Origin of the sequence: Staphylococcus pseudintermedius (assembly GCF_034042775.1) — a bacterium.
In the GTDB taxonomy this organism is placed as follows: domain Bacteria; phylum Bacillota; class Bacilli; order Staphylococcales; family Staphylococcaceae; genus Staphylococcus; species Staphylococcus pseudintermedius.
On sequence record NZ_CP120150.1, the window covers coordinates 288,357 to 346,027 of the forward strand.

The 57,671-nt window shown below is 38.7% G+C and carries 48 protein-coding genes and 1 pseudogene (2 of these 49 cut by a window edge); 32 read left to right on the forward strand and 17 right to left on the reverse strand.

Annotation, left to right across the window (positions count from 1 at the left end; all coding sequences use genetic code 11):
* The 4 genes and pseudogenes from argF to P3U61_RS01145 all read left to right on the forward strand — a co-directional run.
* A protein-coding gene (argF, locus tag P3U61_RS01130) for an ornithine carbamoyltransferase (protein WP_233506569.1) crosses the window boundary here: on the forward strand, positions 1–117 show its 3' portion. It extends 825 nt beyond the left edge of the window; only the last 117 of its 942 coding nucleotides appear in the window; its start codon lies beyond the left edge, outside the window; it ends in the stop codon at positions 115–117.
* Between the two features lie 224 nt (positions 118–341).
* Positions 342–679 (forward strand): annotated as a pseudogene (locus tag P3U61_RS01135) (terminase small subunit); the annotation flags it as partial.
* Positions 680–1,511: 832 nt separating this feature from the next.
* Positions 1,512–2,192 (forward strand): aminotransferase class I/II-fold pyridoxal phosphate-dependent enzyme, encoded by a 681-nt coding sequence (locus tag P3U61_RS01140; RefSeq protein WP_199569125.1) that lies wholly within the window; start codon positions 1,512–1,514, stop codon positions 2,190–2,192.
* Positions 2,189–3,058, forward strand: coding sequence for a DMT family transporter (locus tag P3U61_RS01145; protein WP_199569126.1), 870 nt, complete (start codon positions 2,189–2,191; stop codon positions 3,056–3,058). Before P3U61_RS01140 ends, P3U61_RS01145 begins: the two co-directional genes overlap by 4 nt.
* A gap of 465 nt (positions 3,059–3,523) precedes the next feature.
* Here the strand turns inward: P3U61_RS01145 and hisIE are convergent, their stop codons facing one another.
* Genes hisIE through P3U61_RS01185 form a run of 9 tightly spaced genes read right to left on the reverse strand, consistent with a single transcriptional unit; the run spans position 3,524 to position 10,437 of the window.
* Positions 3,524–4,153, reverse strand: a complete 630-nt coding sequence (hisIE, locus tag P3U61_RS12215) for a bifunctional phosphoribosyl-AMP cyclohydrolase/phosphoribosyl-ATP diphosphatase HisIE (RefSeq protein ID WP_070407496.1) — start codon at positions 4,151–4,153, stop codon at positions 3,524–3,526.
* Positions 4,144–4,908, reverse strand: a complete 765-nt coding sequence (gene hisF / locus P3U61_RS12220) for an imidazole glycerol phosphate synthase subunit HisF (RefSeq protein WP_014612895.1) — start codon at positions 4,906–4,908, stop codon at positions 4,144–4,146. The genes hisIE and hisF overlap by 10 nt, the downstream gene beginning before the upstream one ends.
* Positions 4,905–5,609, reverse strand: coding sequence for a 1-(5-phosphoribosyl)-5-((5-phosphoribosylamino)methylideneamino)imidazole-4-carboxamide isomerase (hisA, locus tag P3U61_RS01155; protein ID WP_014612896.1), 705 nt, complete (start codon positions 5,607–5,609; stop codon positions 4,905–4,907). The genes hisF and hisA overlap by 4 nt, the downstream gene beginning before the upstream one ends.
* Positions 5,602–6,177: an imidazole glycerol phosphate synthase subunit HisH gene (gene hisH / locus P3U61_RS01160; RefSeq protein WP_110161233.1), complete on the reverse strand. Its 576-nt coding sequence runs from the start codon at positions 6,175–6,177 to the stop codon at positions 5,602–5,604. Before hisH ends, hisA begins: the two co-directional genes overlap by 8 nt.
* On the reverse strand, positions 6,174–6,755 hold the full coding sequence (hisB, locus tag P3U61_RS01165) for an imidazoleglycerol-phosphate dehydratase HisB (protein WP_014612898.1): 582 nt from the start codon (positions 6,753–6,755) through the stop codon (positions 6,174–6,176). The genes hisH and hisB overlap by 4 nt, the downstream gene beginning before the upstream one ends.
* Positions 6,739–7,752, reverse strand: coding sequence for a pyridoxal phosphate-dependent aminotransferase (locus tag P3U61_RS01170; protein ID WP_110160726.1), 1,014 nt, complete (start codon positions 7,750–7,752; stop codon positions 6,739–6,741). Before P3U61_RS01170 ends, hisB begins: the two co-directional genes overlap by 17 nt.
* Positions 7,749–9,008 (reverse strand): histidinol dehydrogenase, encoded by a 1,260-nt coding sequence (gene hisD / locus P3U61_RS01175; RefSeq protein WP_014612900.1) that lies wholly within the window; start codon positions 9,006–9,008, stop codon positions 7,749–7,751. The genes P3U61_RS01170 and hisD overlap by 4 nt, the downstream gene beginning before the upstream one ends.
* Positions 8,998–9,612 carry an ATP phosphoribosyltransferase gene (hisG, locus tag P3U61_RS01180; RefSeq protein WP_063284764.1) on the reverse strand — a complete coding sequence of 205 codons (615 nt, stop codon included), beginning with the start codon at positions 9,610–9,612 and terminating at the stop codon, positions 8,998–9,000. Before hisG ends, hisD begins: the two co-directional genes overlap by 11 nt.
* A gap of 15 nt (positions 9,613–9,627) precedes the next feature.
* Complete coding sequence (locus P3U61_RS01185) at positions 9,628–10,437, reverse strand: ATP phosphoribosyltransferase regulatory subunit (RefSeq protein WP_199569127.1); 810 nt, start codon at positions 10,435–10,437, stop codon at positions 9,628–9,630.
* Between the two features lie 330 nt (positions 10,438–10,767).
* Here P3U61_RS01185 and deoC point away from each other — a divergent pair, with 330 nt between their 5' ends.
* The 9 genes from deoC (at position 10,768) to dhaM (ending at position 19,622) form a co-directional block, all read left to right on the forward strand.
* Positions 10,768–11,430: a deoxyribose-phosphate aldolase gene (gene deoC / locus P3U61_RS01190; RefSeq protein ID WP_014612903.1), complete on the forward strand. Its 663-nt coding sequence runs from the start codon at positions 10,768–10,770 to the stop codon at positions 11,428–11,430.
* Positions 11,431–11,463: 33 nt separating this feature from the next.
* Positions 11,464–12,642, forward strand: coding sequence for a phosphopentomutase (deoB, locus tag P3U61_RS01195; RefSeq protein ID WP_014612904.1), 1,179 nt, complete (start codon positions 11,464–11,466; stop codon positions 12,640–12,642).
* 475 nt (positions 12,643–13,117) lie between these two features.
* Positions 13,118–14,869: a sensor histidine kinase gene (locus P3U61_RS01200; protein ID WP_096533412.1), complete on the forward strand. Its 1,752-nt coding sequence runs from the start codon at positions 13,118–13,120 to the stop codon at positions 14,867–14,869.
* 3 nt (positions 14,870–14,872) lie between these two features.
* The gene (locus P3U61_RS01205) at positions 14,873–15,607 is read left to right on the forward strand and encodes a response regulator transcription factor LytR (protein WP_014612907.1); all 735 of its coding nucleotides are present in this window, start codon (positions 14,873–14,875) and stop codon (positions 15,605–15,607) included.
* Positions 15,608–16,404: 797 nt separating this feature from the next.
* Entirely contained in the window at positions 16,405–16,839 is a 435-nt protein-coding gene (gene lrgA, locus P3U61_RS01210; protein WP_014612908.1) for an antiholin-like murein hydrolase modulator LrgA, read from the forward strand.
* Positions 16,832–17,533 carry an antiholin-like protein LrgB gene (gene lrgB, locus P3U61_RS01215; RefSeq protein ID WP_014612909.1) on the forward strand — a complete coding sequence of 234 codons (702 nt, stop codon included), beginning with the start codon at positions 16,832–16,834 and terminating at the stop codon, positions 17,531–17,533. The genes lrgA and lrgB overlap by 8 nt, the downstream gene beginning before the upstream one ends.
* 166 nt (positions 17,534–17,699) lie before the next feature.
* On the forward strand, positions 17,700–18,662 hold the full coding sequence (gene dhaK / locus P3U61_RS01220) for a dihydroxyacetone kinase subunit DhaK (protein ID WP_096533816.1): 963 nt from the start codon (positions 17,700–17,702) through the stop codon (positions 18,660–18,662).
* A gap of 22 nt (positions 18,663–18,684) precedes the next feature.
* Positions 18,685–19,266, forward strand: coding sequence for a dihydroxyacetone kinase subunit DhaL (gene dhaL, locus P3U61_RS01225; RefSeq protein WP_014612911.1), 582 nt, complete (start codon positions 18,685–18,687; stop codon positions 19,264–19,266).
* Positions 19,263–19,622, forward strand: a complete 360-nt coding sequence (gene dhaM, locus P3U61_RS01230; RefSeq protein WP_014612912.1) for a dihydroxyacetone kinase phosphoryl donor subunit DhaM — start codon at positions 19,263–19,265, stop codon at positions 19,620–19,622. Before dhaL ends, dhaM begins: the two co-directional genes overlap by 4 nt.
* Before the next feature lie 66 nt (positions 19,623–19,688).
* Here dhaM and P3U61_RS01235 read toward each other — a convergent pair whose 3' ends face one another.
* Entirely contained in the window at positions 19,689–20,039 is a 351-nt protein-coding gene (locus P3U61_RS01235; RefSeq protein ID WP_015729673.1) for a zinc ribbon domain-containing protein YjdM, read from the reverse strand.
* A 152-nt stretch (positions 20,040–20,191) separates the two neighbouring features.
* Between P3U61_RS01235 and P3U61_RS01240 the strand changes: the two genes are divergently transcribed.
* The 7 genes from P3U61_RS01240 (at position 20,192) to spsA (ending at position 28,960) form a co-directional block, all read left to right on the forward strand.
* Positions 20,192–21,580 (forward strand): NAD-dependent succinate-semialdehyde dehydrogenase, encoded by a 1,389-nt coding sequence (locus tag P3U61_RS01240; protein ID WP_096536255.1) that lies wholly within the window; start codon positions 20,192–20,194, stop codon positions 21,578–21,580.
* A 129-nt stretch (positions 21,581–21,709) separates the two neighbouring features.
* On the forward strand, positions 21,710–22,012 hold the full coding sequence (locus tag P3U61_RS01245) for a hypothetical protein (protein WP_015729671.1): 303 nt from the start codon (positions 21,710–21,712) through the stop codon (positions 22,010–22,012).
* 170 nt (positions 22,013–22,182) lie between these two features.
* The gene (locus P3U61_RS01250) at positions 22,183–22,512 is read left to right on the forward strand and encodes an antibiotic biosynthesis monooxygenase (RefSeq protein ID WP_015729670.1); all 330 of its coding nucleotides are present in this window, start codon (positions 22,183–22,185) and stop codon (positions 22,510–22,512) included.
* Positions 22,513–23,137: 625 nt separating this feature from the next.
* Positions 23,138–24,103: an alpha/beta fold hydrolase gene (locus P3U61_RS01255; protein WP_199597018.1), complete on the forward strand. Its 966-nt coding sequence runs from the start codon at positions 23,138–23,140 to the stop codon at positions 24,101–24,103.
* A gap of 29 nt (positions 24,104–24,132) precedes the next feature.
* Entirely contained in the window at positions 24,133–24,855 is a 723-nt protein-coding gene (locus P3U61_RS01260; protein WP_199569128.1) for a helix-turn-helix domain-containing protein, read from the forward strand.
* 186 nt (positions 24,856–25,041) lie between these two features.
* Complete coding sequence (locus tag P3U61_RS01265; protein ID WP_199569129.1) at positions 25,042–26,964, forward strand: fructose-specific PTS transporter subunit EIIC; 1,923 nt, start codon at positions 25,042–25,044, stop codon at positions 26,962–26,964.
* A 136-nt stretch (positions 26,965–27,100) separates the two neighbouring features.
* Positions 27,101–28,960, forward strand: coding sequence for an LPXTG-anchored surface protein SpsA (spsA, locus tag P3U61_RS01270; protein ID WP_199597020.1), 1,860 nt, complete (start codon positions 27,101–27,103; stop codon positions 28,958–28,960).
* Between the two features lie 592 nt (positions 28,961–29,552).
* On the opposite strand, the gene P3U61_RS01275 is transcribed toward spsA, so the two are convergent.
* Entirely contained in the window at positions 29,553–31,628 is a 2,076-nt protein-coding gene (locus tag P3U61_RS01275; protein WP_130882926.1) for an amidase domain-containing protein, read from the reverse strand.
* A 328-nt stretch (positions 31,629–31,956) separates the two neighbouring features.
* On the opposite strand from P3U61_RS01275, the gene P3U61_RS01280 reads away from it, so the two are divergent.
* The 8 genes from P3U61_RS01280 (at position 31,957) to P3U61_RS01315 (ending at position 41,569) form a co-directional block, all read left to right on the forward strand.
* Complete coding sequence (locus P3U61_RS01280; protein ID WP_096538200.1) at positions 31,957–34,791, forward strand: YhgE/Pip domain-containing protein; 2,835 nt, start codon at positions 31,957–31,959, stop codon at positions 34,789–34,791.
* A 385-nt stretch (positions 34,792–35,176) separates the two neighbouring features.
* Positions 35,177–35,806, forward strand: coding sequence for a class I SAM-dependent methyltransferase (locus tag P3U61_RS01285; RefSeq protein ID WP_020219449.1), 630 nt, complete (start codon positions 35,177–35,179; stop codon positions 35,804–35,806).
* Between the two features lie 186 nt (positions 35,807–35,992).
* Positions 35,993–36,721 (forward strand): epoxyqueuosine reductase QueH, encoded by a 729-nt coding sequence (locus P3U61_RS01290; RefSeq protein ID WP_014612925.1) that lies wholly within the window; start codon positions 35,993–35,995, stop codon positions 36,719–36,721.
* Between the two features lie 103 nt (positions 36,722–36,824).
* Positions 36,825–38,321: a nickel ABC transporter substrate-binding protein gene (nikA, locus tag P3U61_RS01295; RefSeq protein ID WP_131112780.1), complete on the forward strand. Its 1,497-nt coding sequence runs from the start codon at positions 36,825–36,827 to the stop codon at positions 38,319–38,321.
* Positions 38,311–39,297 carry a nickel ABC transporter permease gene (gene nikB / locus P3U61_RS01300; protein ID WP_214520504.1) on the forward strand — a complete coding sequence of 329 codons (987 nt, stop codon included), beginning with the start codon at positions 38,311–38,313 and terminating at the stop codon, positions 39,295–39,297. The genes nikA and nikB overlap by 11 nt, the downstream gene beginning before the upstream one ends.
* Positions 39,294–40,118, forward strand: coding sequence for a nickel transporter permease (nikC, locus tag P3U61_RS01305; RefSeq protein WP_014612928.1), 825 nt, complete (start codon positions 39,294–39,296; stop codon positions 40,116–40,118). The genes nikB and nikC overlap by 4 nt, the downstream gene beginning before the upstream one ends.
* Positions 40,111–40,887, forward strand: coding sequence for an ATP-binding cassette domain-containing protein (locus P3U61_RS01310; RefSeq protein WP_199569131.1), 777 nt, complete (start codon positions 40,111–40,113; stop codon positions 40,885–40,887). Before nikC ends, P3U61_RS01310 begins: the two co-directional genes overlap by 8 nt.
* On the forward strand, positions 40,880–41,569 hold the full coding sequence (locus tag P3U61_RS01315) for an ATP-binding cassette domain-containing protein (RefSeq protein ID WP_014612930.1): 690 nt from the start codon (positions 40,880–40,882) through the stop codon (positions 41,567–41,569). Before P3U61_RS01310 ends, P3U61_RS01315 begins: the two co-directional genes overlap by 8 nt.
* Positions 41,570–42,142: 573 nt before the next feature.
* On the opposite strand, the gene P3U61_RS01320 is transcribed toward P3U61_RS01315, so the two are convergent.
* Both P3U61_RS01320 and P3U61_RS01325 read right to left on the reverse strand, forming a co-directional pair.
* Positions 42,143–44,314, reverse strand: a complete 2,172-nt coding sequence (locus P3U61_RS01320) for a bifunctional glycosyltransferase/CDP-glycerol:glycerophosphate glycerophosphotransferase (protein ID WP_199569406.1) — start codon at positions 44,312–44,314, stop codon at positions 42,143–42,145.
* Positions 44,315–44,505: 191 nt separating this feature from the next.
* A complete protein-coding gene (locus P3U61_RS01325) occupies positions 44,506–46,677 on the reverse strand; it encodes a bifunctional glycosyltransferase/CDP-glycerol:glycerophosphate glycerophosphotransferase (protein WP_199569132.1) in 2,172 nt (723 codons plus the stop codon).
* A gap of 595 nt (positions 46,678–47,272) precedes the next feature.
* Between P3U61_RS01325 and P3U61_RS01330 the strand changes: the two genes are divergently transcribed.
* From P3U61_RS01330 to P3U61_RS01340, 3 genes are all read left to right on the forward strand, one after another.
* Positions 47,273–48,760, forward strand: a complete 1,488-nt coding sequence (locus tag P3U61_RS01330) for a glycosyltransferase (RefSeq protein ID WP_199569133.1) — start codon at positions 47,273–47,275, stop codon at positions 48,758–48,760.
* Positions 48,761–49,764: 1,004 nt separating this feature from the next.
* The gene (locus tag P3U61_RS01335) at positions 49,765–50,709 is read left to right on the forward strand and encodes an NAD-dependent epimerase/dehydratase family protein (protein ID WP_070407775.1); all 945 of its coding nucleotides are present in this window, start codon (positions 49,765–49,767) and stop codon (positions 50,707–50,709) included.
* Positions 50,710–50,913: 204 nt separating this feature from the next.
* Entirely contained in the window at positions 50,914–53,436 is a 2,523-nt protein-coding gene (locus P3U61_RS01340; protein WP_199569134.1) for a glycosyltransferase, read from the forward strand.
* A 56-nt stretch (positions 53,437–53,492) separates the two neighbouring features.
* On the opposite strand, the gene P3U61_RS01345 is transcribed toward P3U61_RS01340, so the two are convergent.
* The 4 genes from P3U61_RS01345 to P3U61_RS01360 form a co-directional block, all read right to left on the reverse strand.
* A complete protein-coding gene (locus P3U61_RS01345; protein WP_065354003.1) occupies positions 53,493–54,992 on the reverse strand; it encodes a tripartite tricarboxylate transporter permease in 1,500 nt (499 codons plus the stop codon).
* Positions 54,993–55,004: 12 nt separating this feature from the next.
* Positions 55,005–55,448: a tripartite tricarboxylate transporter TctB family protein gene (locus P3U61_RS01350; protein ID WP_014612937.1), complete on the reverse strand. Its 444-nt coding sequence runs from the start codon at positions 55,446–55,448 to the stop codon at positions 55,005–55,007.
* An 18-nt stretch (positions 55,449–55,466) separates the two neighbouring features.
* Complete coding sequence (locus tag P3U61_RS01355) at positions 55,467–56,456, reverse strand: tripartite tricarboxylate transporter substrate binding protein (protein ID WP_063279099.1); 990 nt, start codon at positions 56,454–56,456, stop codon at positions 55,467–55,469.
* 333 nt (positions 56,457–56,789) lie between these two features.
* Complete coding sequence (locus tag P3U61_RS01360; protein ID WP_014612939.1) at positions 56,790–57,452, reverse strand: NAD(P)H-dependent oxidoreductase; 663 nt, start codon at positions 57,450–57,452, stop codon at positions 56,790–56,792.
* Between the two features lie 112 nt (positions 57,453–57,564).
* On the opposite strand from P3U61_RS01360, the gene P3U61_RS01365 reads away from it, so the two are divergent.
* Positions 57,565–57,671, forward strand: partial view of a fructosamine kinase family protein gene (locus P3U61_RS01365; RefSeq protein WP_096536075.1) — the beginning only. 757 nt of this gene lie beyond the right edge of the window; only the first 107 of its 864 coding nucleotides appear in the window; the start codon lies at positions 57,565–57,567; its stop codon lies off the right edge, out of view.

Here is a 57,671-nt window from a genome sequence, read left to right on the forward strand (position 1 = left end):
TTAGAGATTACAGATTCAGTATTCAACGGTCCAAACTCTGTTGTCTTTGAACAAGCAGAAAACCGTTTGCATGCGATCAAAGCGATTATGGCTGCAACACTCGGCGACCTGTTTTAGATAAAAGGAACAATAAAAAACCCAATCCAATCCGATGTATTGAACCGCATTGGATTGGGTTTTAATCGTATTTAAAAAAGTTATGAATGAACGTACGTAACTACAAAGACATCAGCAAAGTTTTAGATTGTTCCTCAGAATCTGTAAGACTACGGTTTGGAAGTTGTTAGATAAAGCGATGGAGGTACTAGAATAAATTATCGCTTAAAAAAGTACGTTTTACGAATGAGTACATTAAAAGTGAAAAAAATAAGGTTATGGGTGATGTGATTTTATCAGCTAAAAAATATTGTATCTATTTAAGCAATCAGTAACAGGTGATGGGACTGAAACGAAAGATGTATTAGTGAAGAAAAATATATTTAAATGCAATCCAGACACTGGACGTATGAACCTTATTTACAATGAACACGTTGAGTTAGTAGAAGTGCCTATTAAGCCACGTGACCATTTAAAGGCACGAGATTTGTTAGATAAGTTTCATAGTTTGTATACAGAGAAGTTGGATGTAAATCTAGCCACGACGACATTTATAGAAGATATTCCGTTGAAAGAGCAATAAATATATTAATATTACTGTGGTTTTGGAGTAAAAGGAAAAAGCTACTGTTTGTGTAACTTTCAAGTATTGTTGGCCAAAAATATTATTAGCAGTTCCACAATTACTAATAGCAAAAAGTTCCCAAAAAGGTACAGCCCTCAAGAAAAAGTCATGCAAAAAATTATTGAAATAATCAATTTAATTATTGATGTTATAGACAAAAGTCTCCGAGCGATAGATATTGTTAAGCAAAAAAGAATAATTGTTGTCCTATAACTTGCATAGTAGAACTTAAATAGCCATCCACTAAAAGATTACTCCCGTAGGCTATATAAAACTTAAAGTATCTGTGGTTCTATTATTAATAGCATATATAGTTTAACTAGAAGAATGAATTAGTAGAAAAGTAAATGAAACTATGTATCTATTTTGTCCAAGAATCTATAAGAGTTTGTAAGTTTTGTTGTTTCGGAACTTGTAGATGATGCAAACCATTAAATAAGCTGAAAGATAAAATATATAATATAAAATTAATGTATATAATTTTAATATAAGAAATGTTTTTAGGTCGCTTCCTAAAGTGCTCTATTTGAGGGGAATTAAAATCGTGAAGGTAATTTAATTTTTGACTAGATCGTCTATTTATTTTATAAGAATTGATAGTACAATAAACATTAATTATTTCTATAATTTCATTTTCATCTTATTTAAAAAGATGTTTATAACTTGTAATTCTTAACATAAAGTGGTACAAAAAAACAAAGTCTTAAATAAGAAGGCATAAATATAATCGTGTCTTTGTTATACTATTGGTTTCATTTAAAGACTCATACATAAAGCGAAGGGGAAAACTATGTACAAGAAATTATTCTATTCTAAGATTTCGGAATTGAAAAAAAATGGTAATTACAGAGAATTCACGGAAGTAAACCGGGTTTCTTCTAAGTATCCATTAGCGAAAGGTGAGTATGGACAAGAAATTATAGTATTTTGCAGTAATAATTATTTAGGAATGTCGCAAGATAAAAGCGTCATAGAATCTATGGCTAAAGGTATTGGTATAATTGGTGGGTATATAGCTGGAGAGAGAGGGATGATTGACGTTATTAGATCATATTCGTCGGGCTTTATTTTTACTACTGCTCTTCCTCCAGCAATAGTAGCTGGCTGCCTTCAAAGTATTAAAGTTGTAAGAAAGAGGGATGATTTAATAAGTGCATTACACACTAATACGAAGAGACTTAGAGAAAAACTTAAAGCCAATGGCATCGAGGTGTTGAAAGACAGTACTACACACATTCTCCCAGTAATAATAGGAGATTCTCAAAAATGCAAAGAGGCCGCTAAAATGCTATTTGAAACTTTCAATATTTATGTACAGGCAATAAATGCACCTACCGTTAAGAAAGGGACGGAACGTTTTAGAATTAACGTTACGCCTAATCATACAGCTGAACAAATAGATCTTTTAGTTTCTTCCATTGTTTTTGTTTTTGATCAACTAAATATTAAACGTAGTGTATTAGTAAAATGAATTATTTGATGTATTTGTTTTGCATGTTTATATGGGGATTGAATTTTATTGCAGTCAAAATACAAGGTAACAGTGTATCATTAGAAGTTGCGTTACTTTATAGATCTATTATAGCATTACTACTATTTTTAGCTTTACTATCTTTAATATACAAAAAAATTGATTTAAAAAACATAAACTTTTTGACTGTTGTGAGTTTCGGTTTGTGTAACTTTACTATAAGTTATTTGCTCTTGTATTATGGAACATTTTATAGTTCTGCAGCTATAGTAACATTAATATTTTCTATGAAAGCAATAATAACTCCTGTTTTTATTAGTGTCGTATTTCGGACACAAGTATCTAAAAGAATTTATTTTGGTGGAATACTAGGGCTATTAAGTGTATTTATAATAATATATCCTGATTTGCATAAGTTGCCGTCTAGTTTTTATATAGGCGTTTTATTTGCTTTGTTAGGTACAGTTGTAACTTCGATAGGGGATGTCCTATCAGCTTACAATAGTCAAAAGAAGACTAATCCGGTTATAGCTAATGTAATTGGCATGTCAGTAGCGGTTATCTTTTTAATTGTTTATACGTATATCAATGGCGACAGTTACTCAATACCCACTGAAATAAATTTTTGGTTTGGATTAATATATTTAGCAGTGTTTGCATCATTCTTAGCGTGGTTATTTTACTTGAAATTAATAAGTAATATAGGGGCCTCTGAAAGCGGATATATGGTTGCAATGTTCCCTGCTATTGGAGGTGCAGCAAGCGTATTTATGGGAGAATCTCAGTTGAATATGAATTTATTGATAGGTATAGTTCTTGCGTGTATAGGAGCATATTTGGCACTTCGTAAGCCTAACAGAGCTTAATTACTATACTGATTTTCATATTTTTGGTCGTCGCTTATATTAGGTGGCGACTTTATTATATAAGAGGTCTGGGGAAAAGACTTATATATTGTAGTGAAAAATAAGATATAAATGTCTATTCATTAAATCAAAGTAGGTATTTTTTGAAAAGGGGATGATGCGATTGAACGTGAGCGAGACTCCTGAGGGATAGATGATATCTGAAGTCATTGTTTTTCATTTTGATAGTGGTGACTGTTTAACACAGTGGCTGTCTGACTTCTCAATGATGATGCTTTTGAGAAGACTAGTTAGCCTTGCGGGAGCAGTACAGAAATCTTATGTGTAACAAAGATTTCTGTACTGCTCCCGAAAATCCACTACTTTTTTATAACATTTCAATCAAGCAGAATTGAGTTGAGGTTTCAGTGACTCGGAAAGCGCAGAATGGTTCAGCAATCTGAATGTTACGACAATGTACGCAACCTACCATTCTTCAATATCTTGACGTTCACCTTTAAAATTATTACGTTTCTCATGCCGTTCCCCCAACAACGCTTCCACTTCTGCAAATGTCACATCTTGCGCTTGAAGTAATACGAACAAGTGATACAATAAATCCGCACTTTCCGCAATCAATTCATCACGATCATCTTTCATCGCCGCAATCACGACTTCAAATGCTTCTTCACCAAACTTCTTCGTAATTTTCTCTTTACCTTCATTGAGTAAGTACTGTGTATACGAGCCACTATCTGCTTCCTGTGCACGTGTTGCAACCGTTTCTTCAAGTTGTTGCACTTTAAAACCACCTTCTGTTCCAAAACAACTCTGTGCACCGGTGTGGCATGTTGGGCCCATCGGTTCGACAAACAGCAATAATGTATCTTGATCGCAATCTAAATACATATCTTTAACTTTTTGAATGTGTCCTGAAGATTCGCCTTTTTTCCATAGACGACCTTTGGAGCGCGAATAAAACCAAGCGACTTCTTCTTCTACCGTTTTTTGGAACGCTTCTTCATTCATATAACCTAACATCAACACTTGTTTTGTATCGGCATCTTGTAAAATGACAGGGAGTAATCCTTTTGAAAAATCTGGTTTTAAGGCCATCTGACAGGCACACCTCCATTTTCGAGTTCTTGTTTGATTTCGTGAACAGTCGTTTCTTTGTCGTGTAATATACTTGCCGCAAGTCCTGCTGAGACAGGGGTTTGTGTGAAAAGTTCGGTAAAGTGACGTGCCTTGCCACCACCCCCCGACGCAATAATTGGAATATTGACGCGTTCAGCAATCCCATTCAAATGTTTAAGGTCAAAGCCTTGTTTCATCCCATCAAAATCCATGCTTGTGACGAGAAGCTCACCAGCCCCGAGTGATTCGACTTCTTGGACCCAATCATACACCCGTTTATCAGTGCGCTTTTTACCGCCGTGTGTACAACAGAAATAATCATCTAACTTTGGATCATATTGACTGTCGATGGCGATACAAATGCATTGTCGTCCAAACTTTTCGCTCGCTTGACGGATGAGTTCAGGGTTATTGAGTGCTGCTGAATTAAGTGATACTTTGTCGGCACCATGCTTTAACAAATCAGAAATGTCATCGAGTGAAGCAATACCGCCCCCGACCGTTAATGGGATAAACAGTTGCTCGGCAGTTTGTTGGATAATGTCTAACGTTAAAGCATGGCCCCGCTCAGTTTTGGAAATATCTAAAAAGACGAGTTCATCGGCACCGGCTTCGTTATAGTACATGGCTAGATCAACGGGATCACCGATGTCCCTTAAACCTTTAAATTGAATGCCTTTTACGACGCGGCCATCTTTCACATCGAGGCAAGGAATGATTCGTTTTTTAATCAACTTAATCCCTCCCAAAATGTGCTTTGATTTGCAGCTTTACCGACAATTGCAGCAGTAACACCTGAAGCTTCAAGTCTTTCAAGATCTTGTCGATCACGAATGCCTCCTGATGCGACGACAGGTAACGATGTCGCTTGTGCAAGTTGAGCGGTGATTTCAAAGTTCGGACCTGCTAATTTACCATCTTTCGAAATATCTGTGTAAATAACGCCACCTAACGGGAATGTCTCGATTTGAGCGACGTAGTCAAATAAGTCTAACGCAGCATCTTCTGTCCAACCGTTAATTTTGATTGCTGTGCGATATGCATCGACGGATACATAAATTTTCCCAGGAAATAACTGACTCATTTCAGCGAGCCATGCTGTATTCGTAATTGCTTGTGTGCCGACAATACAGTAATCGACACCTGAATCAAAATAGCGTCGCAACGTAGCCTCATCACGAATGCCACCCCCGACTTCAATTGGTTTATCACTCGCTTGAATGAGTTGTTGAATATAATCCATTTCAATCGCGCGTTGTGCTTTGGCGCCGATGAGGTCGATAATGTGAATGCGGTCGACACTTTCGAATTGATTGTAAAATTGAATACTGTCTTCTGCGCTTCTCGTCATCGCCTCTGAAGTGCTGTAATCTCCCTCGGTCAAGCGCACACTTTTACCTTCAATTAAATCAATGGCAGGCCAAATTTTAATCATGTTGCCATCCTCCTTTTAATGCTTGTGCTAAGATGTCCAAGCCATAATTCCCACTTTTTTCAGGGTGAAATTGAATGCCGATATATGGACCGCGTTGGACGATACCAGGAATTTGAGTGCCGTAATCTGTATAGGCGACAACATCGTCATTCATCGGCGCTTGGTACGTATGCACATAATAGACGTCTTTATCTAAACTCGGGACGTCGCTTTTTAACTGATTCCAACCGAGATGAGGCACTGTGTAAGGCGTGTCTATCGCACGAACATGACCTTCGAAAAAGCCGAGCCCAGGGACATGACCTTCATCGCTAAAAGCATAGAGCAATTGCATCCCGAGACAGATACCAATAATGGGCTTTTGTTGTCGTTTCAATAATGGCGCCAGTTCATAACGGTCAATGGCTTGCATGGCGTCTTTAAAATGACCGACCCCTGGTAAAATGAGCTGTTCGGCATGTTCAATGACTGCAGGATCACGTGAGACGACGACATCATAGCCGAGATGTTGTACGGCACGTTGGACATTTAAAATATTGCCTAATCCGTAATCTACAATGACAATCATGATTCAATCACACCTTTAGACGAAGGGATACGTGCTTCTTGTGATGGGCGCAATGCTTGTTTTAAGGCGCGGGCGAACGCTTTGAATACTGATTCAATCTCATGGTGTGTATTGCCTTGGTGCAGTAAATCGATGTGTACCGTGAGTCGCGCATTGATGACTAACGCTCTAAAAAATTCTTCAACTAACTCTGTATCAAACTGCCCGACCTTTTCTTTACTGAATGACGCATTAAAGTTTAAATAAGGACGTCCACTAATATCGACAACAGCACGGGCTAATGTTTCATCCATTGGTAAATATTGTTGGCCGTAACGCTCGAAATGTTTTTTATCGCGCGTCAGTTGTAACAATAATTGACCGAGTACGATACCGATATCTTCAGTTGTATGGTGATCATCCACCCACGTATCGCCATCGACATGAATATTGAAGTACAGGCCACTGTGAAAGCTGAGTAGTGTCAACATATGATCTAAAAAGCCGACACCTGTATCGATATGACTTGTTTCTTGCGCTTCTGAAAGTTCAATGGCAATTTTAGTTTCTTTCGTTTCACGGTTAATTTGATATGTCATGACGTTCACTCCATTCTTTGACGACTTGTTCAAAACGGTCTAGCTGGGCTTCTGTCGCAATGGAATAGCGGACAAATCCTGCCATCGTTGCTTCAGATGGGTCATTGTAAAAACGTGGGAGAAAGCCGTGTTGTTCCACATGGCGTCCGAGTACCATTGCTTGAGGTCCAGCAGTTAGCACAAAGTTGGTCTCACTCGGATAAATCGTCATATGTGGACTGGCATATTGTTGTAATATAGCTTTCAACCGTGAGCTTAAATGACGTTGGTGTGCAATGAATGCTTCAGTGTCTGCTTGGTTTTCGAATAGTTGAATACCGATTGCCATTGTGAGCGCACTGAGCGGGTAAGGGTGTTCAATTTGTCGAACAAGTTGAATCGTTTTTTCTGTGCCAATTAACACACCGAGACGCAACCCAGCCATCGCATAAGCTTTCGACAATGTGCGCATGACCAAAATGTGATCTTCTAACGCAATATCGAGCGGTGTTGAAAAATCAATATACGCTTCATCAATGACGAGATAGCCTCCGAGTTGTTTCATGCGATTGGCAACGGCCAGCAAATAACTTTCATCAAAACGGTGACCAGTCGGATTGTGTGGATTACTTAATATGAAGAAACTCGGCTGTACCGCTTCAATCTTGTCCAATACGGCTTCAACTGGAAAAGATAACTCTGGTGTAGCATCCACAAATTGAATATCGCGGTTCACTTGGCGCGCGTAATCTTGATACATGAAAAAGTCGGGGTTGAGCGTTAAACATGGTCCATCTGGCATGATGAGCATTAACTTTTGAATCAGTTCATCAGAGCCATTGCCACAAGTGATTTGTTCGCGTGTGAAAGTATTACCATAGTATCGCGCATAAGCTTTACGAAAACGATCATACGCCACGTCAGGATAGAGGTGATAGTCACACTTTTCGATGAGTTTGGTTAATGTTTCTGTCGATAGTGGTTTGATCGGACTTTCATTTTTGTTCATACGAATCATGCGTTGTCACCTCTTTGTCTAATTTCTAATGATTTTTGGTGGTGATACAGTTGTTCATCTTGAGCGATACGTGCTGCATCTCGATACGTTTTTTCATAGGTTGCTTCTGATAAGTGAACCACCGTATGTTTTGTTAAAAAGTCATTGACCGATAAACCGTGTTGAAAGCGGGCTGTCCGTTGTGTAGGTAGAACGTGGCTTGGTCCCGCAATATAGTCTCCAATCGCTTCCGGCGCATAGCCACCTAAGAATAGGCTGCCAACATAGTGAATATGTGGCAAATAGTTTTCAGGCTGCGCGGTTTGAATTGATGCATGCTCTGGTGCAATAGTATTCATCACATGACAACTGTCTTCAAAATCAGTCGCGTGAATGAGATAGTGATTATCTTTCAAACTGACTTTTAAAATGTCATGACGTGGTGCACCGTTAAGTGTTTGTTGGATACGGCTTTCTAAACTTTCGAGCAATGCCAAATCTGTTGAAATGACAAATGTCCGCGCCATTTCATCATGTTCTGCTTGAGCAAATACATCATAGACAACTGCTTCTAAGTTACATGTATCATCAATTATCAATGCAATTTCACTGGGTCCCGCAATTTGATCGATACCGACTTCGCCATACAATGCTTTTTTCGCATAGGCGACATATTGATTACCTGGACCGACAATTTTATCGACTTTCGGGATGGTTTCTGTACCATAAGCGAGTGCTGCAATACTTTGTGCACCGCCGACTTGATACACATGATCCACACCAGCAATATGACATGCTGCGAGTACACTCGGTGCAACACCATTCTGCTGAGGCGGCGTGACGACACTGATGTTTTTCACACCGGCTACTTTCGCGAGTGTGGCCGTCATTAATACAGTGGAAGGGTAGCTCGCTTTACCGCCTGGCACATATATACCGACACGTTCAATCGGGTGATACACTTCATAAAGTTCAGGTGTCGCGTATTGGTTTTCGTATTTGATTTGTGTTTGATAATCGCGAATTCTTCGGAAACTATGCTCAAGTGCGTGACGTAAATCTTCATCTATATTGTGGTACGCTGCTGCAATGTCAGCTTGTGGCACTTCCAACGCCTCCACCTTGATGCCATCAAATTGTTGATTATAGTCATGTAATGCTAGGTCTCCTTCACGTCGCACGCGTTCACAAATGGCAGTGACTTGTGCGTGAATTTCAGGATTGAATGTTTCTGTTGTTTCGAATTGTTGTAAAAAGGTTTGGCTATTAACGATCAATGAGCGACACTCCTAACATGTTAATAAATGCATCAATTTCTGATGATTGGGTGAAAAAACTTTGTCGATTCGTAATGAGTTGCGCTTGAATATCTGTAATATGTTCTTTTTCGACTAACCCGTTCGAACGCAATGTCGTCCCTGTTTGAACAATGTCAACGATGCCGTCGACCATGCCAATCACACAAGCAAGTTCGATAGAGCCGGATAATTCGATCAGTTCGACATCACGTCCTGTCGCTTTAAAATAATCTCTTGCTGTTTTAGGAAAAGAAGTTGCGACTTTGCGATAGTCCGTTGTCTCGTCAAATGCTGCGACTGAAAAGTGACATTGGCCAAAAGGAAGTGCAAGCAGTTGATTGACGTCGTATTGCGCTTCGTTGAGAATATCACTGCCTGTAATGCCAATATCAGCAATGCCTTGTTCGACATAGATAGGGACGTCATTGCCTTTGACGAATAAAAAATGGAAAGGCGATACTTTAATTTGAAGCTGGCGTTCTCTAGACTTTAATTGTGCTGCCAAATCGTTTTGACCTTGTGATTCTAAATAGGCGATAAAACTTTTGAGCAGGCGACCTTTAGCTAATGCGATCGTAAGCACAGTGATTCCTCCTCGTTATAATGTTAACCCTAAACCGAAACCCTCTAGCGGCCCGTTATAATAGCCTCCTGATAGCGTTCGACCACTGTTTAGAAGGTGTGCATGAATAAACGCCTCCTTATAGTATGAACGTGGAGCTTGCGGTGTAATATCCAGATGAATCGTGTCGATGTGAAGCGATTTGAAGTATGTTTGCCAACGATTCAAACTGCGAATAATGACGTGATCATGTGGATATAACGTATTTAAAAGTTCCAGTTGCTGATGTGTCGGTGTGAGTAATAACCGTACGAGCGGATGACTCATGCCAAGAGCGGATTTGAGTGCCGAAATATTACGCTGTTCAACCCATGTCAGTAGCTGTTCACGTTCAGCTTGATGCTCAAGCAATAAATCGATGAGCTGGTAATGCCCAATCACGACATATTGAATTTCATCTTGTAAGTGTTGCGAGATAAATTGTTGGAACGTCTCAAAAGCATGGTACATTTCTTGAATATGTGGGCGATAACATTCCAGACCAAGTTGTGTTTGGACTTGATGGTGTCGCACAATCGGCCCCGTATAAGCCACAGCGGAATGATTAAGTTGATAATGTTGATAATAGCGCACAAGTTGATCGGTGAAATCATTGCGTAAAGCAAACAAAGTATCATCTGCCTGCCACACACTGCGCTCTTTCATTTGTTTTAAATCATCTGGAGACAGTTCATCCCACACGAGTGTTTCGATAAAAGCAGTCTCAATTGGTTCGAAATCATTGGCTGTTGCTAACTTTAAAAAGTCAATTTCATATTGTTTATTTTGTATGAAAGGTTGTCCCATTATCCACCCTCGCTTTCGTTCTCTACCAAGTTAAAGTATTTGAATAGAATATGACAATGGTAGCACAGAGATTTTCAGATTTCAACACATTTTTCTGAATATTTTATTTTTAGTTTCGGCTACTTGCCGTCATCATCATCAGACTGTCTCAAAATTGTTCGATTTGTACACGGCAATATGCCATGCCATAATGGTTCAAGCACGAGCATGCGTTGCACATATTCATTACCAATTTATCGCAATCGACTCAAAATAAAAAAATCGTATTTTGAAGCATCTAATTGTATAATTGAGAGGGTCAAGAAATTATATCAATAAGGAGCGTTCCGTATGAATTTCGAAAAATATATTGATCACACGTTGTTAAAACCAGAATCAACACGTGCACAAATTGACAAAATTATTGAGGAAGCAAAAGCATATCATTTCAAATCGATTTGTATTAACCCAACACACATCGCTTATGCTGCAGAAAAATTAGCAGATTCAGATGTGCTCGTATGTACAGTGATCGGTTTCCCATTAGGTGCGAACACGACGGAAACAAAAGTATTTGAAACAGAAGATGCGATCCGTAAAGGCGCAGATGAGATTGACATGGTGATCAACATTGGTGCATTAAAAGACCAACGTTATGATGACGTGCAAAAAGATATTGAAGCGGTCGTTAAAGCTGCAGAAGGTAAAACAGTTAAGGTCATTATCGAAACAGCACTTTTAACTGAAGAAGAAAAAGTAAAAGCATCTGAACTAACTAAAGCAGCAGGTGCCCATTTCGTGAAAACATCAACAGGCTTCTCTACGGGTGGCGCTACACCTGAAGATGTGAAGTTAATGAAAGATACAGTCGGCGAATCAGTAGAAGTGAAAGCAGCTGGTGGCGTACGTAACTTAGAAGACTTCAAAGCAATGATTGATGCAGGTGCAACACGTATCGGTGCAAGTGCCGGCGTACAAATTATGCAAGGTTTAGAAGTAGATTCAGATTATTAATCAAAGAATTCAATAAATGTGGGAGTGATTAAGATGACAGTACCTTTTCAACGCGTTCATTTAATTGTGATGGATTCAGTTGGGATTGGAGAGGGCCCAGACGCTAAAGACTTTAACGATGAAGGCTCACACACTTTAAAACATACGCTTGAAGGATTTGATCAAAAGTTACCAAACCTTGAAAAGTTAGGCTTAGGGAATATTGCGCCATTACCAGTGATTGACGCTGTTGATCATCCTTTAGCGTATTATACAAAATTAAGTGAAGCGTCAGTCGGTAAAGACACGATGACAGGCCACTGGGAAATTATGGGCTTGAACATTATGCAACCGTTCAAAGTGTATCCAGAAGGTTTTCCAGAAGAGTTAGTTCAAGAAATCGAACAACTTTCAGGCCGTAAAGTTGTCGCAAACCGCCCAGCATCGGGTACACAAATTATTGACGAGTGGGGCGAACATCAAATGAAGACAGGAGACTTAATCGTCTATACTTCTGCTGACCCTGTGCTTCAAATTGCTGCACACGAAGATGTCATTCCGTTAGAAGAGTTGTATGACATTTGTGAAAAAGTCCGTGAACTGACAAAAGATCCGAAATATTTAATTGGACGTATCATTGCGCGTCCATATGTTGGCGAACCCGGTAACTTCACACGTACAAGTAACCGTCATGATTATGCCTTGAAGCCATTTGGTAAAACAGTGATGAATACGTTAAAAGAAAATGACTATGATGTCATTGCGATTGGTAAAATTAACGATATTTATGATGGTGAAGGTGTAACTGAAGCCGTACGTACGAAAAGTAATATGGATGGCATGGATCAACTCATGAATATCGTCAACAAAGACTTTAAAGGATTAAGCTTTTTAAACTTAGTTGACTTTGATGCATTATATGGCCACCGTCGTGATAAGCCAGGCTATGCACAAGCGATTAAAGAATTTGATAATCGCTTACCAGAATTGATGGATGCATTGCATGAAGACGATTTATTGATTATTACAGCGGACCACGGGAATGACCCAACAGCACCGGGGACAGATCATACACGTGAGTACATTCCAGTCATCATGTATAGTCCGAAGTTTAAAGGCGGACAAGCATTAGAAGGCGATACAACATTTAGTTCAATCGGTGCAACAATTGCCGATAACTTTGGCGTAACATTGCCTGAGTTTGGACGTAGCTATTTAAATGAATTGAAATAATTGAGAGAAGTGGCTGATACCTGTAAATAGGTGTCGGCTGCTTTTTTATTTTGAATGTTAAGTGTTAAATGGACGTGAACTACCGGCTTGAACTTTATTTATACAAAGTCACTTATTATATTATCAATCGTTTATATTTTTGTTAATATGGTAGGAATCAATGTTTTAAAAGGAATATCTTTAACGGCAGTAAGGATTGAAGGAAGTTGACATCCCCATTGTAAACACATCAACTGGAAGGCATCACAGTACAAAACATGTAGAAACCCCTGCTTAATCATCTTTTATAAAAAAACACTTACACATACAGCATCGTCATTATCTGACAAAAGTTAGATCGTGGCGTATTTTTCTATATTAAATCATTGTAACTGTAAAAAAATAGTCATTCTATCTATCGGGCATGTTTGTTGTGTTGTGATAAACTAGAATAAAGTTTCAAAAAGTCTCATCATTGCAAAAGGAGCCAAAATCGATGTTTAATTTAACGATATTACTTTTGGAGCGTGTCGGACTCATTATTATATTGGCGTACATATTAATGAACTCAAAATACTTCAAGCATACGATGCAACAGCGACAAGCATGGGCATCAAAGTGGCAATTGTGTATCGTCTTTAGCCTCTTTGCGCTGTTGTCTAACTTTACGGGTATCGTCATTAAAAATGGCGATATTTTAGCGGGGAGCATTTATTTTCAATTAGATGATAATGTTTCTTTAGCGAATACACGTGTGCTGACAATCGGTGTCGCAGGACTGGTAGGAGGACCTTTTGTCAGTGTGTTTGTCGGCATTTTATCTGGTATTTTTCGCCTTTATATGGGTGGTGCAGAAGCATATACATATTTAATTTCTTCCCTATTTATTGGACTTATTTCTGGATATTATGGACGTCAAGCGCTCGAACAACACCAATATCCAACGATTGCGAGAAGTGCATTGATCGGTGGTATGATGGAAATTGTCCAGATGATTTGTATTTTTTCGTTCGCCCAAGACAAACAGTATGCGATGGACTTGATTGCTTTGATTGGACTGCCGATGATTGTCGTTAATAGTGCAGGTACAGCGATTTTTATGTCTATCATCAGTTCAACTTTGAAGCAAGAAGAACAAATGCGTGCCGTTCAAACACATGATGTATTAGAATTGACCAATCAAACGTTGCCTTATTTTAAAGAGGGGCTCAATGAAGACTCCGCAAAACACGTGGCGATGATTATTAAAGATTTGATGAAAGTATCGGCCGTCGCTATTACGAATCGACATGACATTTTGGCACATGTGGGGGCGGGGAGTGACCATCACATTCCTAAAAAAGAAATTATTACGCATTTATCTAAAGCGGTACTACAAACTGGTGAGCTTAAAGAAGTGCATACGAAAGAGGAAATTGGTTGCACGCATCCGCATTGTCCACTGCATGCCGCGCTAGTGATTCCACTTAAAATGCACGGGAAAGTGACAGGGACGTTAAAAATGTACTTTACGAATCCGACCAATTTAACGTTTGTCGAACGACAGTTAGCAGAAGGTTTGGCGGAGATTTTTAGTAGTCAAATCGAACTGGGAGAAGCAGAGATGCAAAGTAAGTTGTTGAAAGATGCGGAGATTAAATCCCTTCAAGCACAAGTGAACCCGCATTTCTTTTTTAATGCGATGAATACGATTTCAGCATTAGTACGTATTGATAGTGAAAAAGCGAGAGAATTATTACTCGAGTTGAGCCATTTCTTTCGTTCAAATTTACAAGGTTCGCGTCAAAACACAATCACTTTAGAGAAAGAGTTAAGTCAAGTGACGGCTTATTTATCACTCGAACAAGCGCGTTTTCCAGGACGATTCGATGTGACTTTTGATGTGCCAGAAAAGGTGAAACAAGCATCTGTGCCACCATTTTTAATTCAAATCTTAGTGGAAAATGCAGTCAAACATGCGTTTCCAAACCGTAAAAAAGGCAACACAATTAAAGTCGGGGCACGATTAAAAGATGCGCAACAACTCTATATTGAAGTGAGTGACAATGGACGTGGGATTCCACCAGATAAATTGACGCAATTGGGCCAAAAAGTGGTCGAGTCAGAGTCAGGAACGGGTAGTGCTTTAGAAAATTTAAATTTAAGATTAAAAGGTTTGTTCAGTGAGCAAGCCGCGCTACATTTTGATAGTGATGACACAGGGACGTGCGTATGGTGTACGTTACCTTATCAACAGAAGGAGGATTAAGTCATGCGTGCATTAATTGTTGATGATGAACCACTCGCGCGTAATGAATTGATATATTTATTGAATCGTATCGGAGGATTTGATGTTTTAGATGAAGCGGAAAATGTGAGCGAAACGATTGAAGCGTTATTAGTAAACGAATATGATTTGGTGTTTTTAGATATTAATTTAATGAATGAAAATGGGATTGAATTAGGTAAAAAAATACAGAAGATGAAAGCACCGCCTGCGATTGTATTTGCGACAGCGCATGACCAATTTGCGGTACAGGCGTTTGAACTGAATGCGACAGATTATATTATGAAGCCATTCGATCAATCTCGCATTGCGCAAGCTGTGGCAAAAGTGCGTGCACAGCAGGAAAAGTACGAAGACATGCATGTGCCACATTCAGCTGTGAAAGTAACGCAACCTTTACCGATTGAAATTGGTGAGCGTATTCATATGCTGAACCCTGTTGACGTGATTGGTATTTCGGTCAATCAAGGTGTGACCACGATTTATACGACGCAAGGTGAGTATGAGACACATGAGCCATTGAGTGCGTATGAGAAGCGATTGGATGAGGCACAGTTTATTCGGATTCATCGGTCGAATGTGATCAATCGACAGCATATTGAGGCGATTGAGCATTGGTTTAATTCGACGTACATGGTGACTTTGACGGATGGGGTGAAGATGCAGGTGAGTCGGTCGTATATGAAGAAGTTTAAGCAGGCGATGGGTTTAAAGCTGTGAGTGGAATGATGAGGAGTGAGACAGTCGGTTTGATGTGTCTCACTCTTTGATTTCATGAGTGGTATTTTAGAAATACTTGAAGATACATTTGTGGTTTTGGGGTAATCGTTGACTGCTGAATCGTGCTGCGCTTTCCAAGGGGCTGCCCCTCCAACTAAATTCGGCTTGATTGAGATGTACGCAGGATGGAAGCCAAATTGGATTTTGGGAGCGGTACAGAAATCTCATGTGTAACAAAGATTTCGTCGTACTGCCCCCGCAAGGCTGACTAGACTTCTCAAAAGCGAGCGCATTGAGAAGTCAGACAGCTACTGCGATAAACAGGAACCACTATTAAAGAGTAGAAATCATATTTAGATATTTATTTTATCCCTCGGGAGTCTTGCACGATTCTTGCAGTCTGGGTAAGTGCCTCAAGCTGGTCAATGGTGGGTTGAAATGATTAGAACGAAACTGCACCTCATGAAACAAAGCCCCCCTTCAGTATTCGAGGAGAGAAAGGATAGTGCGAGAGCTTGAATCGTGTTGCGCTTTCCGAGGCGATGACACCGGTCAACTATTTACCCCCTCATATATAGTGTTCAGTGAAAGGGAACAGGTTCGGATTGCTGAAAGTTGAGTGAGTTTAAAAAAGTATGCTTTGCGCCACTATATGACATTTAAATAGTGTGGTTGTTGGACAAGGGTGTGATTTTGTATTTCACGCCCCTTTTTTTGCATTTCGCGATGAAAACGGTATATGTGAATTTTTTCATAATATAATGAAGTCAATCAGAGACGCACGGGAGGTTGTAAAAGTGAAACAAAAAGAAGAGAAAACGTATAGTTTTTTACATCAAGTGTTAGTGATTGCATCAGTGTTGTTTGTTTCAAGTATTATTGAATCATTTATGCCGATTCCTATGCCGGCATCAGTGATAGGGCTCGTATTATTGTTCGTTTTATTATGTACAGGTGTGATCAAGCTCGGTCAAGTTGAAAAAGTAGGCACAGCGTTAACGAATAATATTGGCTTTTTATTCGTGCCTGCTGGGATTTCAGTTGTAAATTCATTAGACATTATTAGTGCAAGTCCGATTCTCATTATTGGCTTGATTATTATTTCAACAATTCTACTACTTGTATTTACAGGCTTTGCGTCACAAATTTTAATGCGTATGACGACGAAAGATAAAGTAGCAACACCGCCGCGTACGAAAGCGAAAGTGAAAGGAGCGCATTCACATGGTTAATCATCTCGCTATAGACACACCGTATTTCGGTATTTTATTATCAGTGATTCCATTTTTAATCGCAACTGTACTTTTTAAGAAAACAAATGGCTTTTTCTTATTCGCACCACTCTTTGTTGCGATGGTTTTCGGAGTAGCGTTCTTACACTTTACAGGTATTCCATATGAAAAGTATAAAATTGGTGGGGATATCATTAATTTCTTCCTCGGACCAGCGACAATTTCATTTGCGATTCCTTTATACAAAAAGCGTGATGTCTTGGTGAAACATTGGCACCGTATTATCGGCGGTATTGGGATTGGTACTGTATTGGCACTTGTTGGTATTTTCTTTGTCGCAAAAGCACTTCAATTCGGTAGTGACATTATCGCATCCATGCTTCCGCAAGCAGCAACAACAGCGATTGCACTACCTGTATCAGAAGGCATTGGCGGTATTAAAGAGTTGACATCATTAGCGGTTATTTTAAATGCGGTCATTATTTATGCGTTAGGTAATAAATTATTGAAATGGTTCCACATTGATGATCCGATTGCGAGAGGCTTATCTTTAGGAACGAGCGGACATACGTTAGGTGTAGCGGCAGCAAAAGAATTAGGACCAGTAGAGGAGTCAATGGCGAGCATCGCGATTGTACTGGTTGGGGTTGTCGTTGTAGCAGTTGTTCCGATTTTGACACTTATCTTCTTCTAGACACAATTCAATAGCATAAAAAATGTTGTACAGTACGTGTAAGTTGGAATGCGCGTCTGTACAACTTTTTTGTATACAGAATTGTCAAATATATCACAATAGTTTTTGCGTGAACGTTTTCATTGTAAAACTTATAATAGAAGAAAATAGGATAGAAGGTGAGCAAATGAAAAAGTTAATCCAGGATAAGACGCACTTTTTGCAAGACATGCTAGACGGGTTGAAAATTACAAATCCGAACATTGATGTCATTGCAGATACGGTCGTTGTACGTCAGCATAAAAAAACGTCTGGTGTCGCATTAGTTTCTGGTGGCGGCAGTGGTCACGAACCTGCACATGCAGGCTATGTTGGTGAAGGTATGTTAGATGCTGCGGTATGTGGTGAAGTGTTTACCTCGCCGACACCGGATAAAGTGTTAGAAGCTATTAAAGCGGTGGACAATGGAGACGGTGTATTACTTATTGTTAAAAATTACGCAGGTGACGTCATGAACTTTGAAATGGCTAAAGATATGGCAGCGATGGAAGACATTCAAGTCGAAATGGTCGTCGTAGGTGATGACATTGCGATTGATGATGTTGAAAAACGTCGCGGTGTTGCGGGAACGGTCTTTGTTCATAAATATGCCGGTTATTTATCAGAACGTGGTAAGAAATTAACAGAGCTGAAAACTGAAGTCGAAGCATTGATTGATCAAATTCGTACGATTGGGATGGCATTAACACCGCCTGCTGTACCAACGACAGGTAAGTATGGTTTCGATATTGAAGAGAGTGAAATGGAAATCGGCATTGGTATTCACGGTGAACGTGGGTTAGAACGTGTACCAGTTGAACCGGTAGAACAAATTGTGCAACGTTTGATTGAACAATTGAAAGCCGAAGTGGCAAGCGATGAATTGATTGTCATGGTCAATGGCATGGGCGGTACACCATTATCAGAATTAGATATTGTGACGAAATATGTCGCATTACAGTTAGAACAAGAAGGAAAGACTGTAAAAGGATGGTTTGTAGGTGATTATATGACATCACTCGATATGCAAGGCTTTTCATTAACATTTGTTCCTTATGATGAACACATATTATCAGCATTTCGCGCACCTACAACAAGTCGATTTTTTTAACATAATCCAGGAGGTTTCCAAGATGGACGTAGCAACTTTAAAAGAACGATTACTTGCATTAAAAGAAACATTTGAAACAGAAGAAGAGGCTTTGACAGAGTTAGACCGTGCGATTGGTGACGGGGACCACGGCGTGAATATGCGACGTGGTTTTGAAGCGCTTCCTGACCAATTAGACGACAGCTCGATGCAAGCTTTATTCAAAACGACAGGTATGACGCTCATGTCAAAAGTGGGCGGCGCGTCTGGACCATTATACGGTTTTAGTTTTGTTAAAATGGCGCAAGTTGCAAATGATGAGATTGATCATGACAACTTAGTCGAATTGTTAAAAGCATTTGAAGAAGCTGTAGCCCAACGCGGTAAAGTAACTTTAAATGAAAAAACAATGTATGACGTCATTGCACGTGCGAGAGAAGCGGTAGAACAAGGTGAGACTGTCGATTTAGCGACGTTACAATCATATGCGGATGCGACACGTGATATCGAAGCGACGAAAGGCCGTGCTTCATATTTTAAAAAAGACTCAATCGGGTATATTGATCCTGGTGCACAAAGTAGTGTTTACATTTTAAATGCACTGATAGGAGCTGATGAAGCGTGACACAAATCGTTTTAGTGAGTCACAGTGATAAAATTGCAGAAGGTACACAAGAACTCCTAGCACAAATGGCACAAGATGTGAATGTCGTTGCGATTGGTGGGATCGAAGGTGAAATTGGTACGTCTTTTGATGACATTTCCGCAGTGTTAAATGATATAAACGATGATGCGATTTGTTTTTTTGATATTGGTTCATCAGAAATGAATTTGGATATGGCGATTGAAATGTATACGGGGACACATCGTATTGAAAAAGTGGATGCCCCAATTGTAGAAGGCAGTTTCATTGCGGCAGTTGCCTTATCGACAGGTCAAACGATAGATGAAGCCATTGCATCTGTCGACGAAGCATTTTAATAACATCTATAGAAATAGGACAGCTTGAGCGCGTATCGCACGACAATGTTGTCCTATTTTTTAACGTTATTTAATTTTTTTCACAACTTCAGATTTTAAACCAATTTGTCCAAAACCAGGAATTTTACAGTCGATATCGTGGCCGTCTTCAGGGTCAACGAGTTTAATATTTTTTACTTTCGTTCCTTGTTTAATCATTTGAGAACTGCCTTTGATTTTTAAATCGCGAATGACTGACACCGTGTCACCATCTTGAAGTGGATTACCATTTGCATCACGGATGACGGCTTGTTCAGCAGCTGCTTCGAGTGTATCGTTTGTCCATTCATACGCACACATCGGGCAAATGTAAAGTCCGCCATCTTCGTAAGTATATTCAGAATCACACTGCGGACAGTTTGGGATTGCGGTTGTCATGTTAGAATCAACTACTTTCATTAAAAATATAAATCTAATCTAACACATTCTGAGTGAAAAGTATGTAACAAATTTAACGACATGTTACGATAATTGTATGAGACGCAATGAAGTGTCATACGGTCACTAACTAAAAGAAAGAGGGATGGAAGATGACAAAGTTTGATGTAGAAAACCCTTCAACAGGAGAAGTTATTAAAACTTATGCATTTACAGAAGAAGCTGAAATTCATCATAAAATTGAACGTGCGTATGAAGCGTATTTATCATGGCGTGAAGTCGATGCGCATGAACGTTCACGTTTATTATGGCAATGGTCAACTTTAATTAAAGAGAACCGTGAAGCATTAGCAGAATTGATTACACTTGAAGGGGGCAAGCCTTATCAAGAAGCATTAGGTGAAGTGGATTACGCTGTTGGTTATGTGGATTGGTATGCTGAAGAAGTGAAGCGCATTTACGGTCGAACGATTCCGGCTAATTCGCCAGATAAGAAAATTTTAGTGGATAAATTTCCGGTTGGGGTTGTAGGGGCCATTACACCGTGGAACTTCCCAGCTGCAATGATTACACGTAAAATGGCACCCGCGCTCGCAGCAGGTTGTACAATCGTATGTAAACCAGCGACACAAACGCCCATGACGACGATTCGTTTAGTCGAATTAGCACATGAAGCGGGCATTCCTGAAGATGCGATTTCATACATTTTAGCAAGTGGTAAAACAGCAGGGAAAATTTTCACTGAACATGAACTGATCAACAAAGTGACATTCACAGGCTCTACACCCGTCGGTAAAAAGTTAATCGAACAATCAGCAGCATCTGTAAAAAATGTCACAATGGAACTCGGCGGTCTGGCACCACTTATCGTGCATAAAGATGCCGACATTGAACATGCAGTCGAACAAACGATTAAAACAAAATTTAGAAATGCAGGCCAAACTTGTATTTGTGCCAACCGTATTTATGTACACGAAGACATTGCAGAAGAATACGAAAAACAACTCATTGAACAAGTCCATGCCTTAAAAGTAGGGGACGGTATGGAGAAAGATGTGAAAATTGGACCACTCATTAACCAAAAAGGCGTCGATAAAGTACTCGATCACATTCAAGATGCGGTTGAACATGGCGGTCAATTATCACGTGAATTAGAGGACATTCAAGCGCTAGGTGGTAACTTCTTAAAACCAGTAGTCATTACGAATGTTAACCATGATATGAAATGTATGCACGAAGAAACATTCGGTCCAGTAGCGCCTGTAATGCGTTTTGCTGATATTGATGAAGCGATTCATTTAGCGAATGATACAGAATTTGGATTGGCATCTTACTTCTTCACAAACGATTATCGTACAGGACTTTATATTTACAACAACTTACATTACGGTGTCGTAGGTTGGAATGACGGTGCACCATCCGCACCGCATGCGCCATTTGGTGGTGTGAAAGAAAGTGGTTACGGCCGTGAAGGTGGTATTGAAGGCATCGAACCTTATCTAGAGACTAAATACCTCTCAATCGGTACAAAAACTAAATAACGATTGATTGAATCAACTAAAGGCTGGGAGAACATATCTTCCGGTCTTTTTATTATCGAATCCTCCTTTAAATTCTTTATTTATGTTATGCTTTTATTAACTAAAATCGTATAAAAAAGGAGTAGCTCAATGATTATTTTACTTGCCATTTTAGGTTTTCTTTTTATACTTTTGCTCGTGATTCATATGTTTAAATTAGATGTTTTGATTGCCAATATCGACTTTGAACAAATTGATGAACGCTATCGTGATACTGTTCGGAGACGATGGTTGATTTGGACGGAAATGATGATAGCTATATTATTTGTTTGGAGCTTAGGCTTTTATTTGTATCATTTTTATACCGTTGTTTTCATTATAGGTGTTTTCTGTTGGGTTATCATATATTCAATCGGGTTGCATTATCTGACAAAAAAATTTAAAAATAGGTAAATCACAAAATTCCAGTTGATAATGATAATCTTTATCAATTATAATGAAAGAAGTTATCAATTGAACAGTGGGTCTGTATCGAATTGACAATCAAGGTACCTCATTTGGAGATAGATACAATAAGGGTGCAGTCGCAATCAGGGCGAATGCGTAAAAGGAGATGAAGTCCAATGTTTATGGCAGAAAACAAGTTGACATTACAAAAAGGTACAGCTGAGGCAACAATGAAGCGATTCCACCGTCGTCAAGGTATTGAGACGATTGATGGATTCATCGAAATGTATGTAACACAAACGAATGGTTTAAAAGAATATGATGAAGTGAAAATTTTAACGGTTTGGCAATCTGAGGCTGCATTTCGTGAATGGTTAGGCTCAGATGTGTTTAAAGCGTCACATAAAAATGTTAGGCAGCATCATGAAGAGAAAGAAAGCCCGATTTTGAAGAATAAAGTGTCTACATATCAAATTGGTTATCATTATGAAAAAGCACATGCATAGATAGATGGAAAGGGAATGGAATAAAAAAATTGATGCTATTGATGCAACATTTTGTTTAACTTGGCCTCTCGCTACGATTGGTTTTTGATTGCCTTTATGGCTGATCTTTCCTATGGGCTGGCCCTTCAACTCAATTCGGCTTGATTATAGTGTACATTTGGTGGTAGCCGAATTGGATTTTGGGAGCAGTACAGAAATCTCATGTGTAACAAAGATTTCGTTGTACTGCCCCCGCAAGGCTGACTAGACTTCTCAAAAGCATGCGCATTGAGAAGTCAGACAGCTACTGCGTTAAACGGTAGCCACTTTTAAAGTTAAATGACGTTGTTTAGCCTTTAACTTATCCCTCGGGAGTCTCAGCCTTCTGGGCAATCTTACATCAAATACAGTAACATAGGGCAAGTTTATGGAATTAAGAAAAGCAATAGCATCAATTTTTTATCCAATTCATCTTCTTTTTTATGCTGTTTGATAATCTTTAATGAATAGATAAAGGCTAGGAAAATAATGTCCTAGCCTGTTTTTGTGTTTTGATTTTTTGTATGATTGTCCTTTCCTTAACCTAGAAATACTACAAATCGCTCAAAATAGATTATAATGATATCTAAAGATGCGAGGTGTAGAAATGAAAACATATATAGAACGAGATGGACGTACAATTCAGAAACACTATTTGACATTAAATGGCCATCGACAAGGAATCATTATTGAATCAAGAGGCACAGCTAAACCGATATTACTCGTAGTCCATGGCGGGCCAGGATTTCCGCTTTATTCCTTTTTTAGAGCACATCATATTGACTTAACTGATCGTTATACAGTTGTATTTTGGGATCAACGTGGCACAGGTATGTCTTATACCCGTGAAACAGTTGAAATGGCGGATTTAATCTCTGACTCGTATCAACTGATTCAATTTTTACGGCATCATTTTCAACAAGAACAAGTGTATTTGATGTGTCACTCATTCGGTACCATTATTGGAACACATCTCGCGCATCGCTATCCAGAATATATTGCAGCATACATTGGGATGGGGCAACTCGGGGACGTATTTCATAATGAGCAATGTATTTTGCAGCATTTACGCTTTCTAGCATATGAAGAACGCAATCAACGTGCAATCAAACGATTAAGCGCAATCCATTTAACGCGTGATTTTAACAAAGATTGCCAATATGAAAAGGCAAGACAACGCTATACGGCACGTTATCATGTCGGTTTTTCAAGTCGTGGCTATTCCGTTTGGCGCATGTTTCGTGTGATGATGCAAACGCCATATTACCGTTTGATAGAAAGAATTAATATTGTCAGAGGTAGTTTGTCCACGTTTGAACATTTAACTAGTGAAATGGCACATACGAATTTGAATGATATTGCCCAGGAAATAAAGGTCCCATTTTATGTTTTACAAGGGGTTCACGACATGCAGACGACATACGAAGACAGTAAAGCTTTTTTTGAGCATGTCGGTTCTGCAGAAAAACGTTTTTACGCTTTTCAAGATACTGCGCACGCCCCATTTGTCGATGAGCCTGAAAGAATGATCGAAATTATGCATGAAATTGTTGACCGTCACGTGACGTCATAGGCTATACATGAAGTATGGAGGTGAAATCGATGTCACATTATTCGACAGGTGAACTTGCGAATATGTTTGGACTTACAAAAAGAACCATTCAGTATTATGATCTTCAACACATCTTAAAACCTGCCTATATAGACGATAATCAATATCGCATGTATACAGAGCATGAGGTGGAACAGTTGCGCCTAATTTTAGTGATGAAGTCATTAGGTCTCACGCTTAAAGAGATTAAGCAAATGTTGTCAGTGGATGGTACACTTCAAACGGTACGTACTTTAGTGACACGAAAAGTAGAAGAAACTGAGGCGGAAATAGGACAACAACAACAGCAACTGAAACAAATGAAGCAAATGCAACAGATGATACTGGATTCATCACGTGCACCTGTTAAAAATCTATCTGACATTGAAGATGCGATGAAACAAAAACCACAACATCAACGTCTCGTGAAACACATGTTTTTGATGGGAACGACAGCCACATTATTTGAAGTGATTGGTATTGGCTTGAGTTGGAAATATCGTCAATTATGGCCAGCCGTTTTAGGATTTGGAAGTGCAATTACAGTAGCCCAAAAAATGACACATACGTACTATCAGCAAGTCAGTTACATGTGTCCAAATTGCCAACAGCAGTTTAAACCGCCATATCGAACATGGTTATTTGCACCGCATACGTCTCAAACAAGACTGTTGACTTGCCCGAACTGTGGCTTCAAAGGATATTGTACAGAAATTTACGATACAACCAATTAAATAATGAGGATTGAGTGCGTGACATGCGAGTCTGATAATGTTGCGCACTTGCTTTTTGTCTCGTTTTTAAAATGGAATGTGCATCGGCTGTGAAAATTTGTAAGCGCTTCAAAAACACGTTGAATTGCATGGATGAAGTGGATAAGATGGAGGTGTATGAATTTTGTGAAGAGAGGAAGCATTCGTATGAAAATACTTGCAGTTACATCTTGTCCAAACGGTATTGCGCATACATATATGGCACAAGAAAAGTTAGAACAAGCCGCAGCGTCACTCGGTATTGATATTAAAGTGGAAACGCAAGGGGGTGTCGGTACAGAAAATGTATTAACAGCTGAAGAAATCGCAGCTGCAGAGGGTATTATTATTGCCGCAGATAGACAAGTGGATTTATCACGGTTTAATGGTAAGCCGCTCCTGAAAGAAAGTGTCAGAGCAGGTATTCATCAACCGGAAGCCTTAATCCAACGTGTGGTGCAGGGGGAAGCACCGGTGTATCATTCGACAGGGCAAGCTGAAGCAAGTGAGACATCTTCACACCAAAGCGAGAATAACAAAAATGGCATGCAAATGGTTTATCAACATTTAATGAATGGGGTTTCCTTTATGGTGCCATTTATCGTTGTCGGTGGGTTACTCATTGCATTGGCATTGTCATTAGGTGGTGAAAAAACAGCGACACAAGGTTTAGTGATTCCCGATGATTCATTTTGGAAACCGTTTGAAAAAATTGGTGCATTAGCGTTTAGCTTTATGGTACCGATATTGGCCGGTTACATTGCGGTGAGTATTGCTGATAAGCCAGGTCTCGTGCCAGGGATGATTGGTGGTGCGATTGCAGCGGACGGTAGCTTTTACGGTAGTACTGCGGGTGCTGGCTTTTTAGGCGGTATCGTTGCCGGTTTCTTAGCAGGTTATATTGCGAAATGGATTAAAAATATTAAAGTGCCAAAAGCGATGGCGCCGATTATGCCGATTATTATTATTCCAATTATTGCGTCGGTCCTCGTCGGCATGATTTTTATTTTCATTTTAGGTGCGCCCATTGCAGCAGTTTTTGAATCTTTGACGACTTGGCTGAAAGGGATGCAAGGGGCAAACATTGTCATTTTAGCTTTAATTATCGGTGCAATGATTGCGTTTGACATGGGTGGTCCAGTGAACAAAGTTGCATTTTTATTTGGTTCGGCTTTAATCGCAGAAGGCAACTACAGCGTCATGGGGATGGTCGCAGTAGCAGTCTGTACGCCGCCGATTGGACTCGGACTTGCGACATTTATTCAAAAACGTAAATTCAACCGTAATGAAATTGAAATGGGGAAAGCTTCATTTACGATGGGACTCTTCGGGATTACAGAAGGTGCGATTCCATTTGTGGCACAAGATCCATTACGTATTATTCCGGCGAATATGATCGGTGCGATGGTGGCTTCGGTCATTGCTGCACTGGGTCATGTCGGTGATAGAGTTGCGCACGGTGGACCTATTGTTGCGGTATTAGGAGGCATCGATGGGGTGCTCATGTTTATCGTCGCAGTATTAGTCGGTAGCTTTGTCACGACAGCACTCGTGTTAACATTTAAAAAGCAACCGACAGCAACTCAAGCGATATCTAGAACATCAATATCCACAGTGAAGGCAAATGACGATACAGACGTAGAAGATATGTTGAATCCACAAGCAATGATTCAAACAGCAACGCCTATGGATAGAGACAAAGCCATTGATACGATAATTAATCGTTTAGTGCGTGAAAACTATGTGGCAAATGCTGCGGTGTTAAAAGAGGCTGTACTCGCACGTGAGGCCGAATCGACGACAGCCCTCGGTATGCACATCGCGATGCCCCATGCGAAAACAAATGCGATACGTCAACCGATTATTGGTGTACTTAAACATGATCAAGGGGTACAATGGGAAAGTTTAGACGGTACATTGCCACAACTCGTCTTTTTAATTGCTGTACCAGAACAAAGTCATGATACGCATTTAAAAGTGTTGCAACAACTGTCGAAAAACTTAATGCATGATGACAAACGACAACGATTGTTAGACACAACGAATGAAGCGGAATTATACGAGACATTACAACGTATCATCAAAGCATAACTGGGACTTAAAGAGGCTGGGCGTGACTCAGTCTCTTGCTTTTTGCTTATTTTCAATTTGCAATAGAACTTATCTTTATTTAAAAAGTGTTCAATACGCGCTATAATAGACACATGTTATAGAAAGGAATGATGGCATGACAGAACGAAAATCCCCTTCATCTCAAAACATGCGTCATCGTTTAGTCAAAGCTGGTACTGTCCTTTTATTGGTTGGTAGTGGACTGCAAATGCCTTCAACATTGTCACACGAAATGACAGCGATAGCTCAGACAGATGCGACTGATGATTTGAAAACATTACGTGAAAATGCAGATAAAAAAGTGAAAGCGTTACAATATTTAAATACGGATTATAAAAATGAATTTCTTGCGTTAATTCGTGGATATGATACGTCGTCAAAAAATATTGAAGTGGTTGTTGACGAAGCAGAAGCAGCCAATCGTCTAGCTCATGACGCTCAATCGGACGATGAAATACAACCTGAATTAGATGCCATTGATGAAAAAATTAGCGCGTTAAAGGCAAAGGTTGATGAAGGTCAACGAGAATCAACTGAAGCGCGTCAAGATGTAACGTCAACAGAGACAAAGAGTGCTGAATCAGAAGGAAGAGAGCCATCCACTGAAGGCGAGAGCAAAGTAAAGGAGTCATCTTCAGCACAAACGATTGTAGCACCTCATCATGGTCAACAAGATGTGAGCGCACTGAAAGACCATATTAAGAACGATGTCGATACACTTAAACAAGACTATGCAACGCAAGACAAGCAAGTGACACCACTCCAGGGCATTGACAGTGCAATCACACGCATTGACCATTTCGTTTCAGAAAGCGTGGATCACAAGTCTGACAATTATTTTGAAGAAAAACGTCAACATTTACAAAACTTTGAACAAGACATTAAAAAACGTACGGACATTTCTGGGACTGAGAAGGCGACTTTGCTTGATGATGCGAAAACGGTAGCCAACCAACTGAACGCGCAAAATGATACGATTTTAACTGAACTTCAACAGCATGACGATAAACGTGCAGCAGTTGAATCGATATTAGGTGAGATTTTTAATGCACAAGAAGCGGCTCAACGTGCGAAACAGATAGATGTTAAAGGTAAAACAGATCAACAATTGGCAAACGAAATTCATCAACAAGCGGACGGACTTATCAAAACGTCGAGTGATGATTTATTGTTAGGAATGTTGGAAAATAATTCAAATACACAAGGTCTAGTGGAAAGCATTTTACGAACACGCTTTGACAAACAAGAAGCGCACAAAATTGCCGGCGAAATCATGCAAGGCAAGCCTTCAAATGCAGCGATACTCGACCGCTTGAAAGACCATTTTAAAGCGAATGGTAAGGCGAGTGGAGATGATATTTTAAATGCGTTAATTAATAATACGGATGCAGATGCTGAAGTGATTGAATCAATTCTAGGGGGCCGTCTTAATGCAGAAAATGCAAAATTGATTGCCGACCGTGTACAGAAAGATAAAAAGAAAACACATCAAAACTTAAAGGCGATTGAAGACGAACTTAGTGCGCAAGCGAATCGATTGTTAACGTTACGGAAGCAATTGCAACAAATCCGTCACAATACGCAAACAGATATGAATGACTTGTTTGCACCGCTGCGTCGTATTGCAAATATTCTCGGTGGTGGTTTAAATCGTGACGACATTCACTCTTCAGGTCGTACGAATGACAAATTGCAGCAACTGTTAAATCGTGATCATTCGTTGTTAGGTCGTGGTGGTGATTTATTCAAACATGATTTTGCGCCAAAGCCGAATATCGATCCATATCAAGCGATTAATAGTCAAACGGCATCACACGGCTTTTTAGATGGTTTATTTGATCAAAATGGCGATTTCAATTTACCGAATACAGGTGAAATAGTGAAGCGGACTTGGCTACCGTTGGGTATTTTAGTCGTTGCAATCGGTGTACTGATCTTAACGGTGAGATTTCATAAAAAAACACGCAAACAATAAGCACGAAAACTATGCATAAATAAGTGGAGGAGAGATAAAAATTTTTGATGAGATTGATACGATATTTTGTTTAACTTGTCCTCAATGCTTTATGGTTTTGATTGCCATTAAGGCTTCCCTTTCCAAAGGGGTGCCCCTTCAACGCACAAACGCTTGATTAAACGGGTACATTTGTTGAGCTGTTAATGGATTTTGGGAGCATTACAGAAATATCATGTGTCACAAAGGTTTCGTCGTATTGTCCCCGCAAGGCTGACTCGGCTTCTCAAAAGTGTAAACATTGAGAAGTCAGAGAGCTACTGCGATAAACAGTAACCGCTATTAAAGAAAAGAGGTCATTGTCAGCAGTATGCACGTATTCCCACAGGCGTCTCAGCCTTCTGGGAAATCTGATATTAAAATATTGAAATTGAGGGCAAGTTTATGAAATCAAGAAAACCAATAGTATCCAATTTTTATGTCCAATTCATCCTTATTTTTTGACTGTTTAATAAATATAAATAAAGCAAAACCTGAAAAGTGGTAGAGGCGGGGATAACTTAATGTCCTTGCCTCTACCACTTTTTAAATAAAACAGCATGAGTAAAATTCTTTATTCAGTTGCTAAGTCACCGCTAATGTAATCTAATTGTGCGGCATCTTTTGCATCAATTGTACGGAATGAAATGACACCCAGTCCTCTGACATTAGATTCTGATATAACGATGGAACCATCACGATTCACTTTCTCAACGAAGGCGACGTGACCGTAATAACGATCTGCACCTAATTCATTCGGATTAAATACTACTGCACTGTGTACTTTTGGTTTGCTTGATACGCTATAACCTTGTGTAAGTGCAGAATAAGTCCAATCAGCGGCATTTCCCATTGTACCTGAAATGTGAATGTCAAATTGTGCCATACGATTGTACACATACCACGTACATTGTCCATACGGATACGGTGAGTCTGCAGATATGGCAAATGGTTTGAAAGCACCGCCATCGCTTTTCGCAGTTTCGTTATCATCTTTCTCAGCTAATAAATCTGGCATGTCATCTTGGTCAAAACGCGTTAAATCGTACGCTTCAATTAAAGCTTCTAACTTTTGGTCATATTGTGGATCTGTCGCATATGTACCAACGAGTGCTGAAGCGGCATCGTGATAACTAGAACTATGGCTTTTCCAAACGTCTTCATAGATATTCGGATTACCATCGATGCCTCCTTTAATTAAATCTGCATAATCTTGTAAGGACGCTTTGTGATCGGGGTATTTTCGGAAAGCAGCATCGATTTCATACAATTGTTTGCCGTCTGATTCCAAAGTTTTGAAATGTGCGCTTTCTCCGTGATAGCTGCCTTTAATACCAAACAAGTTGAAATAAGGATCACGTGATAATTCACTTCTACCAGAGTCAGATTCTAAAATCGCTTGAGCAATCATGATAGAGGCATAGAGGTCTTCTTGTTGACCGATATCATGTGCATCTTTCGCAATGTCATTAATAAACTCACGTGTTGATGATTGCGGGACGACACGCATTGTTCCTGCATCATTTGTAGACGTATCAGAATCGGGCATTGTTTCAAACAGTGTCGTTTGACGTGTTTGCTTTCTATCTGCCTCGTTTTGATAGGATTGTTTCGGCGCTTGTTCTCGTGATGACTTGAAAGTGTCAGGGTCAGAAACTTGCGCTTCATGTTTTTGCGATTTTGACGTTGAAGATGGCTCATTAGCCTCTTTTTGTTGTTGATATGCATGATGCGTTTGTTCAGCTTTTTCGCTATATTCGTCTAACAGTGCATCAATCACCGCATCATTTTGATTTTTTTTAGTTTGTTGATCCGAAGTCGCGTCGTCACGAGTTGATGGCGCATGGTTTTCTGTTTGTTTATCTTCGGTATCCGGTGCATCTTCCGTTGTTGATGGCTTTTCAGTTGTACTATCGTCATTCACAGGTGGTACTTCCGATGTGCCTTCTGATGTAGCTTTGCTTTTTTCTGAAGTTGTCGCATCTTCAGTTGAGGGCTGTTCATTCGAAGTATCCGTGTTGTGTGAAGGTGTAACATTTTCTTGGTCATTGTCTCGCTGTTCAGTTGAAGGTGATGCCGTTGTTGCTTGGTCTGATGATAATGCGTCATCAGTTGAAGTTGTCGTATCATTTTTGCTGTCTTCACCACCGCTCAGAATCGCTTGAAGTTGCTCGAAAAAGTCTCGATTTTCAGGCGTCGATGATTGCGCTTGTGTTGGCGTTGATGTCGCGTCATTTGTTGGTGCTGGATATGTATGCTGAGGCGCGTCTGTTGTTTCATTTAATGTAGAATGAAACAGTTGGCCAAACCAATCTGTATGAGGCGACAAAGACGATTTCAACTGTGAATCCAAAGGGGATGTTATGTCGAAAAGGTCAGCCTTTTTTGAATCATGTTGTTGCGAAGTTGTTTTCTCACTTGTTTTCGATGATTCTCGTTTCGTTGTTTCTTTTTTATCTGATGATTGAGATTGCTTTTTACGGTCGTCACGTGTTTCGTCTGACGCGACATCTTGATCATGATTATCCACTTTTGGATTTTTAGGTCCATTTTCAGTTTGAGGTGTTGCTGCAACAGCCCATTGAGGTGTGACAGAAGGGATGAGCAATGCAGTACTTAACAACCCTGTATAAATGAATTTCTTATTCAATTTAAGACTCCTTTCTTAAAAAAAGCGCAGTGATTGATGTGTAAAATAGGGTTGAAATGCACAATGATAATGGCACGACTCGGGTCACAAGGGGAAGTGACGTGATGTGAGATTAACGTGTTTGATTCATCACTATCAAAAGCATTCCGTTTATACAAAGGTATACAAAATGCTAAAGAACTTGTTATACTAAAAGATGTCTTGCATTTCGTTGATGCGTGTTAACTTAAAAATAAAAATAACGAAATTTTGCAATTGTTATACATATTTTATATTACATGAATGAAAGTAAATAATAAAGTGTTTCACAAAATATTGAGGTGAAAAAATGAAGAATGCCATCAAACTTTTTCTGACGGATATTAAAAAAATTGCTAAAACACCTGGAGCGATGGTGCTGATTTTAGGGTTAGCGATACTGCCTTCTTTTTATGCGTGGTTCAACCTCGAAGCGACTTGGGATCCGTATTCGAATACAGACGGCATTAAAATTGCAGTTGTCAACGAGGATAAAGGCGATACAGTGCGCAATAAAAAAATTAACGTTGGGAATCAAATAGAAGAGACTTTGCGTAAAGATGACCATTTTGATTGGCAAATGGTGAGTCGAGAAAAGGCGGATCGGGAATTAAAAATGGGAAAATATTATGCGGCGATTTATATTCCAGAAAAATTCACGCATCAAGTGACTGGAATTGTGCGTAAAGACCCTCAACAAGCTGAAGTCGAATATAAAGTGAATCAGAAGCTGAACGCGATTGCACCTAAAATGACGGATGCTGGCTCAAGTGAAATAGTGAGAAATGCGAACAAAAAATTTAACGAGACGGTGACGAAAGCTTTATTAGATGAAGCAAATCGTATTGGCATTAAACTAGAAGACCAATTGCCCAACTATCACAAAGTCAGAGATGGCATTTATGCGGCGAATAATGCATTGCCAAAAATCGAAAAGTTCCGTAAAACATTGATTTATTTAGATGAAAATCAAGACCAAATCGATCAATATGCGGACAAATTTAGAGCACTAGATCAATATAAAGATGATGCAGTGACAGCAACCGAGCGTTTAAATCAACTGAACGCGAGCATCCCAGCCATTAACGAGCGTGCCAAACTTATTGTGTCATTAAATCAAGCGATGCCAGACATTGAGCGTGTGCTCCAAGTGGCAAGTGGTGTGCCTAATCATTTCCCAGAGATTAACGATGGGGTGGACCGTGCCATTGCAGGTACAGATCAAGCACTTGTTAAACTGAACGAAATTCAACAGCTATTGCCTGCAGTAGAACAACGTGTGAATGTACTTCAAAATGGCGTGGACCGTGGAAGAGTAGTAAATCAAGCTGTAGGAGAAAATGCGCGAAATGCGACTACAACCACACCGCAAAGTACACGAGGTACGGCATATCATACGGCAGCAATGAGTACGACGACACAAGGAGATAGTACCAACGTTTCAGCGGGTCACATCATTTCACCAACAGATGCGCAAACGATGACGACGGCTTATGGGGATACATTGCAGCAAGTGAATCAAGCGGTAACACAACAACTTAAAGCGACGTCCGCTGATTTAGATACGGCAGAAAACTTAAGTTACGGTATTTTGAGCGCCAAAGATCCAAAACAATTTGAATCGCCGTTAAACCACCTCATTGCACGTATGAATAACGCGACGAAAACGATTCGTGATTATAGAGATTATTTAGCAAACATTGAAAAAAGTGAAGGTGTCGATTTTTCAGATGCCCAATCACGACTCAAAACAGTGCAAGAAGATATTGAACAACGAACAAAACGTTTGAATGCATTAAAGGATGCTATCTCAGCAGGCAACTCTGGTCAAGCAGAAGCTGCAGATGTATTGGATAGTCTATCTAAAGCAAAAGATCAGTTAAACGCTGTTGGAAAATACCTTAGAGGAGATTTTACACAGACACTACGGGATATTTCTGACAGATTGGGCGCAGCATTGAATCAAGGGGCAACGACTTTAGACAATGTACAACAGCGCCTGAATCAGTTAAACAGTGCGATACGACAAGGGCAGCAATTTTTAACTGAAGGGCAACAACGCTTACACCAATTAAGTGATACGTTACCTCGCGTGGAAGCAGCATATATTAATGCGATGAAAGCAGCCCAAGCTTACTTTCCACAATTTCGTCAAAAGGTCGCTGAAGCATCCAACTTTGTCGAAAATGACTTACCAAGAGTGGAAGGACGAGTTTCTGATGCGACTGCCACAGTGAATGAAAAATTACCAGAAGCATTCGCACAATATGACCGTTTGCGCAATATTTTAGATACAAATCAACCAAAAGCGAAAGAAACATTACATCGTTTGGCAGAATTTGCAAGAAATGATTTGCCACAAGTTGAAGAAGATTTGCAAAAGGCAGACGGTATTTTTAAACAACTCGATAAAGAGAACACGATAGAAGATTTAATTGACTTATTGCGGAATGACCTGAAAAAACAAGCTGGTGTCATTGCCAGTCCAGTCGATCTACAAAAAGAGAATGTTTTCCCAGTTAAAGATTATGGTTCAGCGAGTACACCATTCTATACGGCATTGGCAATTTGGGTCGGCGCATTGTTACTTGTCAGCTTGTTGTCAGTGCACAATAAGCATCCAGAGTTAAAACCATATTTGACCATTCGCGAAACATATCTAGGTAAAATGGGACTTTTCTTATTAATGAATATCATACAAGCGACGATCGTCTCTATTGGGGATATTGTGATTTTGAAAGCATCGATTGAATCAGTGCCACTTTTTATTGCGATTAGTATGTATTCTGCACTGATATTTACAACGATTGTGTATACATTAGTATCAGTATTAGGAAATCCAGGTAAAGCACTGGCTATCGTCTTGCTTGTATTACAAATCGCTGGGGGTGGCGGAACATTCCCAATTGAAGTGACACCACAATTTTTCCAAAGTATTCACCCATTCTTGCCATTCTCATACAGTATTGATGCATTGAGAGAAGCAGTGGGTGGACCTGTGCCACAAATTTTAACGTATAAGTTGACGATGCTTACTGTATTTGGTGTTGGTTTCTTCTTAGTGGGCTTGATAGGGAAGCCGTATTTAGACCCATTAGCACAAGGATTAGCGGAAAAGGCCGAGAAGAGCGACGTATTGGAATAATGTTTTTGAAATCAGGCATGTGGTTTTTGGTGGTAATTACGATTGCTGAACCGTGCTGCGCTTTCCGAGACGCCGATCTCTCAACGAACTAACGCTTAATTGAACTGTTATAAAAGAAGCGTTAGTGGATTTGGGGAACAGTACAGAAATCTCATGTGCAACAAAGATTTTGTATGACAGTGATCTTTCAAAACACGATTCTTTGTTGAGTCGTCAATGTTTCATTATAGCAAGTGCAGTGCAAAGGTTGTGAAGCCCTTTTGCACTGTGCTTTTTATTTTTAGAATTTGTAGTTAATTGTATTTTCTTCTTTTTGAGGTTGGCAATAGTTGTTGATTAGTATATAATACATATCGAAATACTAGGAATTGAAAAGGGGATAATCATGGAGTTTATGGACGTGTTTGAAAAATGGGCAGAGCGTTATGATGAAACGGTATTTAACACTGGTAATGACAATGAGTATGAAGATGTGTTTGACGGCTACACAGCAATGTTAGAGGGCGTGGTTGCATTATCATCGGGACGTGTACTTGAGATTGGTGCCGGCACAGGTAATTTAACACAGCGGCTTATCCATCAGGAGTTCGATGTCACAGCCATTGATCCTTCAGAAGACATGCGGACGATTGCGAATCAAAAAGAAGGCATACATGTGCTAGATGGCCACTTTTTGAATATTCCTGTTGACGCACACTTCGATACAATCGTGTCTACATTCGCCTTTCATCACTTAAATCATGTTAGTAAACGAGAGGCGCTGACTTATTTGAAGTCATTTTTAATAGACGAGGGTCAAGTGATTCTCGTTGATACGCTGTTTGAGTCTGAGGCGGACAAAGCGCGTATGATTGAGACGTATCGTGATAAGGGCTATGTCAATTTAGTCGAGGATTTAGAGACGGAATACTATCCTTTTAAAGATGAGCTCACTTCAATTGTTGAAGCAGTGGGTGGCAAAGCTGAATTTGAACGATTGAATACATTTGCATGGCGTGTGCGTATCACGTTTTAGGATGTTGAGTAATATGAATATTTGAACTGGTTAGTGTGGCATATCTCGCATTATCAGTATAGCAGTGATCCGATGTCGTGTTGGATGACTGCTTTTTTGTTGATGAAAATGGCCATACATTGTAAGAAATTTTGTGATATATTTGTTTTATTGAAAAGAGATAAGATTTCGAAGTGGGGGAGTCCTATGATTCAAGCGGAACACATTTTAGAAAAAATGAAAAATCAAAAGATCAATTACGACAAAGTTTTACGTAAGATGATTGTCAATTGGGAGCGTGAAAATGAGCGTCCTTCCATTTTGTTACATAGTTGTTGTGCACCATGTAGTACCTATACGTTAGAGTTTTTAACGGAATACGCGGATGTGTCCATTTATTTTGCGAATCCGAACATACATCCCAAAAATGAATACTTGCGACGTGCACGTGTCCAAGAGCAGTTTGTGCATGACTTTAATGAAAGAACAGGCAACAATGTCCGCTATATCGAAGCGCCATATGAGCCGCATGAATTTATGAAAATGGCGAAATCTCGTGGTTTGACAGAAGAACCTGAAGGCGGTGCGAGATGTTCGGCATGTTTTGGTATGCGTTTAGAAATGGTGGCAGAAGCGGCGGTAGAACTTGGCTATGATTATTTTGGTAGTGCGATTACATTATCACCGAAGAAAAATGCACAGTTGATTAATGAAATTGGTTTAGACGTGCAACAATTGTATGATGTGAAATATTTACCGAGTGACTTTAAGAAAAATAAAGGCTATGAACGTTCAATTACGATGTGTCAAGATTATGACATTTTCCGTCAATGTTACTGTGGCTGTGTGTTTGCTGCTCAACAACAAGGTATTGATTTCAAAACCATTAACCAACAAGCAAAGCTATTTTTAGAACATTTAGAAAATAAAAATTAAGGATAACCAAAATAAATAGTTTTATATGACGAAAATTTTTCTGATATAATATGAGCGGTGATAGTGAGTTAGGCTAATTATAGAGAAAGAAGGCGCTTATCGTATGAAATTGAAATATTCACTCGCTGTTTTAACAACAACATCATTATTGTTGGCAAGTTGTGGTACAGAATCGGGGGACCGCAATGCTGACGAAAAGGTGTTAGATATTGAGATGCCTTTGAAAACGACATCGATTGCTCCATATGAAACAGATGTCCCTGTTAGAGCGGGTGCACTAGAGTCTTTATTCAAAGTATCCAAAGAGGGAGAAGTACAGCCTTGGTTGGCTAAAGACTTTAAACAGGTCTCTTCTGAAAAATTGGAACTAACGGTTAAAGATGATGTAAAGTTCCAAAATGGTGAAAAATTAACAGGACAAAAAGTGAAAGAAAGTTTAGAACAAGCATTGAAAGAGAGCGATTTTGTAAAATCAACGTTACCGATTAAATCTATTGAAGCGGTTGGTCAAAAAGTAACGATTACTACGAAAGAGGCTTACCCAGAGCTCGCTTCTGAACTCGCCAATCCGTACGTCGCTATTTTCGATGCGGATGCAAAAACAGACATTGATGCGAAGCCAGTCGGTACAGGCCCTTATCAAATTAAAGATTATCAACGCGCTCAAAAGATTACGCTTGATCGTAATGATAATTACTGGCATGGAAAACCTAAACTTGATGGGGTGACTGTGACTTATCAAGAAGATGGTAATGCACGTGTCAGTCATTTACAATCAGGTGAAGCGGATTTAATTACGGACGTCCCTGTAAATCGAGTGAAGCAACTTGAGGAGAAAGGTGATACAAAAGTGTCGCACGTTTCTGGCTACCGTACACAAATGGTGATTTACAACTTACATAGTGACAAAATGACGCATGATGTTCGAGAAGCCATGGATAAAATTATTGATCGTAAAGGGTTGGCGAAAGATGTGTCAAATGGTTATGCGAAACCTGCAACGGGCCCATTTAATGATGATTTAGATTTTATTGATAATCATAAAGTGAAAAAACAAGATATTGAAGGTGCAAAAAAGTTAATGGAAGATGCCGGTTATAGTGATGCACATCCACTCAAAATTCAACTTGCAACATATGAAGGTCGCCCAGAACTTCCTAAAATGGCACAAGTCATTCAATCTGATGCCAAAAAAGCACATATTGATATTGAAATTCGCAACGTCGATGATATTGAAGGCTACTTAGAAGATCGCTCACAATGGGATGCGACGATGTATAGTTTTGGTACGATTCCACGTGGGGATACAGGTTACTTCTTCAATCAAGCGTTCCATGAAGATGGTTCAAGCAATAAAGGGGCATACAAAAATAAAGAAGTGACAGAAATGATCGACACATTGAATCATACTGTAGATAAAGCGCAACGTGAGTCGCTCTCAAATGACATTATTGATAAAGCTGCACAAGACATTCCAGCAAGTTACATTACGTATAACGATACAGTAGATGGCATGAATAAAGATGTGACGCACTTTAAGGCAACACCAGAAGGCATTTATTTAGTCGATGATAAGGTTGATATTCAAGATGCAAATTAAGCGTTTCGTGCGCGCTTTCGTAAAAATGATCATCATCCTATGGGTGCTGTCGACCATTACGTTTATTTTGATGAAAAGTACGCCAGGCGACCCAGTCAATCAAATTTTGCATGTTGGGGAATCCAATATTTCACAATCGACTATAGAGGCAACACGTGCACAATATGGTTTGAATGATGCGTGGTTTGTTCAATATTTTCGTTGGATAGGACAAATTGTACAGTTCGATTTTGGGACAAGTTATCAAACAGGTCGTCCAGTCCTTCAAGAAATTGTCTTTTATGCACCGCCAACGATTACGATTGCGTTCTTCACAATTATCGTGGTGATGGTGACTGCGCTTCCTCTAGGGGTTGTCGCAGCACGTCATCCGAATGGTAAACTTGATCGGATAATACGCGCCGTAACATCGGTGACAGTGAGTATTCCGTCGTTCTTTTTAGGAATAATTTTACTACACATTTTTGCGTTGCATTTTAAAACTTTACCCGTGTCAGGTTTCGGTTCACCTGCACAATTGGTGTTACCGGTCATTGCGATGAGCATCGGAATGAGTGCGTATTACGTGCGTTTAATGCGTGCCAATGTCATGGATTTATATCGTAGTCGTGAAGTGACCGCCTCACGATTAAGAGGTTTATCGGAGCGTTATATTTTTATGACTGACATTTTAAAGCCGGCACTCGTCCCTGTTGTAACCATTTTAGGACTTTCTATTGGGAGCTTAATCGGTGGTACAGTCGTCATTGAAAATGTGTTCGGTATTCCAGGGATTGGGCGGTTTTTAGTCGATAGTATTCGGGCAAGAGATTATCCGGTCATTCAAGGGATTGTACTCATGTTAGGTATAATCGTAGTGCTGTCTAATTTGATGAGTGACACGATTGTCCTCTTTTTAGATCCGAAACAGCGCTATCTGAAAACTGACAAAGGTGATGCACACATGTCAACGTCAACATACGAGGTGTCGCAATGATGAAACAGTTACGACAATTACCGAAAATGGTATGGGTATGTGCGCTGTACGTCGTGGTACTCATCATTGCACAATTTTCTGTTTCCATGCAAGCCGCGTTAGAAGTGAAGTTGAGCGACCAGTTTTTACCGATCAGTTCGATGCATTGGCTAGGGACAGATGACTATGGACGTGACTTGTTCGCACGCCTTATTATCGGTGCACGCTATACGCTACTCGTGAGTTTGGTGACAATCGTCATGACAGTTGTTATCGGTGTGCCTATCGGTATGATTGCGGGCTTTTTAAAAGGGAAAGTCGAAAAAACAATCATGCGCATTGTTGATATCGGTCTCAGTATCCCAGAATTTGTGCTCATTATTGCAATGGCAAGTTTGTTGAAACCGAGTATTTGGAATATCGTCTGGGCGATGGTGTTGTTACGTTGGATGACGTATACAAGATTGACCCGTACGATTGTGGCGAGTATTCGTCATATGGATTATATTCGTATGGCGAAATTGTATCGTGTTCCAACGTATCGCATGATGTTACATCATTTTGTTCCACATGTTTTGCCGTCTATTTTAGTGGTAGCGACGGTGGATTTCGGGAAAAACATTCTCTATATTTCATCGCTATCATTTTTAGGATTAGGGGCACAACCGCCATCACCTGAATGGGGCGCGATGTTAAATGCAGGTCGTGATTTTATGACTTCCAATCCGATACTGCTGTTTGCGCCTGCCGTGATGATAGCCGTGACAATTTTAATTTTCCAATTGACTGGCGATGCGTTACGCGATCATTTTACACAAGAGGAGCATCGTGGACATGAATAAGTTATTAAACCTAAACAACTTAACAGTACGCCAAGGTGAACGTCATGTCATAGAAAGTCTCGATATGACCCTTTATGCTTCAAAAGTGAACGTCTTGATTGGTGAAAGTGGTGCGGGGAAAAGTATATTGATTAAGGCGCTACTCGGTGCTTTACCGGAACATTTTGAAATGACGTACGATGAATGGCATTATCAAGGACAAAGGGTCACGTCATTGAAGCCGTATTTAGGTAAACAAGTCGGGTATATTTCACAAGATTATACACATAGTTTTAATGACCATACGCCGATTGGGAAGCAGCTCATTGGGATTTATCGTCAGCATTACAAGGTGTCGCGTCAAGAAGCGGCGCACCAAGTTCAAAAAGCGTTGCAATGGGTGGGATTAGACCACCTCGATTTGCGCAAACGGTATCGCTTCATGCTGTCAGGAGGGCAACTGGAACGCGTCCTGATTGCGAGCGTCATGATGTTAGAACCGACACTCATTATCGCAGACGAACCTACTGCCGCATTAGATGCTGTGACAGGGCAGCAAATCATGACGTTACTGCATCATCTTGCTGAAGCACACGACGTGACGTTATGGGTCGTGACACATAACTTAACCCATGTGAAACGATTCAGTGATTATCTGTATGTGTTGCAACATGGGCGTATTGTGGACTATGGTGACGATATCTATTTCAAATCAGCAAACATCCATCCGTACAGTGCGTTGTTATTTGAACATCGAAGTCAGTTAAAACAAGGTGAATCATATGATTAAATTAGAACATATCACCGTGCAATATAAAGAGGTGACCGCTTTAGATGATGTGTCATTAGCAGTCGGCCCGCATGAAATCGTGGGTATCGTCGGTGAAAGTGGGTCTGGAAAATCTACATTAGCGCACGTGATGTTAGGTGAATTGCGCGCCCAACGAGGTCAGGTCACATCGACATTTCAACGTGTCCTGCCGATTTTACAACATGCCAGTTACGCATTTAATCCTAAGATGACCATAGCGCGTGCATTAAATGAGGCGTTAGCTTATGAGGCATCACAGCGTCAAGCACATCAACATTATCGTGATGAATTGATGGCGTCGATGGGATTGTCTCATGAATTGATGAAGCGGTATCCGAATGCATTGAGTGGAGGACAATTGCAACGTTTCAATGTCATTCGCACATTAATGTTGCAACCAGACTTGTTAATTTGTGATGAGATTACTGCAAATTTAGATGTCATTGCAGAACATCGCATGGCTCAGCAATTAAAACGACATGTCGAACGGACACACTGTGCCATGGTTGTCATTTCCCATGACTTGGCCTTTTTACAAAAATGGGTCTCACGAATTGTAGTGATGTATCAAGGGCGTGTCGTCGATGCTTTTCCAATAGAAGCGCTGTTTGATGAGGCACGCGATGATTATACGAAAGCGTTGTTGTCGATTTATGAGTAGATGCCGATGCGTCAGGTAAAGCGTTACGTATGATCAACTCATTCACCGTGGTTGGATGTCGTTAAAATGAATTAAGAGGAAAACTGAAATACATGAAAGAAGCTGAGATCACAATGACGTCATCTCAGCTTTTTGTATTTTATAAGTGGAAGTTAGAATATGAGAACATGAGTTTAACTTAGATTAACAAAAGATAAAAAAATTGATTATCTTCAAATTAAAAGTCTGCCCGCATTGTCTATCATACTTAAGTGTCAAATTGCTAAAAGGGGCGAGACTCTTGAGGGATTATGTAAAAAGCAAAATAACGTCATTTAACTTTAACAGTGGTTATTGTATATCGCAGTAGCTGTCTGACTTCTCAAGGCGCATGTTTTTGAGAAGTCTAGTCAGCCTTGCGGGGGCAATACGACGAAATCTTTGTTGCACATGAGATTTCTGTACTGCTCCCAAAATCCACCAACGCCTCCTTCAATGTAACAGTTCAATCACGCGTTAGTTAGTTGAAGGGCAGCCCCTAGGAACGCGAGCCCAAAATAGCAATTGTTTATTATTATCAATGTGGGAACTTTATTAATCTGAACTTTTCTGAATCTCATTGTATATCATGTCACCAATATATTGAGCCGCACGCCCATTTTCCATCGAACAAAAACGTTGGTGAAAGGCTTCAATCTGGTCTTGATATGTTTCGCGAATCAGTTCAATATTTTTCAATCCTTCAATTAATGCATCTGGATCTGTATAAATAGGGCCTGGCAGGTCATTATGATAGTCGATATAAAAGCCACGTAATTCCGTCGCATATTTTTCAATATCATAAGGAAAGAACAGTTGCGGACGCTTCAAAATGCCATAATCAAACATGACTGAAGAGTAATCCGTAATCAAACAGTCACTAATTAAATATAGTCTTGAAATATCATTATAATTCGATACATCAATCGCAAAATCTTCAAAACCTTTTAAATCTAAAGCATCGGCAATCAAATAATGCATACGTAAAAGAACGACGTAGTCATCGCCTATCGTTTCTTGCAAACGTGCCAAATCAATCTTAAGCTTAAATGTATAACTGCCTTTTTTAACAAACTCATCATCACGCCATGTCGGTGCATACATGATAATTTTTTTGCCTTCTTGAATGTTGAGTTCTTCACGAATTTCAGCTTGTAATGCAACATCATCCGCACGATTGACTAAAATATCATTTCGTGGATAGCCGATTTCTAAAGTTTTCTCAGCTGGCATCCAAAATGCAGTACGGAAAATTTCAGATGAATATCGATTAGGTGAGATTAAGTAATCCCAACGCGACGTTTCTTTATGGAAATTTCGTTTATACAATGACGTTGTTGTGCCTGGCATTCTGACGACTTTCATATCATTCGCAAGCCGTTTTAAAGGTGTCCCGTGCCAAGTTTGAATGTAAGTTTGATTTTCCTTTTTATTCAAAAATAATGGGAGACGTGCATTAGAAACCCAAACTTTTGCTTCTGAATACGCTTGATAATAAGCTGCTGAATTTTTCTTCACTTTGAGCGCTTCACCAGGCACACGATTTGTTTCTGGATTTGTAAACACCCATCGATAGTTTAATTCAGGATAATGATCTTTCATATATTCATAAATGTATTTCGGACTATCGCTATAATTTTTACCACCGAACGATTCAAAAACTACCGTCTTTGCGTTCACATTATCTACTTTATCAGTGAGAAAATAACGTGAGCGCTCTTGAAGGCGATGACGTCGGATGATGTTTTTTACGTGCCGTGTAATGAAGCGAAAACGGTTCACTTTTAATACGAAATCTGATTTGTTCATTACTAAACCTAACATTTCAATTAAAAACAACAACTTTTTCTCTTTTAAAAGCGAGAAACCGAGCTGATGGACGACTTGTGAAAGGTTGTCTCGGTGCATTTTGATCCGTTCAACAGTGTCACTTTCGTTAGGATTAAATTCTTGTTGTAAACGTATGATCATATTTTGCTTAATCCATTGACGCAATGTGTTGTTCTGTACACGTGAAAGTGCATCGCTAAAGCTATGACAGTAATCTTCAAATAGAACATCAGCATTTTGTTCAGAAAGTGTCGTTGTATTGAATGGGTCATACACTTCACCTCTAAAATAAAATGGAAAATGACTGATTTCAACAAAACGTTCAGCATACTGTAGATAATCTAAAATAAACGATTGATCGACATAGACGCGTAAGTTTTCGTTAAATTGAACTTGATGTGCATGAACAATACTCGTTTTAAAAATGATATTACAGGCTGTAGCTTGTCGCAAAAACACCTGTGGTTCACGTTCCACTGTTAAGTAATTGATTTTCACTTGGTCCTGATGCACATATTGTGGTGGGTTAAGTGAAAAGTCATCAATTGGCGCCACTAGGCCATCAAATTGTTGCAAATATTTTAAATAAAAATGGACGGCATAACTTGCGAGTTGATCATCAGCATCTACAAACATAAAGTAGGGTGTTGTCACAGCTTGAATACCCACGTTACGTGCATGCGCATGTCCATGGTTATCTTTAAACTTGATATATGTCACTTTTTTATCATAATCAGCGACTGCCTTATTTAACAATGTTTCACTATTGTCTGTTGAGCCGTCATTAATCAGAATCAATTCGAAATTTTGGTTACGTTGTTTTTTAATTGCATTGATACAATCTGTGATGTGATCCGATTCATTATAAAACGGAATTATAATACTCAGTTTCATTATTCAATCATCCCTCCAAACCCTGTGTGGCTACATAACTTATTTTAGCACAATAAACGATTGCAATACTAAATTTAAAATGAAACATCATTATTATTTTAAAATAATGGAAAATGATAGAGTGATGTAGGTATAAAAATATTTCGTAAATAAAAAAAAGATAAAGCCATCGCAATGACTCTATCTTTTGAATATTAGTCTATGTTTTTTTGAATTTCATTATAAATCATGTCGCCAATATATTGTGACGCACGTCCATTTTCAATTGAACAGAAACGATTATAAAACGCGTCAATTCGAGTTTTGTACTCCACTTCAACCGCATCTAATTGCTTCAATCCTTCAATTAATGCCCCCGGCTCTGTATAAATTGGACCTGGTAAATCTTTATGGTAATCAATGTAGAAACCACGTAAATTTTTATCATACTTTTCAATATCATAAGCAAAGAAAAATTGTGGTCGTTTCAAAATACCGTAGTCGAACATCACTGAAGAGTAATCTGTAATCAAGCAGTCACTAATTAAGTACAGCTTCGAAATATCATTATAATTCGACACATCAATCGCAAAATCTTCATAACCGTTTAAATCAAGGGCATTGGCAATCAAATAGTGCATACGTAATAAAATGACATATTCATCGCCTAATTCTTGTTGTAAACGGGGGAGATCAATCTTTAATTCAAATGTATATTGACCTTTTTTAATGAATTCGTCATCACGCCATGTCGGTGCGTACATGATGATTTTTTTGTCTTCAGGAATGTTGAGTTCTTCTTTAATGCTTTGTTGTAACGCTGTATCATCTGCACGATTCACTAAAATATCGTTACGTGGGTAGCCGATTTCTAATACTTTTTCCGGTGGCATCCAAAATGCAGTACGGAAAATTTCTGTAGAATAACGGTTCGGTGACACTAAGTGGTCCCAACGTGAGGCTTCTTTATGGAAATTTCGTTTATACAATGCCGTTGTTGTTCCTGGCATTCTGACAACTTTCATGTCATTGGCAAGACGTTTTAAAGGTGTGCCGTGCCAAGTTTGAATGTAAATTTGGTTCGGTTTTTTATTTAAGAACAATGGAATACGTGCATTGGATACCCAGAATTTTGCTTCTGAATATGCTTGATAATACGCTTTTGAATTTTTTTCAACTTTCTCAACTTCTCCTGGGACAACGTTATATTCTGGTTGTTTGAACACCCATTTATAGTTCAATTCAGGATAATGATCTTTCATATATTCATAAATGTATTTTGGACTGTCGCTATAATTTTTTCCGCCAAACGATTCAAAGACAACCGTTTTATTATTCACATTTTCATCTTTGTCCGTTAAGAAATATTGAGAAAGTTCTTTCCCTTTTTGACGTAACGCGACACGTTTTGCATGACGTGTCACAAAACGCAATCGGTTAATACTTGAAGCCCACCCTATTTTTCTAAATGCTAAAGCGAATGTTTCTAAAGTGAACAATATTTTATGCTCTTTCAGAATGTCTACACCAAGGTGGCGCACCACTTGAGCGAGTGCGTCTTGATGTGTCGCAAAGCGCTGTGCAGTTTCACGTAAGTTCGGTGAAAAGTCGTTATGTAATGTATTGAGCATGCGCTGTTTAATAAATGTGCGTGTTTGTTTATTTTTCACTCGAGACAACGCATCAATAAAGCTTTTGGCATAGTCTTCAAATAAGAAGTCAAAGTTTTGTTCAGACAAAGTATTTGTTTCAAACGGATCATACACTTCGCCTTTAAAATAGAACGGGAAGTTAATCACACGAATGAAATGTTCTGCATATTGAACATAATCTAAAATAAATGACCAATCTGTATACACTTTTAATGATTCGTTAAATTGAAGATTGTGCCCTTTAACGATTGCTGTTTTAAAGATGATATTACATGCTGTGTTTTTTCTTAAAAATGAATTAGGGTTACTTGTTGTATCTAAATATTTAATTTGTACACGGTCTTGATCGACGAATTGTGGCATATTTAATGTAAATTCGTGTACAGGTGCAATGAGGCCGTCAAAGCTTTGAATATGTTTTAAATAAAAGTTAACCGCATAAGTAGCCAATTTATCATCAGCATCAACAAACATAAAGTAAGGCGTTTCAACAGCTTGCATTCCTACATTACGCGCATGAGCATGACCTTGGTTTGTTTCTAATTTAATGTATTTTACTTTTTTATCGTAATCTGCTAAAGCTTCATCGAGTAAAGGTTCACTACGATCCGTGGAACCATCATTGACAAGGATGAGCTCGAAGTCTTGATTACGTTGACGTTTAATATAACTGATACACTCTGTGATGTACTCCTCTGAGTTGTAAAATGGCACTATAATGGATAGTGCATGCATAAGGATCATCCTTTCAGTAATCTTTTAACATTTGGTATTATATCATTAACATTTAATCAAAAGTAGCAATAAATCAAACTTAGCTTAATAAATTTAAAATTTCTCAGAATGAATAGAATAATCATTTTATACAATGATGGGGTGTAATCCGAAATAGAATAATAATTGATAATTGTAAACTACTATTTTAAATGCTATATGTTTCGTGTTTGAAATCATGTAAAATAGGGTTTATATAAGTAATATTCTAGTTGGGGAATATATTTATTGATGTTTTGAAAGGTAGAAAAGTTGTAGGGGAACTCGTGAAATTTGAGTTAAAGAGATGACGAGATTAAAACTAAAAACAGCGCTAGTGTTAACATCGAATGAAAACTTGTAGTTGTGCACTCAATATATGGTTGGTATGTGGAGATAGCAATGAATGATATCGATATTCATAACAGAAACTACAGATAAATTGAGCAATGGTATGACTGTTACTCAATTTTCTTTTTATGTCATAGGGAAGGAATATCATATGACAGAACCGTGTTAACGAGAGTAATATGAATTTTATCAATGCGCTATGTACAAAAGGAATGAGGAGGCGACTATGCTTTATACTATTACATCGACGCTACCGGAAGTTCATGGTGGACGTACGAAATCACTATTAAAAAGAATTCAGTTTATGGAAAATCATTTCCAAGAATCACATACGATTTTGACTACGAATTATAACCCAAATTATCCGCGAGTGATGGAGCGGTTTAGAGAGCGTCAAATTTTAAGTGAAGATACAAAAGTTGTGAACATTTATGAATGGTTTACAAATGGAAAAATTGAGCAATTCCCATATACGAAATTTAAAAAGAAGCCTAAATATCATGAAACACCGATTGAAATTAAAGGCTTAAGTTATCAACAAAGTAAAAAAGATGCTAAAGTTTTCCGTTATTACAAAGAGGATACTTATATGTTGTATCGAAAATACTATGACATCGAGTTAGGCATTTTGCATTTTGAAGATGTGATGTTGCCGAGTCAAAACCATAAAGTAGAGCGTCGAGAATACAATGAATTTGGTTATTTACATCGTGTCATTTTGTATGATAAAAAAGATAACTTTAAATTAAGTGAAACATTGTATGACCGTGATGGTGAAGTCTATTGTATTCGTCATTTTAAAGGGAATAAAGTTTCTCATATTCACTTGTATCAAAATGGAAATATTACGCATGCATTTGATGATGAGAAAGATTTTTTTACTTATTTTTTTGAAAATGTTATTGAAGCCAATTCTAAAGTGTTCAATGATGCGCGTTTGTTGGACCGTGCGATTTTAAATGTATCACAGCCGATTAAGAATATTTTTATGATTCACAGTAGTCATAAAAATGTTGATGATAGTATTAAGAAAAGTTTCGGAATTTTTAACCAGCGAGTGGACGAAATTGATCAAATTGTCGTATTAACAGAGCAACAAAAACAAGATATGATAGAAGATTTTAATATTTCGGCGCAACGGATCTCAGTCTTGCCACATTTTATGACGATTCATGAGCCGCAACACGTTGAAAGGAAACAACGCTTCTTATATATTGGTCGTATTGATGAGAATAAACAGCTCTCACATATTTTAAAAGCTTTTAAAATTTATCAAGAAGCGGGATATGATTACGGTTTAGATATTTATGGTCATGGAGAAAGCCGCCCTGTAAAGCAAATGGAACAGTATATTCGTGAACTTAATTTTGGGGATAAAGTTCAATTTCATGGCAAAACGAATCAACCGGGTAAAGTGTTTAGTCAACACGCTGCATCATTGCTTACCAGTCAATTTGAAGGCTTTTCGTTAGCTGTGATGGAAAGTATTAATAATGGATGTCCAGTACTTGCATACGATATTCGTTATGGACCGAGAGAAATGATTAAAAGTGGTGAAAATGGTTACCTTGTAGAACCACAAAATATTGAAGATTTAGCAGATAAAATGATGAAAATTACAGAGCATCCTATTACTGACGTGAAGTTAGATGACCGGTTTGGCATACAGCATGCAGAAGAAAAATATGCAGCGCTCCTTCAGTCAGTGGAATAAAATCATGCAATAGCCATCGATGCAAAATATAATCATTTAATGATAAAGAGTACGATTGTTTATTGAAAGTCTCATTTTTTGTACTTCATACTATAAATAAGCGAGGTTGAGATGCTGCGTGTCTCAATCTCGTTTTTTAAATATATTTGTTTTAAGGTGTCTCAACATAATGTGATGCCTATTTGTTGTACACCCCAAGCGGATACAAAAATGGGGGACTGATGATAGGAACTGCCCTTTACGTTAAGTTTTCGATGACATTGACTTTTCGTGTAGCACTTTAATTCATATTGAAATAAGGGGGACTGAGGCTTATGTATTCCCAGTTTTATTTCAATTTATGAACTGATTTTCATAAATGGTGATTAAACCACCGAAAAATTAAGAAGGATTTGGACATAAAAATGGATCCTATTGGATGTCTTCATTTTAGAAATTTGCCCTAAGTGACTTTATGTGATGTGGATTGCCCTGAAGGCTGAGACTCCTGATAGAATGCGTGCATATTGCTCACAACGACTTCTTTACTTTAATAGTGGTCACTGTTTATCGCAGTAGCTGTCTGACTTCTCAAGGCGCATGCTTTTGAGAAGCCGAGTCAGCCTTGCGGGGGCAGTACAACGAAATTTTTGTTGTACGTGAGATTTCTGTACTACTCCCAAAATCCACTAACGCTTCAACCAATGTAGCAGTTTAATCAAGCGTTAGTGCGTTGTAGGGCCAGCTCTTAGGAAACGCGAAGCCATGAAGGCAATCAAAAAATATAAACCTTAAAAATAGGACAAGTTAAAAATATTGCAACAATAGCATCAATCATCTTTATATCCCACCCGGTTGACGTATCTTATCGTATTCACCAATAGGCACTAGAAAAGATTTCCTTATTTACAATTGACACTAACCATTCTAAAATAGATTTATAAAAGAATAAAATGTTTTAGTTTAAAACGCGTTTTAGTAATGAAGTGAATTTTGTTTGATATGATTAAGGAAGTGGTTACAAAATGAAGATATTGATAACTGGTGGTGCTGGATTTATTGGTTCACACGTGGCAGAATATTTTTTCAACCAACATGATGAAGTTTATGTTATGGATAATTTGAGTACGGGTTATCGAAAGAATATTCCTTTTATTGATGACGAACATTTCTTACATATCGATGTTAGAAATCATGAAGCAGTGGCGCATATCATACAAACGCATCAATACGATATCATTATCCATTTGGCAGCAGTCGTCAGCGTCGTAGAGACAATAGAAAATCCTGAAGTGTCTAATGAGGTCAATATTTCAGCACTTGTTCATTTACTTGAATTAAGTCGAAAACACTTACCTCATCTTAAAAAATTTATCTTCGCGTCTTCAGCGGCAGTTTATGGTAATAATCCGACTTTACCTAAAAGTATCACGAGTCATATTCAACCTGAATCTCCATATGCGATTCAAAAATATAGTGGTGAACAATATGTAAAGTTGTATCATGACTTGTATCATTTACCGACGACGGCACTCCGATTCTTTAATGTTTACGGTCCTAAACAAGATCCTCAATCTCAATATTCAGGGGTACTCTCCATTATGAAACACTGTTTTGATCAAGATGAACCATTTACTTTCTTTGGTGATGGTGAACAAACAAGAGATTTTGTTTATGTTAAAGATATCGTTCAAGCTATTCAAATTGTGATTCAACAACATACCTCGCATGGTGCTGTATACAATGTAGGGACGTCGCAACCCACATCTTTATTATCGATATATGAAATTTTTAAACATTTGTATCAAAAAGAAATTCCAACGCAATTTGCTGACCCAAGAGAAGGCGATGTGAAGTATTCGTATGCGGATATTGAACCATTAAAACAATTGGGGTTTTCAACGCAATATTCACTAGAAGAAGGACTTAATGAATATTTAAATTATGAAATGTATCATCCTTTATCATAAGTATCGTTTCTATATATTTGTAGATAAGATTATCAAATTGTGATTTATCAGTCCTAACTACAATGTTAAGACTGTTTTTTTGTTAATGCACAGTTTTTATGTGATGATTATCACAATTTATGAATTTTTGTATAGTAGGCGTGATGAATTTGGGATGTACTAAGAAAGAGTCATTATCTACAATTTTATTTAAAGGAGGAAAAGATGATGAAAAAAAGTATCAAGACAATACTGTCAAATCAATTATCTAGAAAATATAAATTTATAGCGTCACCTATTTTAAAAAGGGCGAAATCAAAATATCAGAAAAAAGTGAATCAATATGCGCAATTGTATCATTCGACTTCAATCAAACCGCATCAAATTTTGTATCAAGTGAGAGACGGTAAAAGTATCACAGACAGTCCTTACGCAATTTTTCTAGGTTTAAATGCCCATGAAACGTTTTCTAATTACCAACACATTTGGGTAGTAGATCATCCCGATACTTTAGTTTTCTATCAAGAAAAATTTAAAGTCTTTCAAAATGTCTCGTTTGTGATTAAGGAATCGAATGAATACCTTAAAGCGTTAACCGAAAGTAAATTTTTGATTAATAATGCGACTTTTCCTGCTTATTTCACAAAAAAGCCTGAACAAGTGTATATTAATACCTGGCATGGGACACCACTCAAACATATGGGATTTGATGTTAAAAATAATTTAAAAGGCTCTCAAAATACGATGAAAAACTTTTTAGCATCAGATTATATGATTAGTCCTAATGCGCATACGACGAATATTTTTAAGCATGCGTTTAAATTGGATGGTTTATATAGTGGCGAAATCTTAGAAATAGGTTATCCGAGAATAGATTTAACGATTAATACGACGGCAAATGAAGCCCGCGAATACTTAGCTGAGCATCTTAACTTAAAGAAAAACCCTATCATACTTTATTGTCCGACATGGCGAGGGAAGAATGTTAATGACCCAGAAAATAGTTTACTAAATATTTTTGAAGAAATTAAATTACTAAATCAAAAGCTACCTCATCAAGTTTTAGTTAAGGTACATCCATTTGTTTACAGCAAGGCTAAAGAAATGCCAGAACTCAAACCTTATTTAGTACCAGACTTTTTAGATACGAATCAATTGATGCCGGCTGTTGATTTGATGATTACTGATTATTCGAGTATATTTTTCGATTTTCTCGTGACGGATAAACCCATTGTCTTTTATGTACCGGATCTAGACAAGTATCAAAATGAGCGTGGTGTTTATATAGATCTATGTGCTTTACCGGGCCCTGTCGCGGATAATATTCAAGACGTGATTACATTGGTGAGTAATGAAAGTTACAAAGATGCTGATGTTCAGGAAAAATATGCAAAATTTAAGCATAACTTTGTAAATTATGAAAATGGCTCGGTGACTGAACGTTTAATCGAAAGCGTATTTTTAAATCAACAAGACACATCATCTAAAAATGCTAGTCATCATCAAAAAGAAAAAATATTACTGTACCCAGGTGGAATGAAGCATAATGGTATTACGACTTCTGTTATTAACTTATTAGCAAATATTAACTATGACAAGTATGATGTTACAGTTTTTACGAATAACACGAATAACGTTGAACAGTTAAATAACTTACAGAGTTTAAATGACAATGTACGGATTGTGTTAAGAAGAGGTCCGATGATTGCTACGTTTAAAGAGCTTTATCAAAATGAATTTGTTCGACAAAGAGGGATTTACAAGTCTTTTGAAAAACGTTTATACCCGAAAGCACTTTTCGAACGTGAATTTAGAAAAATATTTGGAGACTCTCAATTTGATTATGCGATTGATTACAGTGGGTATGCGATGTTCTGGTCAAATCTTATTTTGGCGAGTGGCGCTAAAAAGAAATATATCTTATTGCATAGTGATATTAAGTCGGATATGGAGAGAACAGTGAAAGGGAAGCGTCCACACTATCAAAACTTGAAAGGTGTTATTTCACTTTATCCGTATTTTGATAAATTAGTGAGTGTTTCAGAAGCAACGAAAAAACTTAATCAGTCTAACTTTGGTGGTCTGAAGTTGAAAAATCGTCATATTGCTTCAAGAAATACAATCAATATTGAAAAGATCAATCAGCTGGTTGATGATGATAGCGACTTGTTTGAAAAAAATGGGACACCTGTATTACCAACATTAACAGAACATGGCATGGAAGCGATTGAATTTTCTCAAGATGACTTCAAAATTGTATCGGTAGGTCGCTTATCACCAGAAAAAGGATTTGATTTACTTATTAAAGCTGTTGCTGAGTTGGCTCCGAAATATCCACAGTTAAAGTTATACATTCTAGGAGATGGCCCATTGAAGGGGACGTTGAAAAGCCTTGTCGAGCAGCTTGGTATACAAAATCATGTTTACTTTTTAGGGCAGCGTCGTAATCCGTTTTTTATTGTGAAACGCGCGGATGTCTTTGCACTCACTTCTCATTACGAAGGACAATCTATGGTGATTTTAGAAGCGTTGACTGTAGGGACGAATGTACTTGCTTCAGACATTATCGCTAACCGTTATGTGCTTGAAGATGAGAAGTACGGGATGTTAGTAGAAAAGAATGAAGTTGACATTGCTAAAGGTTTAGAGCAATTTATTAATGGTACGAACAAAGATTATACGAAGTTTGATGCTGTTGCATATAATGAAGAAACCATCCAAGAGTTTTATTCGTTACTAGAGCGTTAAATGCATGAAAAAGAGGGTGAACTCACAATGAGTGCCCTCTTTTTTTCATTTTAACCTCAATTTGAAGCTGTTTTTTTCTTCAACAGTTTCATGATGAATGGATAGAATAATGCTAATACAGTCATCATGGTTAAAACAATCGCAATCGGTGAACCGAAGAAAATGTCGCCGAGTTGATTGTGACTCGTAATTAAGCTTTTACGGAAGTTTTGTTCCATATCTGAGCCGATAATGGACGCTAAAATGAGTGGTGCAATTGGAAAATCTAATAATTTTAATAACAGGCCAATGATGCCGAAAATTAATAAAATGTAGAAGTCAATAACACTATAACTTAATGTGTACGTACCGAGAAAGGCGAGTACTAAAATAATTGGATAAAGTGTTTTTGGTGGTGTTTTTAAGATTTTCAACAACAGACTAATCATCGCAATATTGATGATGACTAAGAAAATATTGCCAATAAACATACTATTAACGAGTGTCCATACCATTTCGGGTTGTTTCTCGAATAGGAGTGGTCCAGGTTGTAAACCAAGCATCACAACTGCACCGAGAATCACGGCTGTCGTTCCTGAACCGGGTACACCCATCGTTAATAGCGGAATGAGTGAACCGACTGAAGCGGCATTGTTCGAAGCTTCTGGTGCTGCGACCCCTTCAATCGCCCCTTTACCAAACAGTTTACCATTTTTAGAAAATTGTTTTTCAGTCGCATAACTGAGTAGGGAAGCCACTGACCCACCCGCACCAGGTAAAACCCCGATAAGGAAACCAATAGGACTTTGTCTTAACATCGTCCAGCGCGTCCGTTTCCAATCTTCTTTCGTTAATTTCATCGAGCCTAAATCACTTTTCGGAGGCACTAATGTATCTAAATGCATGTAGTTGTATAGGACTTCAGCAACAGCATAGACACCGATAATGATTACGAGAAAGTCAATGCCTTCACTTAAATGCGTCACATTAAAAGTGAAACGATACACACTGGTTTGTAGGTCGACGCCGATCGTACTCATCATTAAACCGATAGACATGGCAATAAACCCTTTGACCATTTTACCGAGCGATAATGTGACAACCATGGACAATGTGAATAAGAATAAGACGAAATATTCACGTGGTCCAAAGTGTAGAGCAAATTCGGATAACGGCTTGGCAAGAAGAATAAAGCCAATGACTGAAAAGAGACCGCCAAACAGTGACGCAACTGCAGAAATTGTTAAAGCTTTACCGGCTTGATGATTGAGTGTCATCGGATAACCATCAAATGTCGCAGCAATGGCTGATCCGTCTCCTGGTGTATTTAGCAAAATCGAACTTCTGGAGCCACCATACATTGCCCCATAGTAAATCGAAATCATCAAAATTAACGCACTGACCGGATTCATCCCAAATGTGACGGGAATCAGTACAGCTACCGCCGTCGCAGGCCCTAAACCAGGCAGCATCCCTACGACTGTACCGAGAAAGCCGCCAACTAAAATCCACAATAAATTCATCGGTTGGAAGGCGGTCGAGAGCCCTTCCCAGAAACTATTGATATCGATACCCATATGACCGCCTCCTTATGGCAAACTCACGTCTAACAGCTGTGCAAAGGTATACCATGCGACACCTGAAAAGACGATAGCAACGATTAAATTTTTCAGCCAATGTTGAAAGCCATTGACTAGAAACATCACTGCTGCGAGAAACAATACTGTCGAAATTAAAAAGCCGATACGTTCAAAAATAATTGTATAAATAAGGATAAATAAACATGTCAGTCCAATGCGTTTCAGAACGAGAGGTGTTAAAAATGCTTTGAATTCATTGAATGACACATTTTTATCACGAAGCATTTGAAAAAAGTAAATGATACTCATCACAATCAATAAACTCGCGATAAGAATTGGAAAATATTTTGGACTTTGCGGATCACCAATTCTAGAAATCGGTAAATTGAGAGAGAGGAGTAAATAGATGACGCCAACAACGAAACAAACGATAGGCGCAATAAGTCGTACCATTTTTGATTCCCCCTTTGTTTAAAAACCAGCGTCTTGAATCAGTTGTTTATATTTTTTCTGTTGTTCGTTTAAAAACTTTTCTGATTCATAGCTGTCTTTGTAAAAAGCATCCCAGTTTTTGTTTTTGCGAATGGTCTCCCATTGCTTTGAATGAACGACTTTTTTCATGGTGTCATTCCAATAAGCGCGCTCTTCTTTTGTCATATTTTTAGGTCCCATCACGCCACGCCAATGTGGGAAGACCATGTTTAAACCTTGTTCTTTCCAAGTTGGAACATCTTCTAAACCTTTCACACGTTGATCAGAAGTGGTTGCCAATACTTTAAGCTTGCCTGCTTGATGTTGCGTTTTCACTTCAGAAACGGCTGTTGAAGCGATATCCACGTGTCCACCGAGGAGTGCGGTTTCTAAATCACCGCCACTTTTATAAACGAGAAAGTCTAAATGTTTCACATCGACGCCATATGCTTTTGCGGCTTGTACAAAAGCAAGATGGTCGTTATTCCCTAAACCAGGGGCTACACCAATCGTTAATGACTTCGGATCGGCTTTTAACTTTTTCATTACTTCTTTACCAGAAGACAGATGAGATTGGTTAGAAGCGGATAAACTGATCCATTCCGTCGCTAAAATTGCAATCGGTGTAAAATCCTGGTGACGCAAATCACTTAAACCGAGTTCGTGGTTGGAAAGTAACAAACTTGAATTAATTGCAATCGATGTAGGTTGGCGTTCACTGAGATATTGCCAGCCTACCTCGCCACCACCCCCTGGTTTATTGACGACTGTAATATTTTGATCAGTCAATTTCTCATCTTGCATAATTTTTTGGATAGCGCGTGCAGTCGCATCCCAGCCCCCACCAGGTGAAGCAGGTGCAATAATTTCTACTGTGCCATTAGGAAATTTTTGACTACTTGACGTCTGAGGTTTGTCGTCTTTGTCGTTATTCGTACAAGCTGCTAAAATGAGCACAAGGCCCATGAAACATGTCACGAGTTTTCGCATAACTCCATACCCCCTTTGTATGTGACAATTAGTTATATTTTATCATAATATTCAGAATTATAGAGGTTGGATTCAAATGATATACTATTGTCAACATTATTTTGATTTTGGTTATCAATCAAAGTTTGAAAGAAGATGGGAGAGCAGCTTTTAATGATAAAAGAGTGTGAGAAGAAGTTGATGACAAAAAGAATCCCCTCACTAATAGCGGCAGTGGGGGGATTAGTGTTTATTATGTTGGCTTCCTTATAAACAGATATTAAGCTAAAGATTCGTATTTATACAGCCTATTAATCTTGATGTCAGTCATCCTTCATGTTTGACTGATGGCGATTAAACCCAATCAATAACTTCTTCCTTGCTACGGCGTGTTTTGGCACGTTTTGGATCTTCCTCGCGATAACCAAATGCCACCATAACTGATGGTGCGTACTCTGCATCATCGAAATAGCCTTTTTCAGTTAAAATACGTGATACTTCATCGTATTGGAAACCTTCAATTGGGCATGAATCGATGCCTAAAAATGCTGCAGATGTCATCATGTTTCCAAGTACAATATAGGTTTGTTTGCTTGCCCAGTCCCATAATGCACGTTCGCTTTCGTAAAGATGTAAATTGTCGTTTTGGAATGCGGATGTTTTCTCGCTCATTTGTTCAATCATATCCGTATCCAATTGCTTCACATCGCGTAATAATTTTTGGAAATATTCATTTTCTGGACGTACATTTTTACGAGCTAAAATTAATACAAAATGACTCGCTGTGTCTAATTGTCCTTGAGCGCCCCAACTAATCGATTTGAGTGCTTCACGCATTTCAGGATCTTGAATAACTAAAAATTTCCAAGGTTCAAGCCCAAGTGAACTCGGTGACAGACGTCCTGTTTCTAAAATTGTATCGAAATCAGCGTCGTCAATTTTACGACTTGCATCAAAACGTTTTGTAGCAAAGCGATAATTAAATGTATCTAGTAACATTTGGCGTTTATCTTCCATTTGTTGCAACTCCTTTAAGTAGTATCATACAATTATAGTATAGATGACTTTAAATCGACGTTAAAATAGTTTGTTTGGATTCAATTTCAAAAGAGAAAAGGGGTTGAATGTCATGAATGAAAAATGGTATCACACCTTACCACTCGACGATATCCAGTCGATTGAACCGGTCAGTGGTGGTGATGTCAATCAAGCTTTTCGCATCAATACAAATGAAAG

What these genes read in the sequence shown, in the direction of transcription:
- hisIE (WP_070407496.1), bottom strand. Translation starts at nt 4,153, where the DNA reads ATGGCCTTAAAACCAGATTTTTCAAAAGGATTACTCCCTGTCATTTTA.
- spsA (WP_199597020.1), top strand. Translation starts at nt 27,101, where the DNA reads ATGACAGAACGAAAATCCCCTTCATCTCAAAACATGCGTCATCGTTTA.
- deoB (WP_014612904.1), top strand. Translation starts at nt 11,464, where the DNA reads ATGACAGTACCTTTTCAACGCGTTCATTTAATTGTGATGGATTCAGTT.
- P3U61_RS01250 (WP_015729670.1), top strand. Translation starts at nt 22,183, where the DNA reads ATGTTTATGGCAGAAAACAAGTTGACATTACAAAAAGGTACAGCTGAG.
- P3U61_RS01290 (WP_014612925.1), top strand. Translation starts at nt 35,993, where the DNA reads ATGATTCAAGCGGAACACATTTTAGAAAAAATGAAAAATCAAAAGATC.
- P3U61_RS01200 (WP_096533412.1), top strand. Translation starts at nt 13,118, where the DNA reads ATGTTTAATTTAACGATATTACTTTTGGAGCGTGTCGGACTCATTATT.
- lrgB (WP_014612909.1), top strand. Translation starts at nt 16,832, where the DNA reads ATGGTTAATCATCTCGCTATAGACACACCGTATTTCGGTATTTTATTA.
- P3U61_RS01245 (WP_015729671.1), top strand. Translation starts at nt 21,710, where the DNA reads ATGATTATTTTACTTGCCATTTTAGGTTTTCTTTTTATACTTTTGCTC.
- dhaL (WP_014612911.1), top strand. Translation starts at nt 18,685, where the DNA reads ATGGACGTAGCAACTTTAAAAGAACGATTACTTGCATTAAAAGAAACA.
- P3U61_RS01140 (WP_199569125.1), top strand. Translation starts at nt 1,512, where the DNA reads ATGTACAAGAAATTATTCTATTCTAAGATTTCGGAATTGAAAAAAAAT.
- nikC (WP_014612928.1), top strand. Translation starts at nt 39,294, where the DNA reads ATGATGAAACAGTTACGACAATTACCGAAAATGGTATGGGTATGTGCG.
- nikA (WP_131112780.1), top strand. Translation starts at nt 36,825, where the DNA reads ATGAAATTGAAATATTCACTCGCTGTTTTAACAACAACATCATTATTG.
- hisB (WP_014612898.1), bottom strand. Translation starts at nt 6,755, where the DNA reads ATGACATATCAAATTAACCGTGAAACGAAAGAAACTAAAATTGCCATT.
- P3U61_RS01205 (WP_014612907.1), top strand. Translation starts at nt 14,873, where the DNA reads ATGCGTGCATTAATTGTTGATGATGAACCACTCGCGCGTAATGAATTG.
- P3U61_RS01255 (WP_199597018.1), top strand. Translation starts at nt 23,138, where the DNA reads ATGAAAACATATATAGAACGAGATGGACGTACAATTCAGAAACACTAT.
- P3U61_RS01260 (WP_199569128.1), top strand. Translation starts at nt 24,133, where the DNA reads ATGTCACATTATTCGACAGGTGAACTTGCGAATATGTTTGGACTTACA.
- P3U61_RS01280 (WP_096538200.1), top strand. Translation starts at nt 31,957, where the DNA reads ATGAAGAATGCCATCAAACTTTTTCTGACGGATATTAAAAAAATTGCT.
- P3U61_RS01185 (WP_199569127.1), bottom strand. Translation starts at nt 10,437, where the DNA reads ATGGGACAACCTTTCATACAAAATAAACAATATGAAATTGACTTTTTA.
- P3U61_RS01285 (WP_020219449.1), top strand. Translation starts at nt 35,177, where the DNA reads ATGGAGTTTATGGACGTGTTTGAAAAATGGGCAGAGCGTTATGATGAA.
- P3U61_RS01170 (WP_110160726.1), bottom strand. Translation starts at nt 7,752, where the DNA reads ATGATTCGTATGAACAAAAATGAAAGTCCGATCAAACCACTATCGACA.
- P3U61_RS01315 (WP_014612930.1), top strand. Translation starts at nt 40,880, where the DNA reads ATGATTAAATTAGAACATATCACCGTGCAATATAAAGAGGTGACCGCT.
- P3U61_RS01310 (WP_199569131.1), top strand. Translation starts at nt 40,111, where the DNA reads ATGAATAAGTTATTAAACCTAAACAACTTAACAGTACGCCAAGGTGAA.
- P3U61_RS01355 (WP_063279099.1), bottom strand. Translation starts at nt 56,456, where the DNA reads ATGCGAAAACTCGTGACATGTTTCATGGGCCTTGTGCTCATTTTAGCA.
- P3U61_RS01340 (WP_199569134.1), top strand. Translation starts at nt 50,914, where the DNA reads ATGATGAAAAAAAGTATCAAGACAATACTGTCAAATCAATTATCTAGA.
- P3U61_RS01335 (WP_070407775.1), top strand. Translation starts at nt 49,765, where the DNA reads ATGAAGATATTGATAACTGGTGGTGCTGGATTTATTGGTTCACACGTG.
- P3U61_RS01325 (WP_199569132.1), bottom strand. Translation starts at nt 46,677, where the DNA reads ATGCATGCACTATCCATTATAGTGCCATTTTACAACTCAGAGGAGTAC.
- nikB (WP_214520504.1), top strand. Translation starts at nt 38,311, where the DNA reads ATGCAAATTAAGCGTTTCGTGCGCGCTTTCGTAAAAATGATCATCATC.
- P3U61_RS01330 (WP_199569133.1), top strand. Translation starts at nt 47,273, where the DNA reads ATGCTTTATACTATTACATCGACGCTACCGGAAGTTCATGGTGGACGT.
- P3U61_RS01145 (WP_199569126.1), top strand. Translation starts at nt 2,189, where the DNA reads ATGAATTATTTGATGTATTTGTTTTGCATGTTTATATGGGGATTGAAT.
- P3U61_RS01350 (WP_014612937.1), bottom strand. Translation starts at nt 55,448, where the DNA reads ATGGTACGACTTATTGCGCCTATCGTTTGTTTCGTTGTTGGCGTCATC.
- P3U61_RS01345 (WP_065354003.1), bottom strand. Translation starts at nt 54,992, where the DNA reads ATGGGTATCGATATCAATAGTTTCTGGGAAGGGCTCTCGACCGCCTTC.
- deoC (WP_014612903.1), top strand. Translation starts at nt 10,768, where the DNA reads ATGAATTTCGAAAAATATATTGATCACACGTTGTTAAAACCAGAATCA.
- hisH (WP_110161233.1), bottom strand. Translation starts at nt 6,177, where the DNA reads ATGATTGTCATTGTAGATTACGGATTAGGCAATATTTTAAATGTCCAA.
- P3U61_RS01265 (WP_199569129.1), top strand. Translation starts at nt 25,042, where the DNA reads ATGAAAATACTTGCAGTTACATCTTGTCCAAACGGTATTGCGCATACA.
- P3U61_RS01235 (WP_015729673.1), bottom strand. Translation starts at nt 20,039, where the DNA reads ATGACAACCGCAATCCCAAACTGTCCGCAGTGTGATTCTGAATATACT.
- hisA (WP_014612896.1), bottom strand. Translation starts at nt 5,609, where the DNA reads ATGATTAAAATTTGGCCTGCCATTGATTTAATTGAAGGTAAAAGTGTG.
- P3U61_RS01360 (WP_014612939.1), bottom strand. Translation starts at nt 57,452, where the DNA reads ATGGAAGATAAACGCCAAATGTTACTAGATACATTTAATTATCGCTTT.
- dhaK (WP_096533816.1), top strand. Translation starts at nt 17,700, where the DNA reads ATGAAAAAGTTAATCCAGGATAAGACGCACTTTTTGCAAGACATGCTA.
- P3U61_RS01240 (WP_096536255.1), top strand. Translation starts at nt 20,192, where the DNA reads ATGACAAAGTTTGATGTAGAAAACCCTTCAACAGGAGAAGTTATTAAA.